Raw genomic sequence first — 55095 nt, forward strand, 5'->3', positions numbered from 1 at the left:
CCGGGTGCTCAAGGGCGGCTCGCACCTCTGCGCCCCCGAGTACTGCCTGCGCTACCGCCCCGCCGCGCGCTCCCCGCAGGCCGACGACACGGCGACCACCCACATCGGCTTCCGCTGCGCCCGCAGTCTCCCCTGACGACACCCCTCGCCGCACTCGCGCCCACTCGCGGCCACTCGCCCCGCGCCGCCGGTCGCAGAACAGGACGGATCCGCGCACACGCCGTGCTGAGGCATCCGCACCCGGCGCGGCGGCGCGATCAGCCTGTCTCCCCCTCGGTGACCGCCCGCGCCTCCAACCCCTCGCCCACCGTCGGGAACACTCGCCCGCCCTCTTCGAGCCCGCGGAACCACGAGGTCTTGCGGGCGAGCGCGGCAGACGCCTCGGGCAGGGCGGCGATCCGCAGCGAGACGCCGAGCTGTCCGAGCTCGCGGTCGAGGTCGGCGAGGGTGTCGAGCACGGTCACCGAGGTCGCCTGGATCACCGACATGTCGAGCACGACCGCGCGCACCGGCTGCGCAGCCCGAGCCGTCTCGACGAGGGCGAGGACGGCGAGCTCGGTGCCGAGCACGTTCGCCGTGTAGAGGGGCGCCTCGAGCTTCACCGTCAGCACCTCGCCACGCCGCTCCCCCGCCGAGACGCGCGGCTTGTTGAGCTCGCGCAGCACCGTCACGAGGGTCGTCACGACGCCCACGGCGACCGCCGGCAGCAGCCCCACGGTGAGCCCGACGATCGTCGTGGCGATGGCGATCCAGAACTCGACGGGGCTGATCCGGGCGAGCCGCGCTAGCCCCCGCACGTCGATGAGGCCCGCGACGGCCACGAACACCATCGCGGCGAGGGTCGCCTGGGGCAGGAGGCTCAGCACCCCTCCGAGGAAGAGCGCGACGAGCACGGCGAGCCCGGCCGTCACGAGGGTCGAGAGCTGGGTGCGCGCACCCGCGCCCTGATTCACGGCGCTCTGCGAGAAGCCGCCCGCAGCGGGCAGAGTCTGGAAGAACGAGCCGGCGAGGTTGGCGGCGGATGTCGCGAGCAGCTCCTGATCGCTGTCGATCTGCTTCTCGCCCGTGCGCCGGATGCCCCGCGCCACCGAGGTGCTCTCGAGGAAGGCCATCACGGCGATCGCGAGCGCCCCCGGAACAAGGGATCCGACATCCGCGAACGACGGCAGGCCGGGCAGCGGGATGCCCTGCGGCACGGGCGCGATGAGCGCGACCCCGGCATCCGTCAGCCCGCTGAAGGCCGCGAGCAGGATGCCGCCGACCACCACGATGAGCGGCCCGGGCACCCGCGGCGCGAACCGCTTGACGAGCAGGAGCACCGCGATCGAGCTGACCGACAGCAGCACGGTCGCGAGGTTCGCCCGGGGAACGACCTCGATTGTCGCCGCGAGCGAGCGCACGAAGCCGTGGCCGCTGAAGTTGCTGTCGACGCCGAGCATCTTCGGCAGCTGCCCGACGGCGACCGTCGCCCCGACCCCCACCTGGATGCCGATGATGGTCGCCTTGTTGATGTTCTCGACGAGGGAGCCGAGCTTGAGCAGGCGCGCGAGCAGCAGCATGAGCCCCACGAGCAGTGTCAACGTCATGAGGTCGCGGGTCGCGTCATCCGAGTTCGCGGCGACCCCCGCCGTCACGAGCGTCGTCGCGGTGAGGGTCGCGATCGTCGACGTCGTCGAGACGCTCATGGCCCGCGAGCCGCCCAGCAGCGCGTACACGAGCATGGGCACCATGCAGGTGTACAGGCCGATCTGCACGGGAAGGTCGGCGATCGTCGCGTACGCCATCGCCTGCGGCACGACGACGGCCCCCGCGCTGACGCCGGCGAGGATGTCGGGCCCGAGCCAGTTCCTGCGATACCCCGACAGCGTCGGCAGGAACCAGCCCGGACGCGCGCTCACCGTCAGTCCCGTGCCATGGCCGCTGCGAGCATCCGTTCCATGTCGATGAAGGCGTCGTCGCCGACGTGCACCTGCGCCTTGACGATCGTGCCGCCGCGGAAGTCGAAGCCGTGGCTGTACTCCTTGCTCACCGGGTCGCCGCCGTCACGCCCCACCCCGAGGCCTTCTCCGCAGAGCGAGAAGTGGCCCGACATCGTCGTGAGCGGGCCCTCAGCCACGACCTCGTCGTCGATGTAGAGCTTCGCGGTGCCCACCGAGACTCCGTACTGGCCCACCGACTCCTTCGAGAACTCGAGCCCCACGATGTGCGAGCCGGGGGTGAGCTCCACCTCGGAGACGATCTGCGTCTCCGGCGGGATGCCGAGGAAGTTGTAGGCGTACCAGAGCTTCCTGTTCTTCACGAAGAGCGAGTGGCCGCCGAAGCGCGAGCCCTGCGCGAAGAGCACGCCCTCGGCGTCCGGCTCGTCGACCGTGAGCTCGACGACGATCGTGTACGAGACGCCGTGCACGTTGGCCGCCATCCGCTCGGGCACGTCGGAGGCCCCGGAGTAGTAGGTGTAGGTGCCGCTCGGCGGGATCACCGCGGGGATCTCCATCTTGAGGATCTCGCTCGCCGAGAGGTCGTTGAGCGGCAGCACGTTGTACTTCTCCGCCTCCTGGAACCACAGGTCGACGAACTCCTTGACCTTCTCGGGATACTGCTCGGCGAGGTCGTTGGCCTCCGAGCGGTCCTCGTCGGTGTTGAAGAGCTGCCAGACGTCTTTGTCGAAGTTGCCGATGTCGGAGGTGGGGCCGTGCACGGCGACGGCCTTCCAGCCCTCGTGCCAGATGGCACGTGTGCCGAGCATCTCGTAGTACTGCGTGGTCTTCGTGGTCGGGGCATCCGGCTCTGCATCGAAGGTGTAGGCCATCGAGACGCCCGGCAGGGGCGTCTGCTCGTAGCCGTTGACCACCTCGGGGAACTCGACCCCGAGCGCCTCGAGCAGCGTCGGCACGATGTCGGTCACGTGGTGGTACTGGTTGCGCACCTCGCCGCGGGCCGTGATGCCCGCCGGCCAGGAGATGACGAGCGGATCGGCGACCCCGCCCTGGTAGGAGTAGCGCTTGAACATGCGGAACGGCGTCGAGAAGGCCATCGCCCACCCGGTCGGGTAGTGGTTGTAGGTGTCGGGGCTGCCGAGCTTGTCGATCATCGAGAGGTTCTGCTCGATGTCGTCGGGGATGCCGTTGAAGAACTTGCCCTCGTTGACCGAGCCGTCGGGGCTGCCCTCACCGGACGCCCCGTTGTCGGCGGCGAACATCACGATCGTGTTGTCGAGCTGGCCGGACTCCTCGAGGTAGTCGATGATGCGGCCGGTCTCGTAGTCGGTGTAAGAGGAGAAGCCCGCGTAGACCTCCGCCATCCGGGAGAAGAGCGCCTTCTCCTCGTCCGAGAGCGACTCCCACGGCCGCACCGAGTCGGCGGGGGCGAAGGTGCCGTCGGGCATCGGGTTGATCTCGGTGATGTCGGTGCCCTCGGGCAGGATGCCGCGCTCGACCATCCGCGGGAGCACCCAGTCGCGGTACGCCTCGTAGCCGTCGTCGAACTGCCCCTTGTACTTGTCGATCCACTCCTGGGGCGCGTGGTGCGGGGCGTGGTTGGCTCCCGGGCAGAAGAACATGTACCAGGGCTTCTCGGGCGCGGTCTGCCGCGAGTCGCGGATGAACTCGATGGCCTTGTCGGCGAGGTCCTTCGAGAGGTGGTAGCCGTCATCCGGCAGGTAGGGCTGGTCGACGGCGTGATTGTCCTCGGTCAGGTCGGGGTACCACTGGTTGGTCTCGCCGCCGAGGAAGCCGTAGAAGCGGTCGAAGCCGCGGGCGAGAGGCCAGTTGCGCTTCGTCGCGCCGGCGTGCCACTCGTCGATCGGCACGTTGTGGTTCTTGCCCACCCAGAAGGTGTTCCAGCCCTTCTCCCGCAGCACCTCGGCGAGGAAGGCGTTCTCGAACGGGATGTGCGAGTTCGAGCCCGGGAAGCCCATGGCGCCCTCGGAGATGCTCGCGAATCCGTTCTGGTGGTGGGTGCGGCCGGTCAGGAAGCTCGACCGGGTCGGCGAGCACAGCGCGGTCGTGTGCCACTGCGTGTAGGTGAGGCCGTTGGCCGCCAGGCGGTCCATGGTCGGCATCGAGATGCGCCCGCCGTACGGCGACCAGGCGGCGAGGCCCGTATCGTCGAACAGGATGATGAGCACATTGGGCGAGCCCTCGGGGGCTTTGTCGGCGATGTAAGGCGTCCAGTCCGGAACGGAGTCCCGGATGTCGAGGTTGATGACGCCGCTGAACTTTTTTGGCACGTTGGTCCCCTCCCACTGCCAGTTCGGCCAACGTCATCGTTGTCGCCAGCCCCCACTGGTCGTGCCTCGACGGTAGCCCACCGAGCTCTCTCAGGGAACCCCTCCCGGCGAGGTGGACGCGAGATCGACCCCTTAGCGCGGGCACACCCGGCAAATCGCGACAAAACGTGTCGCACCGGAGCATTCACGCGCTAGTTTGTTGTCATCCGCGGGACATGTCTTGGTCCCGCCCAACACAGCAAGGACATCCTCATGGGATTCTGGGACTTCATCTGGTTCATCATCGTCAGCTTCTTGTTCATCGCCTACCTGATGGTGCTCTTCTCGATCATCGGTGACCTGTTCCGCGATCACAAGCTCAACGGCTGGTGGAAGGCCCTGTGGATCATCTTCCTGATCTTCGTGCCGCTCCTCACCGCACTGGTCTACCTCATCGCGCGGGGACGCGGGATGGCGGAGCGCCAGCAGGCCGCTGTCAGCGAGGCGAAGCGCGACACCGACGCGTACATCAAGACGGTCGCGGGCTCGAGCCCGGCCGACGAGATCGCGAAGGCGAAGGCGCTGCTCGACTCCGGCGCGATCACGCAGGCCGAGTACGACCACCTCAAGAGCGTCGCGCTCGCGCACTGACCTCGAGCGACAGGAACGGGCCCGCGGAGACGACGTCTCGGCGGGCCCGTTCGTCTTTCCGGCGGACGCTGCACGTCGAGCGCGGGTTTGTTCTCGGGCGACGAGCCCCGAAGGGCAGCGCCCGCGAACAAACCCGCGCTCGACGCCTGAGTGAAGCGGTCGGAGTGACGCTCAGAGCTCGAAGTCGACGGTCGCGCGCTCGCTGACGAGGGTGCGGATGACGCCGGCCGCCGCCTGGTGGTCGGGGTGCACCTGATAGCGTCCCAGGGCCTCGGCATCGTCGTAGTCGGCGATGAGCACGACGTCCCAGTTCCCTTCGGCGTCGACAGAGTTCGCGCCGACGCGGATGTCGCGGATCTCCGACACCGTGGCCGGAAGCGCGACGAGCAGCTCCGCTATGCGCGCGGCGGCCGCGGCCTTCTCCTCGGGCTCGGTGGCGAGCAGCTTCCAGGTGACGACGTGGCGAACGGTCATGACTTCTCCAGAGGTGTGACGGCGAGTGGCGGGATTACGCGGTGAGGAGCGCGGAGCGCAGGCGGTCCGGGTCGATGCGCCAGTAGTTGTGCACCCGGCCGTCGATGAGCAGCACGGGGATCTCCTCCACGTAGCGCTCGTGGAGCTGCTCGTCGTCGAGGATCGAGAGCTCCTCCAGCGCCGTCGCGGGAGCGGAGGGGTCTGAGCGCAGCTCGTCGAGCACGCCGAGCACGATCGTGCGGGCGTCGTCGCAGAGATGACACCCCGGTTTGCCGACGAGGGTGAGCTGAACGGTGGCCATTCCTCAAGCCTAAAGGTGCGGCATCCGCTCGGCGCACCTCTGAAGCCCGGCGCACCTCGGGAACGCTGCGCACAACGGAGGCCCAACGGGCCTCGGGAACGCTGCGCACCTCGGGAACGCAGCGCACAACAAAAAGCGCCAGGACCCTCACGGGCCTAGCGCTCGCCGTCAGCAGCCGGAGGCTACTTCTTGTTGCGACGCTGGTGGCGCGTCTTACGAAGCAGCTTGCGGTGCTTCTTCTTCGCCATACGCTTGCGACGCTTCTTGATGACTGAACCCACACGGACCTCACAAAGATTGGAGCTTGCCGCACAGGGGGCGGCGAAAAGCAGAAAATGACTCGCGTCAGTCTAGCGGATGCGGCTGGGCACCGCCGTTCGCGGTCTCAGACCGTGCTCGACAGCCCTCAGGCGGTGTCGGCGATGTGGTTCTCGACAGCTGCGGCGACCGCCGACTCCGGCACCCGGAACGAGCGCCCGAACCGGATCGCGGGGAGGTCGCCCGAGTGCACCAGGCGGTAGACGGTCATCTTGGAGACGCGCATCATCGCGGCGACCTCGGCCACCGTGAGAAAACGCACATCGGAAAGATCGCCCGCCATCTGAACCCCTCGTCGCCCGCTCGCTGCCACGGGGCGGCATCCTCGTGTTACTGGAGTGATTGAAGGTAACTGTAGGGCCTGGCGCGCCGGCGTGTCCAGAGGTGCGCACGCGAGGCGCCGCAGGGCCTCCCCGACGGCTGCCGCGCCGGGTCGACGCAGGTCGTCGCGGGTCGATACCGCGCCCGATCGGCGTCAGCTCAGCTCTTGCGCCACTTCTTCGGGTTGACGACGTGCTGCACCTGGTGGGTGGTCGCCGCCGCGGCCTTGCCGATCCTCTCGGCGAGGGCGAGGGACTCGGTGCCGAGGGCCACGGCCAGCTCGTCGCGACGGGCCTCCTCATCCAGATCGGCGCTCAGAAAAGGGATGAGCCAGTCCTCGACCTGCTCGAGCGGCGAGTAGTCGAGGCGGTAGTACCGGTGCTGGCCCTCCTCCCGCACGGTCACGAGTCCCGCGTCGCGCAGCACCTTCAGGTGCTTCGACACGGTCGGCTGGCTGAGGCCCAACCGGTTCACGATCTCGGAGACGCTGATCTCGCCCGGCGTGTGCCCTCCGGCCTCGTAGCGCTCGAGCAAGATGCCCAGGATGTCGCGCCTGGTCGAGTCCGCCACCACGTCGAAGATGTCCGCCATGAACCCAGGCTAGCCACTCCCGGTTCGGAGTACCATGACAAGCTGTTGGCTGTCCCACTCGATCAGGGGGTTCGATGAGCACGGGCTACTCGAAGCCGCGCATCGGATCCCCCGCGATGCCCTGGTATTCCGCGATCGGCGAGTTCGTCGACGGCTTCGTGCGCAAGTCGCCGTCCCGGTTCGCGATCCTGGTCTTCGCATCGCTCGTGCTCGTCTTCACGCTGCTCTTCTCGCTGCCGATCTCCACGAGCTCGGGCCAGATCGCACCGCTTCACGACGCCTTCTTCACGGCCATGTCGGTCATCTGCGTCACAGGCCTCGCGACCGTCGACATGGCCACCTACTGGACCCCGTTCGGCCACGTGCTCATCTACGTGGGCGTTCAGATCGGCGGTCTCGGCGTGCTCACGCTCGCCTCGATCCTCGGTCTCGTCATCTCCCGCCGGCTGGGACTGCGCGCGAAGCTCATGGCGGCGAGCGACTCGAACCCCTCGCGTATGCACGTCGGTCCGGTCTCCGAGAGCCAGGCCGTGCGCCTCGGCGAGGTCGGCAACCTGCTCGCCACCGTCGCGATCAGCGCCCTCGTCATCGAGGCCGTCATCGCCCTGCTGCTCTTCCCGCGGATGCTCCTCGACGGCGTCGGCGTCGGCGACGCCGTCTGGCACAGCCTCTACTACTCGGCGATGGCGTTCACCAACACGGGCTTCAGCCCCAACGCCGAAGGCCTGGCGCCGTTCGCCAACGACTACTGGTTCCTCGGCACGCTTATGCTCGGGGTCTTCCTCGGCGCGATCGGCTTCCCCGTCATCTACACGCTCAGCCGCGGCTTGAAGAGCCCGCGCAAATGGTCGGTGCACGTCAAGCTCACGCTGCTGACCACACTGCTGCTGCTCGTCGCCGGGGCCGCCACCTTCATCATCCTCGAATACGCCAATCCGAAGACCTTCGGGCATCTGAACGTCGGCGATACGATCTTCCAGTCGTTCTTCCTCTCCAACATGACGCGCTCGGGCGGTTTCTCGACGATCGACATGAACGACCTGAACGGCTCGAGCCTGCTCGTGAGCGACATGCTCATGTTCATCGGCGGCGGCTCGGCGTCGACAGCCGGTGGCATCAAGGTCACGACCCTCGCTGTGCTCTTCCTCGCCGCGTTCGCCGAGGCACGCGGCCGCCCGGCGATGGAGGCCTTCGGCCGACGGATCCCCGGCGACGTGCTGCGACTCGGCGTGAGCGTCGTGCTGTGGGGGGCGACGACCGTGGCCGTCTCCACGATCCTCGTGCTGCAGATCACCAAAGACCCCCTCGACAAGGTGCTCTTCGACGTCATCTCCGCCTTCGCCACCTGCGGTCTCTCCACGGGCGTGGCCGCCGACGCGCCACCGGCCGCGGCCTACGTGCTCGCCGCGACGATGTTCATGGGCCGCGTTGGTACAGTGACTCTCGCCGCCGCTCTGGCCGCGAGCCAGAGCAGGATGCTCTACAAACGCCCGGAAGAGAGGCCCATCGTTGGTTGACCGCAACAAGCACGACGCCCCGGTTCTCGTCATCGGCCTCGGCCGTTTCGGCGCGGCCACCGCCGGCCAGCTCGCCCGGCTCGACCGCGAAGTGCTCGTCATCGACACGAACGAGGAGCTCGTGCAGAAGTGGGCCGAGCGGGTCACCCACGCGGTGCAGGCCGACGCGAAGAACATCGACGCGCTGCGGCAGATCGGCGCGCAGGACTTCTCGGTCGCCGTGTGCGCGGTCGGGTCATCCGTCGAGGCCAGCGTGCTCATCGCGGCCAACCTCGTCGACCTGAAGATCCCGCAGATCTGGGCGAAGGCCATCTCGCAGTCGCACGGCAAGATCCTCGAGCGCATCGGCGCCAACCACGTGATCTACCCCGAGGCCGAGGCCGGCGAGCGCGTCGCGCACCTCGTCTCGGGGCGCATGCTCGACTACATCCAGTTCGACGACGACTTCGCGCTCGTGAAGATGTACCCGCCGAAGCCGATCCGCGGCCTCAACCTCACCGAGTCGGGGGTGCGTTCGAAGCACAACGTCACGGTCGTGGGCGTGAAGTCGCCGGGCAAGCCCTTCACCTACGCGACGGCCGACACGATCGTCTCGAACCACGACCTCATCATCGTCTCCGGCACCACCAAAGACCTGGAGAAGTTCGCCGCCCTCGGCACCTGAGCCTCCTCCTCCTTCTTGCTTACTCAAAACGACGGAGATTTGCCCTCAGAAAGCACTTTTCGGCGCGAAAGTGCCCGTTTCAGCGGAAAAGTCCGTCGTTTTGAGCACGAACGCGGGTGCAAGGCGTCCCGAGCCTCCTCCGCGCCTCCGCGCCTCCGCGCAGAACCCTCGTCACTCAAAAAGACGGAGGTTTCGCCCGCGGTGGGCCATTTGCGCTAGAAACGGCGCAGCTGGGCGAAAAAGTCCGTCGTTTTGAGCTTTGAGCAAGGAGCAGGAGCAAGGAACAGGGAGCGGGAGCAAGGGCAAGAAGCAAGGAGGGCAGCTAGTTGCCGGCGGCCATCTCGCCCGAGCGGGCGAGAGCGGCGGATGTCGCGGTGTCGAACAGCTGCTTGAGCCCGGCCTTCTCGAGCTCGGCGATGGCGCGCTCGGTCGTTCCGCCAGGACTCGTGACCTTGCGGCGCAGCTCGGCGGGCTCCTCGCCGCTCGACACGAGCAGCTCGGAGGCGCCCAGGAAGGTGCCGTTCACGAGCAGCCGCGCCTGCTCCGGGGTGAAGCCCTTGTCGATGGCGGCGGCCGTGAGCTGCTCGATGAGGTAGAAGACGTAGGCGGGGCCGGAGCCCGAGATCGCGCTGAGCGCGTCGAGCTGCGACTCGGGCACGACCACGACGTCGCCGACCGTGCCGAAGAGCGCCGTCACGACGGCCAGGTCGTCGTCGTCCGATCGCGTGCCCGGGCTGACCCCGGTCACGGCCTTGCCGACGAAGGCGGGGGTGTTCGGCATCGAGCGGATGACCCGCACCGACTCGGGCAGGTGCGACTCGAAGGTCTGCACGGTCACGCCGGCCGCGACGCTCACGACGATCGCCCCGGGCATGAGGGCCCCCGCGATCTCGTCGAGCAGATCGGGCACCATGTACGGCTTGACGGCGACGAGCACCACGCGGGCGCCCGCGACGGCCACGAGGTTGGCCCCGGCATCCTGCTCGGTCGACAGCGCAGTGACCCCGCGCAGGCCGCTCAGCTCTGCAGCTTTCTTCGCACCGCGATTGGTGACGCGGATGCCGCCGCTCACGATCACGCCGGGCCGCACGAGCCCGCTGAGGATGGCGCGGCCCATGGAGCCGGCGCCGAGGATGCTGATGGAGGGAAGCTCGACGGTCACCTGCCCATCGTAGTTCGCGCGGCCCAGCCGCGCGCACGGGCCCGGCGGGCGGTTCTCGCCGACCGCGAAGCGCGCTCGGCTGAGCCGATCCAGTCCAGCGGTGATCGGGAATCCCCCGCGACTCCCCACCCGTTTCTCCGCGAGCCCGGCTAGGATCGGCGCTCGTGAGCGATGCACAGCAGACACCCCGCCACGGCCGACTGCGGCAGTCGCACGCCTCGCTGTTCATCCTGAGGATCGTGGCGATCGGCGCCGCCTGCGTCCTCGTGGCCTCGGCATCCGTCGCGGCCGTCGCGCTGGGCTCGCTCAGCCAGGAGGTCACGGCCAACGCCGTCGACATCTCCAACGGAACCGAGCCCGCCGCGCCGCCGCCGCAGATCGGCAGCATCCCGGGCGGCTTCAACGTGCTCATCGTGGGCTCCGACAACGACAAAGACCAGGGCGACGCCTTCGGCGAGCGCGATGCCGACCTCAACGACGTCAACATCCTGCTGCACGTCTCCGAAGACCAGCGCAACGCGGTCGTCGTGAGCTTTCCGCGCGACCTCGTCATCCCGCATCCGGAGTGCACCGACCCCGAGACCGGCGAGACGTTCGACGCGATGTCGGCCCGGCCCCTCAACGATGCCCTCGAGCGCGGGGGCCTGGGCTGCGTGACGGCGACGATCTCGCAGCTGACCGGCCTCGACATCCCGTATGCCGGTCTCGTTTCATTCAACGGCGTCATCGCCATGAGCGACGCCGTCGGCGGGGTGCCCGTGTGCCTCGAGGAGCCGATCGCCGACCCGTACTCGGGGCTCGACCTGCCGGCGGGAACGAGCGTCATCTCGGGTACCCAGGCGCTCGCCTTCCTGCGCAGCCGGCACGGCGTCGGCGACGGCGGCGACCTCTCCCGCATCTCGTCGCAGCAGTCGTACCTCTCGTCGCTCATGCGCAAGATCCGCAGCGAGGACACCCTCACCGACATCGGCAAGCTCTACGGCCTCGCCCGCGCGGCCACGCAGAACATCAAGCTGTCGACCTCGCTCGCGAGCCTCGACTCGATGGTGTCGATGGCGCTCGCGCTCAAAGACGTCGACCTCGACAAGCTCGTCTTCGTGCAGTACCCCACGCTCACCGATCCCGACGACGCCAACCGGCTCGTGCCCGACTCCGACCTCGCCGCGCAGCTCTTCGGGCAGATCAGCGCCGACCAGCCGTTCACTCTCGGCGCCGACGCGATGGGCCCGGGTGCGACCGCGGCGCCCGGCGATCCCGCCGCGCCGGCGCCCGTTGAGACCACGGCTCCGGATGCGCCGTCGACGGATGCCCCTCCCGCACCGCCGACCGCGATCGACGGCATCAAAGGCCAGACGGCCGCCGAACAGACCTGCGCGATCGCGTTCAGCGAGTGACCGCGCCCCGTTCGCCCGACGCGCGAGCGAGGGCCGCGATCGGCTCATAGGATTGTCGCTGCGGGCGACGACAGCCGCCCCGAACCACCACGTGCACGCGAAGGGACCACTCAATGAGCGCTAGCGGAGGCAACAAGGCGATCATCGCGGCCCTCCTGGCCAACCTGGGGATCGCGATCACGAAGTTCATCGCCTGGTTCTTCTCGGGCTCGAGCTCCATGCTCGCCGAGGGTGTGCACTCCCTCGCCGACTCCGGCAACCAGGTGCTCCTGCTGCTCGGCGGTCGCAAGGCGAAGAAACGGGCCGACCTGGAGCATCCTTTCGGCTACGGGCGCGAGCGTTACGTCTACGCCTTCGTGGTCTCGATCATCCTGTTCTCGGTCGGTGGCGTCTTCTCCGTCTACGAGGGCATCGAGAAGCTGACCCACCCGCACCCGATCGACGTGCCGTGGCTGCCGATCCTCGTGCTGGCGATCGCCATCGTGCTCGAGAGCTTCTCGCTGCGCACGGCCATCCGCGAGTCCCGCCCGCACAAGGGGCCGGGCAGCTGGTTCCAGTTCATCCGTCGCTCCAAGTCGCCCGAGCTGCCGGTCGTGCTGCTCGAAGACACCGCGGCGCTGCTCGGCCTCGCCTTCGCCATGATCGGCGTCGTGCTCTCCGTTCTCACGGGCGACGGCATCTGGGACGGCATCGGCACCCTCTTCATCGGCGTGCTGCTCGTGGCGGTCGCGATCGTGCTGGGCATCGAGACGAAGAGCCTGCTCGTGGGCGAGGGCGCGAGCCAGCAAGACCTCGACGCGATCGAGAGGGCCATCGCCTCCGGCGGCGAGGCCCAGCGCATCATCCACATGAAGACCCTGTATCTGGGGCCGGACGAGCTGCTGGTCGGCGCGAAGCTCTCCTTCGCCTCCGAGTCGCGGTTTCAGGATGTCGCGACCTCCGTCAACACGATCGAGGAGCGGATCCGCGCGGCCGTTCCTCTCGCGCGGGTCATCTATATCGAACCCGACGTCTACATCGACCCCGCGGCCCCCACCCCGCCGACCGACGCGATCGTCATCAAAGGCCTCGAGTAACGCGCCCTCTCCGCCTCCCCGCCTCTCGCCGTTCCTCCCCTCCTCCCCGCCCACTCACACCTTCCTCCTCGCCGCCCACTCAAAACGACGGAGATTTGGCCGAAAACGGGCCCGATCTGCGAGATTCGGCCCGTTTTCGGCCAAATCTCCGTCGTTTTGAGTGACGCGAGGGTGAGGGAGGGGGGGGAGGGGGAGGCGGCGGGAAGGCGTGGGCGGCGGCGGCGCGAGCGGTCAGGCCGGTGCGGCGCGGAAGAACTCCGTGAGCAGGGCGCCGCACTCGGCCTCCTCGACCCCCGCGACGACCTCGACGCGGTGGTTGAGCCGGCGGTCGCGCAGCACGTCGTAGAGCGAGCCCGCCGCGCCCGCCTTCTCGTCCCAGGCGCCGAAGACGACCCGGTCGAGGCGGGCAGCCACGATCGCTCCCGCGCACATCACGCACGGCTCGAGGGTCACGACGAGGGTCGCCCCTGTCAGCCGCCACTCGCCGAGGGATGCCGCGGCCTGCCGGATCGCGAGGATCTCCGCGTGCGCGGTCGGGTCGTGCCGGGCCTCGCGCTCGTTGCGCCCGACGCCGATGCGGCGGCCCGCGGCATCCACGACGATCGCTCCGACGGGCACGTCGTGAGTCGCGAGGGCCCCGCGCGCCTCGTCGAGGGCGTCGCGCATCCACTCGCGATACTGCGCGGGAAAGTGGCTGGATGCCGTCACGGGTCACCTCCGATAGATTGAGCCTATGCGAGTCCACGTTGCCGATCACCCGCTCATCACGCAGAAGCTCACGGTGCTGCGAGAGCGCACGACTCCGTCGCCCATCTTCCGCTCCCTCACCGAGGAGCTCGTGAACCTGCTCGCCTACGAGGCGACCCGCGGCGTGCGCACCCAGCCGATCGACATCGAGACGCCCGTCGCCCCCATGCGCGGCCTCGCGCTGAGCGAGCCCAAGCCGCTCGTCGTGCCGATCCTGCGCGCCGGGCTGGGCATGCTCGAGGGCATGGTCAAGCTCATGCCCACGGCCGAGGTGGGCTTCCTCGGCATGGTGCGCAACGAGGAGACCCTGCAGCCGACGACCTACGCCGAACGCCTGCCCGACGATCTCTCCGACCGCCAGTGCTTCGTGCTCGACCCCATGCTCGCCACGGGCGGCTCGCTGCTCGCGGCCATCAACTATCTCTTCGACCGCGGCGCCGTGGATGTCACGGCCATCTGCCTGCTCGCGGCACCCGAGGGTCTCGCCGCGATCGAGAAGGCCACCCAGGGCCGCGACGTGACGATCGTGCTCGGCGCGCTCGACGACCACCTCAACGAGAACGGCTACATCGTTCCGGGCCTCGGCGACGCCGGCGACCGCCTCTACGGCACCGTCTAGCTCCGCCTCCGTCTCACCCCGCACGACGCAGCCGTCCCGCACGACGCAGCCGTCCCGCATAACGCAGGGCTCATCCCGCACACCCCAGGGCTCATACCGCACATCCCAGGGCACATCCCCGCCCAAGTGCAGGAGACCACACCCCACATGCAGGAGATCTGGGTCATTTCGGCGTGCTGACCCGCGCAGTGGCCGCCGTCTGCGACTGATCTCCTGCATCTGGTGAAGCCGCTCCTGCATTCCGGATCATCATCCGGATGAGACACATTCACGAATAACGCGTTTGTGCCTCATGCATACTTGCTTAAAGCTTCCGCGCCGTTTAGTGTATCGATTTAGTACTCGGCAACCGAAGGAGATCACAGCCGTGGAGTGGTGGAACGACGCCGTGGTGTACCAGGTGTATCTGAGGTCGTTCGCCGACTCGAACGGCGACGGGATCGGCGACCTGGCCGGCCTGCGCACGAGGCTCGGCGATCTCGCGGCGCTCGGCGTCGACGCCCTGTGGCTCAACCCCTGCTTCGCCTCCCCGCAGCGCGACCACGGCTACGACATCTCCGACTACTTCTCGATCGACCCCGACTACGGAACCGTCGACGAGCTCGAGACGCTCGTCGAGAGCGCCCACGAGCTGGGCCTGCGCGTGCTGCTCGACATGGTCGCCAATCACTGCTCCGACCAGCACGAGTGGTTCCGTGAGGCGATCACCGCCGGCGCGGGCAGCGCGGCGCGCGAGCGGTTCCTCTTCCGCGACGGGCGCGGCGCGCACGGCGAGCTGCCGCCCAACAACTGGCAGAGCGTCTTCGGCGGGCCGGCGTGGACACGTGTCGTCGAGCCCGACGGGCGGCTCGGGCAGTGGTACTTCCACGCCTTCGACGCGAGCCAGCCCGACTTCGACTGGCGGCATCCCGAAGTCGCCGACCACTTCGACCGGGTGCTGCGGTTCTGGTTCGACAGGGGCGTCGACGGCTTCCGCATCGACGTCGCCCACGGGCTCGTCAAGTCGGCGGAGCTCGCCGACTGGCCCGGCGCCGACGACGGCACGGGCGGTCACAACTACGACATGTGGGATCAGCCCGAGGTGCACGAGGTCTATCGGCGCTGGCGCCGTATCGGCGACGGCTATGCACCCGATCCCAAGTACTTCGTCGGCGAGATCTGGGTGCCGAGCGTCGAGAGCCTCGCCGACTACCTGGGGCCCGAGCAGCTGCACCAGGCCTTCGGATTCGACCTGCTCGTGCAGCCGTGGAACGCCGACCGCATGCGCGCCGCTGTCGATCGCGGCCTGGGCCAATCGGCCCGCACGGCGACACCGCCGGCCTGGACCCTCGCCAACCACGACGTGCACCGCACCGTCACCCGCTACGGGCAGGCGCAGGATCTGAGCGCTCCCGTTCCGAGCGACATGATCGCGGCAGCCAGACGGCACGGTCCCGCCGACCTCGAGCTGGGCGTGCGGCGGGCGCGCGCGGCCGCGATGCTGCTCCTCGCGCTTCCCGGCACGAGCTACCTGTACCAGGGCGAGGAGCTCGGCCTGCCCGAGGTCGTCGACCTTCCGCGCGACGCGCGCCAGGATCCGATCTGGGTGCGCTCCGGGGGCGCCGAGCTGGGCCGCGACGGCTGCCGGGTGCCGTTGCCCTGGTCGGCGGATGCCGCGAGCTTCGGTTTCTCCCCCGCCGGCGCCGCGCTCCCCTGGCTTCCCCAGCCCGCCTGGTTCGGCGACTTCGCCGCCGACACGCAGCAGCACGACCCCTCCTCCACACTCTCGCTCTATCGCGAACTCCTCCACAGCCGCCGCGCGCTCTTCGCGCCCTCCGAGCCGCTGCTCTGGCTCGCGTCGGATAACCCGGAGCTGCTCGTTTTCGCCCGTGGATCAGCCATTTGCGCGGTCAACTTCGGCGAGCGCGATGCCGCTCTGCCCCTCGCGGACGACGCCCGGGTGCTTGTGAGGAGCACGAGCGGCCGCGACATCCCCGGCACTACTCTTCCGGCCAACAGCGCGGTCTGGCTCACGACCGCCACAGGGCCGGAACACCACGGCCTCCGCCCCACCACGGAGGACGCCCTGGCCCGCTGAGGGCCGCGATCACACAAGGAGCAACGATGCACCGAACAGCACACGACACCACCACGAACACCACGACCGGCACGGCGCGCGGCAGCACACGGCACGCGCACCGCCGCAGGCTTCTCGCCGCCGCAGCCGGTCTCGCCGCGGTCGCCCTGGGGCTCAGCGCCTGCAGCGCGGGCGGGCCGGCCGACGACGGAGACGTCGAGGTGACGATCTGGCACTACTGGGACGGCACCAACGCCGACGTCTTCGACCAGATGGTCGACGACTACAACGCGGAGAACGAGGGCGTCACGATCTCGACGGCCAACGTGCCGAACGCCGACTTCCTCACGAAGCTGCGCGCCTCCGCGACCTCCGACACCCTTCCGACCGTCGCGATCGGCGACCTCGTCTGGGTACCGCAGATCAACGAGCTCGGCTCCCTCGCCGACCTCTCGACCCTGTTGCCCGACACCGTGCTGAACGACATCAACCCGGCGCTCACCTCCTTCGGCACGATCGACGGCGAGCAGGTGTCGGTTCCGGTCTCGGCGAACAACCTGGCCTACATGTACAACACCTCGCTCTTCGAGGAGGCCGGCCTCGACCCCGCGAGCCCGCCTGCCACCTGGGAGGAGGTGCTCTCGACGGGCAAGACCATCCTCGAGAAGACGGGCAAGCCCGCCTACGAGCTCAACGCGCAGGCCGGCGACAACGGCGAGGGCCTCACCTGGAACTTCCAGGTCAACCTCTGGCAGGCGGGCGGCGAGTTCCTGACCGACGACAACTCGGCGGCGGCTTTCAACACGGATGCCGGCCGTGAGGCGCTCGGCTACTGGAAGGAGCTCGTCGCGACCGGGGTGAGCCCGTATGCCGCATGGGGCGAGTTCGAGAAGGGACAGGCGGCCGCGGCATCCGAGGGCTCGTGGATGGTCGGCATCTGGGCGCCCGAGCCTCCCTTCGACTTCGACGTCGCGATGGCGCCGTACCCGAGCGACGGCGAGCCCGCCACCAATCTGGGCGGCGAGCAGGCCATGGTCTTCGACGGCGACGCGGATGCCGCCGCTGCCGCGGCCGACTTCCTCGCGTGGTTCCTCGAGCCCGCGCAGGTGACCTCGTGGAGCGAGGCCACGGGCATGCTGCCGGTCACCGACACGGTCGCCGCGAGCGGGGACTACCTGGGCTGGGTCGACGAGAACCAGCCGCGCCTGCGCCCCTACATCGAGCAGATGCCGTACGCGCGCGCCCGGCCCAACACACCGCTCTACCCGGCGATCTCCCTCGCCTTCGCCCAGCAGATCGAGGGCGCGCTGAGCGGCGAGGTGTCGGTCGACGACGCGCTCGCGAACGCCGAGAAGGCCGTCAACGACATCATCGCCGAGGGCTGACCCACCTGTGACCCGACTCACCACAGACGCCCGCTCCGGTCGCTTCGGCGGCCGGGGCGGCGCGTCCCCCACCCGCCGCCGCACGCGGTTCGGCCGCGCCGGCTATCGGCGCGAGGATGTCGCCACCGCGGCCCTCTTCCTCTTCCCAGCGCTCGCGACGATCGGCCTGTTCGTCGTGTACCCGATCGTCGCCGCCGGCTACATCAGTCTGACCTCGTGGAACGGCTTCGACCCCGTCCTCGAGTTCGTGGGGCTCGACAACTACGTCTCCCTCGCCCAGGATCCGGCCTTCTGGAACTCGCTCCTCGTCACGTGCCTGTACGCGCTCGGCGTCTGCCTGCTGAGCGTCGTCTCGGGGCTCGCCATCGCCCTGCTGCTCGACGCGCCCCTCCGCGGCCGCAGCGTCTACCGCGGCATCTACTTCCTGCCCGCCGTCACCTCCTCCGTCGCGGCGGCGATCGTCTGGCGCTACATGCTCGACCCGGCCGGCCTCGTCAACACCGTGCTCGCCCAGCTGGGCATCGACGGGCCCGACTGGCTCGGCGACCGCTGGCTCGCACTCGGCGCCCTCACGCTGCTCACCGTCTGGAAGAACATCGGCTTCAACGCCGTGCTCTACCTGACCGCGCTCCAGGCCCTGCCGAGCGGGGTGTTCGAAGCGGCCCAAGTCGACGGCGCGAGCCTGTGGCAGCGCATCCGCCATCTCACGATCCCGCTCCTGAAGCCGATGACCTTCTTCGTGGTCGTGCAGGCGCTCATCACGAGCTTCCAGGCGTTCGACCTCGTCTACGTGCTCACGGGCGGCGGCCCGCGCGGCGGCACCGAGGTGCTCGGCATGCTCATGTATCGCGACGCCTTCCGGCTCGGCGAGTTCGGTTACGGAACCGCAGTCGCCTTCGTCACGCTCTTCCTCGTGCTCGGCGTGACCCTCGTGCAGTGGCGCGCCTCCGGTTCGGGACGGTCGTCGCTGCGATGAGCGCCGCCACGAGAGACCGCGCCATGCGGATGACCCGCACCTCGAACCTCTGGCGCCATGTCGCCCTGATCCTCGGCGCGACGACGGTTGTCGTGCCCTTCCTCTGGATGTTCACGACCTCGCTGCAGACCCGCGCCGAGACCTATACGAACACCTCGGTACTCCCGACCTCCTGGCACTGGGAGAACTACGTGACCGCGTGGCAGGCCGCCCCGTTCGGCCAGTACTACCTGAACAGCGCGATCATGGCCGCGGGCATCGTGGCCGGGCACCTGGTTCTCGACGCCCTCGCCGCCTACGCCTTCGCCCGACTGCACTTCCCGTTCCGCAACGCGATCTTCGTCGTGCTGCTCGCGGCCCTGCTCATCCCGACCTTCGTGACCGTCATCCCCGCCTACGCCCTCGTGGCCGACTTCGGCTGGATCGACTCCTACGCAGGTCTCATCGTGCCGCGCCTGGCCGACGTCTTCGGGATCGTGCTGCTGCGCCAGTACTTCTCGTCGATCCCGCTCGAGCTCGAGGAGGCCGCGCGCATCGACGGCTGCAGCCGCATCGGGATCTTCGTGCGCATCGTCGTGCCGCTGGCCCGCCCGGCGTTCGCGACGCTCGCGATCTTCAGCTTCCTGTTCGCCTGGAACGACTTCCTGTGGCCTCTGCTGGTCACCAACAGCGACGAGATGCGCACGATCCAGATCGGCCTGACCGCCTTCCAGGGCCGCTACAACACCTCGTGGAACTACCTCATGGCCGGCACGCTCATGGCGACCATCCCGAGCCTCGTGGTGTTCCTCGTCTTCCAACGCGCCCTCATCCGAGGAATCGCCACCTCCGGACTCAAGGATTGAGATGACCCACACGACCAGCCCCGAACCGACAGCCACGGAGCGGCCACACGCGGGGCGCGAAACCCCCGACTGGCTCGCCGACGCCGTCTTCTACCAGATCTTCCCCGAGCGCTTCGCGAACGGCGACCACAGCATCGACCCCGAGGGCGTCGAGCCGTGGGGCGGCACGCCCACACCGCACAACTTCTTCGGCGGCGACCTCGAGGGCATCGTGCAGCATCTCGACCACGTCGTCGCGGTGGGCGCCAACGCGATCTACCTGACCCCGATCTTCGCGGCCGACACCAACCACCGCTACGACGCGAAGGACTACTTCACGATCGACCCGGCGCTCGGCGACCTGGCGGCCTTCCGTCGGCTCGTCGACGAGGCCCACGACCGCGGCATCCGCATCGTGCTCGACGCCGTGCTCAACCACGCCGGCGACGGCCACTGGGCGTTCCGCGACATCGTCGAGAACGAGGAGCGGTCGCCCTATGTGAACTGGTTCTCGGTCGAGAGCTTCCCGGTGCGCCCGCATCCGGTGCCCAACTACCGCACCTGCTCGGGCTGCTACTACCTGCCCAAGTGGAACGCGTACAACCCGGAGGTGCGCGAGCACCACTACCGGGTGGCCCGCCACTGGATCGAGGAGGGCATCGACGGCTGGCGGCTCGACGTGCCGTACTTCATCAACCACAACTTCTGGCGGGGCTTCCGCGACCAGGTCAAGGGCATCGACGAGGATCTCTACATCGTCGCCGAGGAGTGGCGCGACCCCGAGCAGTGGCTGCAGGGCGACCTCGCCGACGGCACCACAAACTACACCCTGCGCGACCTCGTGCTCGGCTTCACGGCCGACCGCTCTCAGACGGCGATCGACTTCGCGCACGGCATGACGCGGCTGACCGCACGCATCCCCGCCGCCGCGCGACCGGCGATGCTCAACCTGCTCGGAAGCCACGACACCGAGCGCGTGCTCACCCGGCACGGCGGCGACGTGCGGGCGAGCCTGCTCGCGCAGACCCTGCTGTTCAGCGCGGAGGGCGCGCCGATGGTCTACTACGGCGACGAGGTCGGGCTGCTCGGCGACAACGATCCCGGATGCCGCGGCTGCATGCCGTGGCAGAGCGACGAGTGGTCGCACGAGATCCTCGACGGGGTGCGCGCCCTCGCGCAGCTGCGCCACGAGACCCCCGCCCTGCGCCGGGGCACGCAGCGTGTGACGGCCCTGAGCGAGGACTGCGTGGCCGTGCTCCGCGACGCGGGCGAGCTCGGCACGGCGCTCGCGATCGTGAACCGCGGCGAGAGCTCCGTCGTCGTGCCGGCCGAGCTGCTCGACGGCCGGGCGTTCGGGCAGCGGTGGAGCGCGGCATCCTGGCGCATCGGCGCACGCCTCACAGATGATTCAATGGGGTCGGCGCCGAACACGACGCCGGGTGCCGCCATCGAGCAGACCGTCGGGCCGCGGAACGCCGTTGTGCTCGTGCGGGGAGGGGAGCAATCGCAGTGAAGTCGCATCGGGTGACGATGCAGGATGTCGCGAACCGCGCGAACGTCTCGAAGACCGCCGTCTCGCTCGCCTTCAACGACACCTCCCGTCTCTCGGAGAACACGCTGCGCCACATCCTCGACGTCGCGGCGGAGCTCGGCTATTCGCAAGACCCGGCGGCGCGGATGCTGCGCACCCGCCGCACCAACAGCCTCGGCCTGCTGCTGCCTCAGCGGCTCGACGTCGTGCTCGAGAACCCGTACTACACGCAGTTCCTGCAGGGCATCGGCCAGACCTGCCACCGTGAGGGCTACACCCTGCTGCTCGCCCCGCCGCTACGCGGGTCGATGCTCAAGTCGATCCCCTACGCGGCGGTCGACGGCTTCATCGTGAGCGGACTCGAGTACGACCGCGGCGAGGTGAGCGCGCTGCGGCAGCGCGGCATCCCCTTCGTGCTCGTCGACAGCGAGGAGCACGACGACGTGCCCTCCGTGGAGATCGAGGACGACGACGGCATGCGCTCGCTCGTCGAGCACCTGCTCGCCCTCGGGCATCGCCGCATCACCTTCCTGGCGTTCGAAACCGGGGTCGAGGGCGGCCCCGAGCACTGGCGCGGGCCCGTCTTCCGGCGGATGCGGGGAGCGATGGCCGCCCTCGAGCAGCGCGGTCTGTCGCTCGAGAGCCCCGGGATGCGGGTCGTCGAGGTCGAGTGCACCCGGCCGGCCGGGGAGGCGGCGTTCACGGAGCTCTGGCGGTCGAACGAGCGGCCGACGGCGGTGGTGTGCTTCAGCGACATCCTCGCCCTGGGTGTTCTGGATGCCGCGCGGGAGTTACTCGTCTCGGTGCCGGGCGACGTCTCGGTGACCGGCTTCGACGACCTCGCCGAGGCGAGGAACGCGACCCCGAGTCTGACGACCGTGCACCAGCCGATCGAGACGAAGGGGCGCCTCGCCGCCGAGTACCTCGTGGAGGCGATCTCGGCGGGATCGAGCGACCGCCCGCACCGCCAGCGGCTCCACACCGCCCTGCTGCTGCGCGACTCAACCGGCCCCCTTCCGGTTGCGCCTTAGTTTCCGGACACCCGCCCTACTGTGCGAAGTGGGGCGGGTGTCCGGAAACTAAGGCGCAACCGGAAAGAAGGGGATAAGCCATAACCGCTCTGGTGAACAAACAACCGTGCTGCAATCTTAATCGTGCACAGAGCGACGCCGCGATCGGGGACGGCACCGCCTTTTCTCAACATGGAAAGTCAGGTGACCCATGCATTCCGCACAACTCAATCGCTCCGCCCTCTCCTCGTGGCGGATACCCTCCCTCGCGATCGCGGGGGCGCTCGTCCTCCTCGGCTCGGGGCTCGCGAGCCCCGGCCAGACGGCGAGCGCCGACATCCCCTCCCCCGGCCCGCTCGCCGAGGGCGACGTCATCTACCAGGTGCTCGTCGACCGCTTCTCCGACGGCGACCCGACGAACACCGACAGCGGCGAGGGCGAGTACGACCCGGACGACCTCGGTTTCTACCACGGCGGCGACTGGGCGGGGCTCACGCAGAAGCTCCCCTACATCGCCGACCTCGGCGTCACCGCCATCTGGATGTCGCCGGTCTCGCAGCAGGAGCCGGTCTCACGCGACGGCAACGAGGGCAGCTACCACGGCTACTTCACACACGACTTCGCCACCCCGAACGAGCACTTCGGCGACACCGCCCAGCTGCAGGAGCTCATCGACGAGGCTCATGCCCTGGGTCTCAAGATGATCCTGGACGTCGTGCCCAATCACACCGCGGACTACCTCGCCGGCACGGCGACGAGCTACTCGCCGAGTGGCTACCGGCCGTCCTCACCGCTCGACGACCCCTCGTTCTACCACCACACCGGCGACTGCCGCTTCGACGGCTCCGAGAGCCAGGCCCAGATCGAGGACTGCGATCTCGGCGGGCTCGACGACCTCGACCAGGCGAACCCGACGGTCTCGGCCCACCTCATGGACACCTACAAGGACTGGGTCGACATGGGCTTCGACGGCATCCGCGTCGATGCGGCCCGCTCGGTGCCCAAGCCCTGGCTGGCCGACTTCGAAGACGCGATGGGCGTGCCCACCTTCGGCGAGGTCTTCGTGGGCGACATCGACTACGTCTCCGAGTACCAGGACTACGAGTGGGGCGTCCTCGACTTCCCGTACTTCTTCGACGTGCGCGACGCCTTCGCGGCCGACACCGACATGAACGCCCTGGGCGACCTCTTCGACCAGGACTACAACTACGACAACCCCAACCGGTTGACGACCTTCCTCGACAACCACGACCGCGCGCGGTTCCTGACCTGGGCCGACGACAACTACCAGCGGCTGCGCTCGGCGCTCACCTTCCTGCTCACGAGCCGCGGGGTCCCCGTGATCTACTACGGCACCGAGCAGGCGGATGACGGCAACGGCAACGCGAGCGAGGTGCCGATCGCCAACAAGGACAACCGCAAAGACATGCCGAGCTTCTCGCAGACCTCGACCATGTACGAGCACATCCAGCGCCTCACGACGATCAAGGCCGCGAACCCCGCACTGCAGCTCGGCATCCAGCGCGAGATGTGGTCGGATGCCTCGGTCTACGGTTTCTCGCGCCGGGTCGACGCGACGGGCGCGGAGGCGATCACCCTCTCGAGCAACTCGTGGGATCCGCAGACGCGCACCGTTCCGTTGCGGGCCGAGAGCTCGATCCCGGTCGGAGCCGTGCTCACGAACCTCATGAACACCTCGGAGACCGTGACCGTCGCATCCGGCGGCCCGACCGGCAAGCAGATCACCGTGACCCTCGGGGAGCACGAGTCGACGGTCTTCGCCCCCGGCGCGCCGGTCTCGGCCTACACGCCGGATGCGAGGAACGTCACGACCATCCGCGTGCACTACGACGTCGGCTTCGGCAACTCGATCTCGGTGCGCGGTGACAGCTATCCGCTGCGCTGGACGTCGGGTCGCGGAGCCCGCAACGTCGCGCCCGACATCTGGGAGTTCGAGTTCGAGCGCATCCCGGCCGGCCAGCCCTTCCAGTTCAAGCCCCTCATCAACGACGCGACGTTCTCGACGGGAGCCGACTACACCGGCACGGGAGGTTCGACGATCGACGTCTTCCCGACCTTCTGACCCTCGGATCCACCAGGCCCCGCGCGTCCGCCCTGCCCCGATGGGCGGGCGCGCGGTCGCGCGGTCCGCTCGATTCACCCCCGAAAGACGCTGTGAAGACTTGACATGCCCGAGCGGCCTGCGCTTTACTTCTGAACATGACTGAGAACTCGCGCTTCCTGACCTCCCTTGAGGCTTCTGGGAATGCCGGCATGATGATGCCCGGCAGCGCTTCGGTCATGTGTTGTCGAATGTGTCGCTAAGACGACCTTTCGCCGAGTCAGCGTCACCGCGTTGAACTCCACGGATACGCCGCAGCCCGAGTCTTCGGGCGATCGCACGGCATCCGATCAGGGCATCACATCGCCCGCAGCACACCCACGGGAACCCTCCGATCCGGAACTCTCCGGCACCGCACATCGTGCGACGGGTTCGTACGAGCATCATCACCTCCAAGGATTCGACATGTCGATCGCACAGCTTTCCACCCCTCTCACCGATAACTCCCTCTCGTCGACCCCGGCGGATGTCGCGGCCGCCGGCCCTCGCATCCGCGCCGTTCCCAACGGCACCGAGGCCCGCGGCTTCGTGCTCTACGTCGGGCTCGACGAGGCCAAGGCCCTCGCTGCCGGAACCGACCTCGGCCAGCTCGTCGAGGCGCTCAAGCGCCTGACCGCCGAGCTCGCCCCCTCCGCCGAGACCTACGCGGCCGTCGCTCTCGCCCCGCAGGGCGCCGGTGGCCGCGACGTCGACGTCGTGCGCCTGGCCCTCCAAGACCCGGCCGCGCTCGCCAAGCACCGCCAGACGCCCGAGCCCGAAGAGGACACGGTTCCCGGCGGCGTCGTCATCGACATCTCACGCAAGCGCCTCATCCTCGACAACCAGACGGCGGCGCTCACCTACAAGGAGTTCGAGCTGCTGCAGTACCTGGTGCTGCGCGAGGGCCGCACGATCGAACGTGCGGAGCTCATCTCGGCGCTGTGGAATGCGAACGACGACGAGGTTCCCAACGAGCGCACGATCGACGTGCACGTGCGCCGTCTGCGCGCGAAGCTCGACCGCTACGAAGACATCGTGCGCACCGTGCGCGGCGTCGGCTACCGCTTCGACCGTCACGCCGACGTGTCCATCCGGCACGCGTCGACCCCGTCGCCCGACGTCTTCTAGGCGCCGACTTCCGGTCCCGCCTGCCGATCCCGCTCGCCGGGACGGGATCGGCGCGGCACCACCGGATTCACCGGCTGCGGTCAGCCGAGCTCCTCGAGTTTGCGACCGAGCGCCGCGCGTTCGGCGGCGTTGCCGCTCAGCCCGACGGCCTGCAGGAGCGCCGACCGCGCCTCGTCGCGCCGGCCGAGCCGAATGAGCAGCTCGCCACGGATCGCGGGCAGCAGCTGCGAGCCGGCGAGCTCGCCGCGTGACGCGATCGCATCGACGAGCACGAGGCCCTCGGCCGGGCCTTCCGCCATGGCGACCGCGACCGCGCGGTTCAGTTCGATGATGGGCGACGGAGTCAGCCGCCCGAGCGCCTCGTAGAGGATCACGATCCGCTGCCAGTCGGTCTCGGCGACCGAGCGCGCCACGGCGTGGCACTCGGCGATGGATGCCTGGAGGCCGTACGCGCCCAGCCCTCCCCCGGGGCCGGCGGCACGTGCGAGCGCCGCGCGTCCGCGCCGGATCGCCGGCTGATCCCACAGCCGCCGGTCCTGGTCCTCCAGGAGCACGGGCCGGCCTGCCGGGTCGAGGCGGGCGGGGAACCGGGCCGCGGTGAGCTCCAGCAACGCGACGAGGCCGAAGACCTCGGGCTCGGGCTCGATCCGCAGCAGCACGCGCGCCAGCCGTCGTGCCTCGCCGGCCAGATCGGTGCGCATCCACTCCTCTCCGCCCGAGGCGAACGAGCCTTCGGTGAAGATCAGGTAGACGACCTGCAGCACCGAGCCGAGGCGCTCGGCCCGCTCGTGCTGCTGCGGCACGGCGAACGGCACCCTCGCCGCCGCGAGCGTCTTCTTGGCGCGGGTGATGCGCGCCTGGATGGTGGGCACCGGCACGAGGAACGCCTTGGCGATCTCCTCGCTGCCGAGGCCCCCGACGACTCGCAGCGTCAACGCGATCCGGGACTCCTTCGAGAGCAGCGGATGACACGACACGAACATCAGCGCGAGCACGTCGTCGTCGATCGCATCGGGATCGAAGAGGGTGTCGGCCCCGGGCTCCGCCTCGTCGAGATCGCGGGCGAGCAGGGCGTAGCGTTCGTCGCGCGCGGCCCGACGACGGAAGGCGTCGATGGCCCGGCGGCGTCCGGCGGTGAGCAGCCACCCGCTCGGCTGGGCCGGCACGCCGTCGACGGCCCACGAGACGAGGGCCTCGGCGAGCGCCTCCTGCGCGACATCCTCGGCCAGTGAGAAGTCGCCCGTGTACCGGGCGAGGGCGCCGACGATGCGGGCGGACTCCATCCGCCACACCGCCTCGACGGCGCCCCTCGCCTCGGTCGTGCTCACCGGCCGGTTCAGAGCTGCCCGGTCTGCTCGCGCCAGGCGCGCTCCTTCTGGATCCACTCGTTGTCTTGCGGGAACTCGTCGATCGACGGCACCCGGCGGATCTCGGCCTTGCTGCCCTCCATGTACGGCATGCGCTTGGCCCACTCCACGGCCTCCTGCTGCGAGGCGACGTCGAGGATGTAGTAGCCGTTGAACAGCTCCTTCGTCTCCCCGTAGGGCCCGTCGGTGACGACGGGCGTCTCACCGGTGAAGTCGACGACGACGCCCTCGTTCGGGTCTTCGAGGCCCTCGGCGGCCAGGAGCACGCCCGCGCGGATGAGCTCGTCGTTGAACCTGCCCATCGCATCCAGCATCTCGGTGAAGTCGATGTCGGCGAACTTCGCGGCCGACTCGTCCGACGCGCGCATGATCAGCATGTACTTGGCCATCGTGTACTCCTTTGTTCGTAGAAGATCGCCTTTCGACCTTCTCACCTCTAGGTCGAACGGCGCGAGGCCGGATCGACACGAGGCCCGGATTTTTTCGATCGTCGAGGCCGTCGACCGGGCGCCGCCGACCGCCATCCGAGCGAGAATCACCCCCGAACGAGGCACTCAGAAAATTCGCAGGAAAAATAACGGTTTGGTAACTAGCGCCTCGTTACCTAACCGTTATATAGTTCAAGAGCGGAAGTTGTTTGCTGTGGCGGCTTCCGCAGAATGTGATTGCAGGACACTCTTGGTGCAAGGGAGAGGGTCGGTCGCTTGCCTCTGCGACCGGCCCTCAATCACGTTAACGAGCGGTGTCTCGACCGGTCGCGCAGCCCTTCCGCCGGTCACCGCGACCCGCCTCCCGGCCATACGTTCGCATAGGATTGCTTATCCGTGCGAACGAGAGGGGTCGGATTGAGCGAGAAGATGGTCGCCGTCGCCGCGTGGGAGTCGCTCTTCCGAGCCCAGGTCTCCGTGATGCGGACCCTCGCCGCCGAGTTCCCCACGCACGAGATCTCGTTCAACGAGTACGACGTGATCTTCAACCTCAGCCGCCAGCCGAACTGGCGGCTGCGGCTGCGCGAGCTGAACAAGCACGTGCTCCTGACCCAGCCGAGCGTCAGCCGCCTCATCGACCGGCTCGCCGCGCGAGGGATCGTCGCCAAGAGCATCGACCCGAACGACGGCCGGGGCACGATCGTCGAGCTGACCCCGGAGGGCTTCGCGCTCTTCCGCGAGGTCGCCTTCGAGCACATGGGCGCGATCAGCAGCCGCGTCGGCGGCAGCCTGACGCTCGAGGAGATGGCGCGACTCACCGAGCTCTGCGACAAGCTCCGCGGCGACGCCTGAGCTCCTGCACGCGGCATCCCCGATCGACGCCGGAGGCGGCCCTCGACGCCGATCCCATCGGGATTCGGGATCGACCCCGTGGGGGCTGGGACGAGGCCCTAACCCCGCCCCAGCTGACAGACCGCACGCGATCCGTCGATCTCGACGGGCGACCCGAACGCCGCCCCCGAGAGTTCTCACGGCCATGGACCGGCATCTCGAGGGCAACACAAAACAGCGCCTGATGGCGTCATAAGTACCCTCGGGTTGGCGGTAAGGCCGGGTGATAATGACTCAGCTTTGGGAGTATACCTCCGCAAGCATCAAAAGAGCAGGGTTAATCCCGGGGTGAAAAGTCAGCCGGCTGAGCGACCTCAGCCGAGCAGTTCGCCGTCGAGATAGAGCCACCGCCCGGCCTCCCGCACAAAACGACTCCGCTCGTGCAGCTCGCCTCTGTCGCCGCCGATCCGGTAGAACGCACGGAACTCGACGACGCCCTCGGTGTCGAACGGGCCGCCGTGCTCGGTTCCGAGGATGTCGAGTCGCCGCCACTGCCGCCCCGCCTCGAGCTCGAGGGCCTTCGGCCGGGTGCTCGGATGCCAGGTGCCCAGCAGATACTCCGGCCGCCCGAGAGCGAACGCCGAATACCGTGCGCGCATCAGCCGTTCGGCGGTCGGCGCCGTCGCCGCGCCGGTCAGGAGCCCTTCGTGCAGCGGGCCGCAGCACTCGTCGTAGACGAGACCGCTCAGGCACGGGCAACGCAGCTCGGCCACCCCGGCCTCAGCCCTCGCGCCAGGCGAGCACCGTCGGAGAGCCGATCGGCGCCGAGCGCACGAACCCCGGGATGCCGCGCTCGTCGAGCTCGAAGGTCGCGACGTCGCCCGACCGCTGATTGGCGACGTAGAGAACATCGCCGTGCACGAGATGGTGCCGGGGCCAGTCGCCCGCGCAGTCGACGTCGTCGAGGGGCGCGACGACCCGTCCGTCGCCGGAGACGCTCAGCACCGCGACCCGGTTGGCGCCGCGGACCGTCACGTAGAGCAGCCCGCCGGCGAGGCTGATCTCGGCGCCGGACTGGTCGGGGTCGATCGGGCGGGGCAGCACGGGCGACGAGCCAGCGATCGTATACCGTGCGGTCGCGTCATCCGGGGCCAGCACGACGACCTCGATCGAGAACTCGGTCACGACATAGAGGATCCCCTCGGCCGAGATAGCCATGTGGCGAGGGCCGCAGCCGAACGGCAGCACGACCTCGTGATCGAGCTCGAGGCTCTGTGCGCCCAGCCGCCAGAACCGCACGACGTCGTGGCCCAGGTCGGTGGTCGCCACCAGGCCGCTCGGCAGGAAGACGGCCTCGTGGGCGCGGGACTGCCGCGGCTCCCCGGCGAGCGCGGCATGCGGGTCGCTCGATGCGGCGGCCCGGCGGGAGTCGGAGGCGAGGGCGCCCTCGTCGTCGAGCTCGTAGACGTTGACCGTTCCGTCGCCCCAGCAGCACACGATCGCGGCCTCGCCCGCGCCGCTCACGGCGACGTGACAGGCGGCGGCACCGGCCGCACGCGGCTCGCCCAGCGGCACCGGGCCCGCGGGATCGGCGCGGAAGGCCAGCAGCGCGCCATCGCTCTCGGAGACCGCGTAGACCACCGGCAGGCTCGGGTGGAAGGCGAGGAAGGAGGGAGACGCCGCCGGCGTCACACCCGCGACATCCTGCACCGCACCCCGCTCGTCGAGCCGGAGCGTGCCCAAGCCGGAGCCCTCACCGCCCATCTCGGAGGTGTAAGACCCGAACCACAGCACAGGGACTCCTTTCGTCGCGAACCCTGCACCCACGCTATCGCCCCGACCTAGGGTAGAGGCATGCACATCGATCTCAGCGGAAAGACAGCCCTCGTCTCCGGCTCGACCCAGGGCATCGGCCTCGCGATCGCGTCAGGCCTCGCCCAGGCGGGGGCGACGGTCGCGATCAACGGCCGCACGGCCGAAGGGGTGGATGCCGCCATCCGCTCGCTCTCACAGCAGCTCCCCGAGGCGCGACTGCTCGCCGCCCCCGGCGACGTCTCGGGTGACGCCGGCGTCGCGGCCGTGCTCGAGAGCGCGCCCACCGTCGACATCCTCGTCAACAACCTCGGCATCTTCGGCTCGCGGCCGGCGCTCGAGATCGGCCTCGACGAGTGGCAGCGCTACCTCGACGTCAACGTGCTGAGCGCCGTGCGACTCATCCGCGCCTACCTCCCGGGCATGATCGAGCGCGGCTGGGGCCGGGTGCAGAACATCGCGAGCGACTCGGCGATCGCCATCCCGCAGGAGATGATCCACTACGGGGTATCGAAGACCGCCCTGCTCGGCGTCTCACGGGGCTTCGCGAAGGCCGCAGCCGGCACCGGCGTCACGGTCAACTCGGTCATCGCGGGGCCCACCCACACGGGCGGCGTCGAGGACTTCGTCTACGAGCTCGTGGATTCCTCGTTGCCCTGGGAGCAGGCTCAGCGCGAGTTCATGCGCCTGCACCGCCCGCAGTCGCTGCTCGGCCGGCTGATCGAGCCCGAGGAGATCGCCAACCTCGTCGTCTACCTCGCCTCGCCGTTCGCCTCTGCGACGACGGGAGCGGCCGTGCGGGTCGACGGCGGCTACGTCGACAGCATCGTGCCCTGAGGGCTGCCCCGTCTCTCCGCTCCTCCTCTCCCCCTCCCCCTCCCCTCTGCTCCGCTCCGCCTTCCCCACCCGGATCCGCCCTTCCCACGGAACCTCCCCGGTCACCCTCGATTACGACCAACGGTTCCGGGGGCTGACCGCCCCAGGTCCTGCATGTGGGTTGCGCCGGGGTTCGGGGTGGGCTGCGAGCGGCCCGCCGTCAGGCGATCGGGGTGGGGTCGACGGACGAGCGGCGCCGGCCGATCGCACGGCGGAACCAGCCGGCATCCGTCATCCTGGCCAGCAGCGGCCCGCAGATGATCGTGATGAGCACATAGCTCGTGGCGAGCGGGGCGAGCTGCGGCTCGATGCCCGCGCCGACCGCGAGCCCCGCGATCACGATCGAGAACTCGCCGCGCGGGATGAGCGCGAACCCGGCGCGCCACCGGCCGGGAACGCCGATCCCGGCACGCGCCGCCGCCCGGTAGCCGGTGAGGGTCTTCGTCGCCATCGTGACGAGCGCCAGCAGGATGGCCGGCACGAGCACGGGCACGATGCCCGCCGGATCGGTCGACAGGCCGAAGAACACGAAGAAGACCGCGGCGAAGAGGTCGCGCACCGGCGAGAGCAGCTGCTCGGCGTTGTAGGCGACCCGGCCCGAGAGCGCGATGCCCACGAGGAAGGCGCCGACGGCGGCCGAGACGTTCACCTGCTGCGCGATTCCCGCGATCAGCATCGTGAGCCCGAGCACCCCCAGCAGCAGCGACTCGGGATGGTGCGCGTCGAAGAGCTTCGAGATCACCCGGCCGTGACGCAGAGCCCCGTACAGGATGACGAGAACCACGACCACGGCCACGACGAGCGCCGTCGCTCCCGCCAGAACTCCTGCGCCGATCACGAGCGCCGACAGCACGGGCAGGTAGAAGGCCATCGCGAGATCTTCGATGACCAGGATCGAGAGGATGGTCGGTGTCTCACGGTTGCCGAGACGGCGCAGGTCGCTCAGCACCTTCGCGATGACACCCGACGACGAGACCCAGGTGATGCCGCCGAGGGCGACCGCCGCGATCGGGCCCCAGCCGAGCAGCAGCGCGAAGGCGGCACCGGGCAGCGCGTTGAGCACGAGGTCGAGCAGGCCGGAGACGCGGGACTGCCGCAGGCTCGTCACGAGCTCGCTCGGCGAGTACTCGAGCCCCAGCATCACGAGCAGCAGGATCACGCCGATCTCGCTGCCGACGGCGAAGAACTCCTCGCTCGCGTCGAGCGGCAGGAACCCGCCCTGCCCGAGCACGAGGCCGACGATCAGATAGAAGGGGATGGGCGAGATGCCGATGCGGTTCGCCAGCCGCGCCAGGAGCCCCAGGCCCAGCAGCAACGCCCCGACTTCGATGAGGAGGAGCGTCGAATCGCGCACGGTCGGAGGATCAGCCGTTGGTGAGGAGCCGGGCGAGCGCGTCGAGCCCGGGGCGCGTGCCGACGGCGATGATCGTGTCGCCCGCCTCGAGCGGCGTGCTGGGTGTGGGCGAAGGGATGACGTCGGGCCCTCGCACGATCGCGACGATCGAGGTGCTCGTGCGCGTTCTGGCCTTCGTGTCGCCGAGCACACCGCCCGCGTAGGGCGAGCCCGCCGAGATCAGCAGCTGCTCGGTGAAGAGGCCGGCGGCCTGGTCGCGGATGCCGGCCAGCTGCCCCATCACGAGGGATGCCCCGAGCACGTCGGCGAGGGCCGTCGCCTCGTCGTCGGTGAGCTCGATGACATCGCTGCTGGCGTCCGGGTCGTCTTCGTCGAAGAGGGCGAGCTGGCGTTCCCCGGTGCGGTGGGAGACGATCCCGATACGCCGGCCGGTCTTGGTGATGACGTCATGGCGGGTTCCGATGCCCGGCAGGTCGACCTTCTCCACGCGTACACTCACGCTCGCCACCCTAACATCGCAGCTCGGAGCGGGGAATCGCCCGCGGCATCCGCTGTTCGCCCTAGACGGCGGGCTTCGAGGGCGTGAAGATCCAGGCGTCGAAGAGCGCCGTGAGATCCTGGCCCGAGACCTGCTCGGCATAGTCGATGAACTGGGCGGTCGTCACCGATCCGCCCGCGTTGTCGCTCGCCCAGCCCTTCAGGATCGCGAAGAAGGCCTCGTCGCCGACGGCCGTGCGCAGAGCCTGGAGCGCCATGGCCCCGCGGGTGTAGACCGGACCGTCGAAGATGCCCGCGGCGCCCGGGTCGGCGACGACCGTCGACCAGAACGCGTCGTCGGCGTTCGCGTAGTAGTAGTCGAAGGTCTCTTGGGGCGTCAGGCCGCCCTGGCTCTCGGCCCACAGCCACTCGGCGTAGGTCGCAAAGCCCTCGTTCAGCCAGATGTCGGCCCAGCGGCCCAGCGCGACGCTGTCGCCGTACCACTGGTGGGCGAGCTCGTGCACGACCACCGAGGCGTCGGCGTCGGCCGGGAAGGCCCAGGCCGGGTAGATCGGGCGGGTCTGGTTCTCGAGGGCGTACTGCAGGTCTTCATCCGGGCCCGTGAAGCCGATGGCGATCCCGCCGGCCTGCCCGAACGGGTAGGGGCCGAAGTAGCCCGAGAGGAAGTCGATGACCTCGGGCTCGTCGTCGAAGATCGACGTGGCGACGTCGCCGACGAAGGCTCCTCCGCCGTCGGCCTCCCGGGTGAAGAGCGTCGGGTCGATGGCGTTGTAGTACGCGATGCCGCCCTCGTCGTGCTCGGTGATCTGATATTCGCCGACGGTCGCCGTGGCCAGATAGGTCGCCATCGGGGCTTCCATCTCCCAGTCCCAGGTGGTCGTGGCGCCGTTCTCCGTCTGGGCGGCGAGGCGGCCGTTGCCGATGACCTGCAGCCCCGCGGGCACCGTCATCCTCGTGCTGAAGGTGGCCTTGTCGGCCGGGTGGTCGTTGGCCGGGAACCACGTCGCGGCGACCCGGGGCTGCCCCACGATGACTGCGCCGGTGGGGGTGCGGAACACGCCGGCCGGCCCGAAGGCGTCGTCGATCGTGATCGGCACGCCCGAGTAGGCGACGACGGTCGTGATGGTCGAGCCGGTGCGGATGCCCTGCTCGGGAACGACCGTCAGCTCGGTACGCGGGGGCGTGGCATCGCCATCCGTGCTGCCCGGAGCTTGGGGCTGCCCGGTCTCGACGCTGATCTGCGTGCTCTCGAGGCTCCACTCGGCCGCCGCGTCGTCGACGGTGACCTCGCCGATGACGATCGAGTCGGTGCCGTCGACCGCCCGGGTGTCGAAGTCGAGGTTGAACGCCGAGAGGTCCTGGGTGGCGACCGCGGTGATGGTCGCCGTTCCCGCGAGCACGTCGCTCTCGGGGTCGTAGGAGAGGTCGAGGGCGTAGTGCTCGACGTCGTATCCGCCGTTGCCGTCGAGCGGGAAGTAGGGGTCGCCGATACCCGCGGCGCCCGGCCGGAAGTCGGCCGGGGTGGTCGTGGGCGAGGATGTGGGCGAGGGGCTCGCTGAGGGAGTCGCGGTGGGGCAGACGGCGGGCGCTGCGAACGCGGGCGCGGGCGCGGACGTGCCGGAGAGGAGGAGCGCGGCCACGAGGAGCGGCGCGGCGGCGACCATCGCCGAGCGCCGGCGACCGCGGCGCACCAGCAGCAGGGCTGCGCCGGCGCCGATCGCGAACAGGGAGAGGGCCAGGATGAGCGGACCCGAGTCGAACCCGGTCGCCGCCAGCACACACGAATCCACGAGTCCCCGTTTCAGTAGAAGGTTTGGCGAGACTCTATCGAACGAGACACCCGCCGGTCCATCACGGATGTCGCGGCATCCCTCACTCCTCGTGCGCGTTGACGGAGTGGAGCAACGACGCCCGCTTCTCATCGGGCTGGATCCCCGTGGACCGGCCGAGCGCCCCGCCCTATGAGAGCGGGCTCGCGGGCTGAAGGATGCCGAAGGCCTCGTCGCGATCGATCCGCCCGCGCAGGGCGATGACGATGCCGAGCAGGATGACCGCCCAGTTCGCCAGCCCCGCGATCCCGGCGAGCGGACCGGGAAGACTTTCCCACACGCTAGTGGATGCAGGCCGAAGCCAGGCGGATCTTCCGGGGCCGGAGGTGAAGACGACCCGAGGGGTGAAACGAAAACGGCCCGCTTTCGCGAGCCGCTTCACACAGGGGTGCGCCTGGAGGGATTCGAACCCCCAACCGTCTGATCCGTAGTCAGATACTCTATCCGTTGAGCTACAGGCGCAGTGATCCGAGCGTAACCCGCTCGAAGACCAGGGTAAAGCCTAACCCAGCCGCCCCGAATGCGCCAATCCGCGCCGGCGCTGCCGCGGTCAGTCGTAGAACTTCTCGCCGCGGGCGAGCATGGCGACGATCGTGTCGATCTTCTTGGCGCGGGTCTCGGCGCGTTTGACCGAGTGGATGCGGAAGTAGACGGCGAAACGGTTCTGGCCGTTGAGGGTGGCGTAGAACTGCGCGGCGGCGGGGTTCGCCTCGAGCGCGGCGAGGAAGTCCGGGTGGGGCGTGGCATCCTTCTGGCCCTCGTAGGCGCGATCCCAACGGCCGTCGGCGCGGGCTCGCTCGACCTCGGCGAGGCCTCGCGGCGACATCCCGCCCTCCTCGATCATGGCCTCGGCCGCTCGGCGGTTCTTGAGCGACCACGGACTCTGCGGGCGGCGGGGAGTGAAGCGCTGCTTGTAGCTCTCGTCGTCGAGACGCTGGGCCTGCCCGTCGATCCACCCGTGCCGCAGCGCGATGTCGACCGCCTCGGCGTAGGTGACCGTCGGCGCCGCCGCACCCTTCTTCGCGATGATGAGCCAGATGCCCGGCGAGGAGTCGCAGTTCTGCGCCAGCCAGGCCCGGAACTCCTCGGCCGAGTCGAAGCGCAGGCTGTCGAGCTCGATCATCGCGCCAGGATCTCGAGGTAGTGAGGGTTGTACATGATGCCGAGAACATTACCGAAAGGATCGACGACGGATGCCGTGACGAACCCTTCCGAGCGGGGAGTGAGCTTCTCGTGCTCGCTGGCACCGCTCTCGAGCAGCCGTGCGAGGGCCGCCTCGATCGTCGTCGTCGACGACGAAGGGGTGCAGGTGCGGCTCGCGGCGCCCACCCCGACGATGATCAGCCGGCAGATCGCGGGCTGGGGCGAGCACCTCGACGTGGTCGAGCCCCCTGAGCTGCGCGCCCAGCTCGCGCAGATCGGCGCCGAGCTCATCGAGCGCTACCGGGCGTCGGCCGGCGACCAGCCGCGGGCGTCGAGCACCACGAGCTGACGTTTGAGCGCGACCTGCCGGTAGGAGGTGTCGAGCAGCTCGGCGAGCTGCTGCCAGTCGCAGCCCTCCCCGAAGTCGATGGCGAGCCATCCGGAGGGCCCGAAATACGGCGGCACGAAGAAGCGGGGGTCTTCGAGAAAGGCGAGACGCTCCTCGGAGTCGGGCTTGAAGACGATGGAGTGCGGGCGATCCATGCTCGACCCCACGGTGGCGAAGATCCTCTTGCCGGCGCGGAAGGTCGGCCGGCCCCAGGCCCGCACCTCGACGCTCTCGGGAAAGCGCAGGCACAGCTCGCGCACCCGCTGCACGAGCGGGTCGCCCGGCTCGACGAGTGCGGGATGCTCCATGCCCGGCAGCCTAGACCCGGCGATTTCGCGACGCCACCCCTCCGCGACGCCTCGACCCGCACCCGCGCAGCAGCCCGCAGCCCGCAGCCCGCAGCCCGCAGCCGCGATCTAGTTCGAGCCGACGCCCTCGTCGTCGCGGGCCTCGCCGGCCACCATCGCCACCCAGCGTCGCAGGAAGGCGGCGCCGGCGTCATCGTGGATGAGCTCGCCCGCCGTGAGCACGGGGTACGGCTTCGACGGCACGCCATCGGCGGGGCGCACGTCGACGTGGGCGACGTCGTGGCCGTGCTCGTGCAGCCAGTCGGCCATCGCGTAGTCGCTGCGGGAGTCGCCCACCGTGCGCCACGACCTCGGCAGCGGCCCGCCGGGCTCGAGCATCTCGATCGCGCGCTGTGCGCCCAGGTCTTTGCCGAGCCGCACCGACTCGATGTCGGTCGAGATGATGGTCGGGTCGATGCGGATGTCGATGCGCCCGTTCGCGTCGGGCGCCTCCGTCTCGTTCCACCGCGCGCCGAGGCCGAAGCGCTGCAGCTCGGCGAACGCGTCGGCGTCGAAGGAGTCGCGCATCGCGTGATAGACCGGGGCCGCGACGTCCTTCCTCTGCTCGACGGAGACCATCGCGCGCTTCGTGTGGTCGTAGAACACGTACTGCGAGTACCGCTCGCCGACGAGCCCCTCGATCGCACGTCCGTAGTCGGCGGGCACCGCGAGGCCCTCGTCGAGACGGATCTCGCCCGCGCCCTCGGGCGTGATGGCGAACCAGACCGCGCCCTTCTCGCACACGGCGAAGACCCGCGCGCCCGTGGGCAGCCCGGCTGCGACGAGCGGCGCGACGACCTCGCGGATGAGAAACTCGTCGGAGCGGCCCGTGTTGAAGACGACGGGGATGCCGGCAGCGGCCAGCGTCACGAGGTCGCCCGTGATGCTCGGGATGTTGATCGAGCGGGTGACGGGACTCGCGATGGGTCCATCGACGTCGAGCAGCAGCCCGAGCAGAGGAACGGTGTCAGGCGAGGTGCCGGCGGTGGCGGCATCCGCCACGCCCGTCACGCCCCGTCGAATTTGCCGAAGAGGTGGATCGGGATGGCGACGCTCAAGACGAAGGCGAGCAGCCCGCCGCCGAACACGACGATCTCGTAGCCGACGGCGCTGAACGCGTAGCCCATGAGGACCATGCCGGCGATGAAGAGGGCGATACAGAGGATGGCGCCGACCACGTTCATCGTGTGGTTCCGGTTCCGGCTGCCGACATGGGCGGGTCTCCTTCTAGGCGGTGGGCGTGTCTAGCGATCGCGGCCGCGGTCACGATCGCTTCCGAAGCCGTATACGACGATACCCGCCACGGGCACGAGCAGGAACCACAACCAGCTCCAGGCCCACCCTCCCGCATACCCGGTGAGCAGGAAGAGCGCGAGGGCGACGAAGGGGATGATCGACACGACCACCACGCCGCCGCGGCCGCCCCAGGGGGCACGGCCGCCGCGCCGGTCGCCGTATCCGTCGTCGGATGCCGGGGCGCCGTAGGGAGGCACGGCCGCTCCCGCGTACGGAGGCGGGGGTGCGGGCGCCGGGGTCGCCGACGCCGCGGGCGCGAGGGGCGGGACGGGCAGATCGGCGAAGAGCGGCTCGAGATCGCCTCGTGTGACGGCCTGACGCGCCGCGGCCGAACGCTGGGTGTATTCATCCGTCGTGATGCGGCCCGCACCGAGTTGCTCGCTCAACCGCGCGACCGCCTCGTCGCGCTCCGCGTTGCTCAGTCGCAGCTCTGCGCCGCCGGTCGATGCTGAATCGCTCGTCATCGTTACATTGTCGCGCGGATGCCGCCGCGCCCACCAGTGCCACGGCGCACGAGTCCGCTCACGCCGCGGCGGCCAGCGCGAGCCCGGCCCACAGCCCGCCCGCCGCCAGCAGCACCGCCCCGAGGAGCATGCCGAGGCCGTTGACCGTCGCCTCGCGGTAGCGGCGCTGCTGGACGAGCCGCACCGTCTCGAGGCTCGCCGTGCTGAACGTCGTGTAGCCGCCCAGGAAACCGCCGCCGAGCACCAGACGCCACTCCTCGGCCACGAGCCCACCGAGGGCGAGACCCGTGAGGAACCCCAGCAGCAGCGAGCCGCTCAGGTTGATGACCATGGTGCCGAGGGGGAAGCCCCCGGAGAGCCTCGACCGCACGACGCCGTCGACGAGAAGCCGGGCGACCGAGCCGATCCCCCCGGCCACCGCGATGGCCAGGAAGAGCAGAGGGGTCACGAATCGCTCGCGCTCTGCGAGCCGTGCTGCCGCGGCATCCGCTGGATCGCGGAGCCGACGACGATTCCGAGCGCGGTTGCGAGCGCCCCGATCACGATCGTGGCGAGCGAGTAGCCGATCGCGGCGAACGGCTGGCCGTCGTGGAGGAGCACGGCCGTGTCGGTCGCGAGCGCGCTGTAGGTCGTGAAGCCGCCGAGCACGCCCGTTCCGAGCAGCAGGCGGATGCCGCGGCGCCGACCCTCGTCGGGCCCCCGCCGCACGAGCGCCTCGAGCAGCACCCCGAGCAGGAACGCCCCGACGATGTTGATGCCGAAGATCGCGACCGGAACGCCTCCGATCGCGGGGATGCTCAGCGAGAGCGCCTCACGGGCGGCGGTGCCGAACGCGCCGCCGAGCGCGACGAGACCGATCGACGACCACCGGAGGTGGACCGGCCTCACGCGCCCTCGTCCCACGGCCACGGCTGGTCGCTGCCGACCGGTGCGAGCGGGATGACGATGACCGGGCGACGCTGATGATGCGCGAGGCGCACGGCCACCGAGCCGGTGAAGAACTCCTGCATGGTCGCCACGAAACCGGGCTCACGGGTACCCACGACGATGGCCACGGCGTCGAGCTCCTCGGCCAGCTTGCCGAGCTCGGTCGCCGGGTCGCCCGCGACCTCGCGCACATCCCAGCTCGAGGGCGAGCCGAGCATGATCTCGCCGATGCGCCGCCGCATCTCGGAGTCGAAGCGCAGCTCGGCCGGGTCGAAGACCTCGGGGTCGAGCGGCATGCCCACGAGCGAGCCGTCCATGCTGTCGACGAACGAGTACCTCGCGGCGTCGACATTGGCGAACAGGATGCCGGCTCCCCAGAGCTCCGCGAAAGTGCGGGCCTGGCTCACCACGGCCTCGAAATGACCGGGCACGATGCCGACGAGAAGCATGGTCGCCGTCTGCGAATTGTTCATGGGACACCCCTGACTCGATTATGGCACCAGCACCCCTCCCGGCCTAGCTCCACACGAGGCGGATGTCCACCCCCTCGACGCCGTTCGCAGGCGCTCCTACAGTAGGCCTCATGAGCGACGGAAGCGTCGAGGACCCCACCACGAGATACCGCACGGAGGGCTTCCCCCGACAGGAACAGGATCAGCCGGGCCACACTTCGCACATGCATCCGGAGCCCGACCACGGCGAGCACAGCTATCGCGGCTCGGGCAGGCTGCACGACCGCCACGCCCTCATCACGGGCGGCGACTCCGGCATCGGCCGTGCGGTCGCGATCGCCTTCGCGCGCGAGGGGGCGGATGTCGCGATCTCCTACCTGCCCGAGGAGCAGGAGGACGCCGAGGAGACCGCCGAGTGGATCGAGCAGGCCGGCCGCAGCTCCCTGCTGCTGCCCGGCGACGCCCGCGACGAGGACTACTGCGCGCAGCTCGTCTCGCGCACGGTCGAGGCGTTCGGCGGCCTCGACGTCCTCGTGCTCAACGCCGCGTACCAGGAGAACCGCGACGGGGTCGAGAACCTCGCCACGGAGGAGTTCGACCGCGTCTTCCGCACCAACCTGTACTCGACCCTCTGGATCACGCGCGCCGCGCTCCCCCAGCTGGCGCCCGGATCGTCGATCATCACGACCTCCTCGATCCAGGCCACGAACCCGTCACCGGCGCTCATCGACTACGCGATGACGAAGGCCGCGCTGGTGGCCTTCACGAAGGCTCTGGCCGCGGATGTCGGGGAGCGCGGCATCCGCGTCAACGCCGTCGCCCCGGGGCCGATCTGGACTCCGCTCATCCCCGCGACCTCCTGGCCCGACAAGCTGCCGAGCTTCGGACAGGACACCCCGCTCGGCCGGGCCGGCCAGCCCGCCGAGCTCGCGCCCGCCTACGTGTTCCTCGCGTCATCCGAGGCCTCGTACGTATCGGGGGCGGTGCTCCCGGTCACGGGCGGCAGGGGCTTCTAGGGCGTCCGCGGCACGACAGTCACGAAGTCACGACGAAAGGAGAACACCATGCCCGGTGCCAAGAACTCCCGGCTGAAGGATCCGAAGCTCTACGAGGAGCTGCGCGACGACGGCGCGTCGAAGGAGAAGGCGGCGCGCATCTCCAACGCTGCGGCGAAGAAGGGGCGCGGCGCGATCGGCAGGAAGGGCGGCGAGTCGGGCTCCTACGACGACTGGTCGGTCGCCGATCTCAAGAAGCGCGCGAAAGAACTCGGCCTGACCGGCTACTCCTCGAAGAGGAAGAGCGAGCTCGTCTCGGCGCTGCGCGACCACTGAGACAACGCCCACGGACAGCGCGCGCGTCGGTGACACGCCCCGGCGTCGCGTGCATGACCCGCCCGGGCTCCTGAGCGCAGAGGCCCGGGCGCGCGTTCGCGACGGGCCGGCTCAGCGGCCCGTCGCGTCGGGTTCGCGCGGGATCTCGCCCCGCCATGCTCCCGACTCCGAGCCGTTCGACTCGATGAGGTGCTTGAAGTCCTCGAGGTCGCGGTCGATCTGGATGTCGTCGATCTGGAGCACCTCGCCCGCCTTCTCGACGAAGCCCTGCGGCTTCCACTCGATCTCGAGGCGAATGCGCGTGCTCTCGTCGTCGAGGCGATGGAAGGTCACGACGCCGGCGTGCGTCTCGCCGTCGGTGCTCTTCCAGGCGATGCGCTCATCCGGCGTCTGCTCGGTGATCGTCGCGTCGAACTCGCGTTCGACTCCCGCGATCTTCACCGTCCAGTGGGTGTCGTGGTCCCCGTGCTGGACGACCTCATCGACCCCTCCCATAAAACGCGGGAAGCTCTCGAACTGCGTCCACTGGTTGTAGACGGTGCTGATGGGGGCGTTGACATCGATCTCGCTTCTGACGGTACCCATGGTCGGACTGCCTTTCGTTCCTCGGATGGATCGTGCGGACGCCTTCGACGCTATGCCGGCGCGCCTGGATATTCGAGGGGTTGACAGCCGATCCGGAGCGCAGGGGCCACGGCCCCTACGGGGCTCCCCGCTCGTCGAGCACCTCGTTGACGAGCGCCCGCACGAGCCCCTCCCAGTCGGAGCCCTGCGGATGGTCGGAGAGGTCGCCGTCGCGATGGATGCCGTAGACCGGCTCGTGCTCCTCGCCCTCGGGCGAGACGATCGTGAGGTGGCCGATCCGCGTGCCCGTGGCATCCGTGATCGCCCAGGCCCGGGTGGAGGTGCGCACGAGGCTGAACGTCTCGTCGCGATGCTCGATCTCGACGCGTCCGTCGAGAGTGTGCGCGTTCATGATCCTTGCGTCCTTTCGTCCGCGTGTTGTCAGGCGGGCCCTCCCGACGCCGTGTCCTCCTCGGTCTCGGGGTCGTGGTGGGCCTGCTGCGACGGCTCCTGCGTCGAGCCGTCCGCCGTCGCCTCGGATGCCGCGGCGTCGTCGTTCTCGTCGGTTCGGGCGTTCTCGTTCGTCGTGTCGTCCATCCCACCTACGCTAGGTCTCGCTTCGCCGGGGCGTCAGGGGGTTGACAGCGCGCGCGACGTCGCGATCTCCGTGGACGCACGGGTCGAGGCGCTCGGGCGCCGAGCGCGACGCGCGTGCGAGCTGCAGCCTCATGAGGGCTACAGCGTCTTGATGAGTCCGCCGTCGATGAGGAAGTCCGACCCCGTCACGTTGCCGGCGCGGTCGCTCGCGAGCAGGAGCACGAGGTCGGCGACCTCCGAGGCCTCGGTGAAGCGGCCCGTCGAGAAGCCGCCCTGGCTCGCGATGATGTTCTTCTTGGCGGTCTCGAAGTCGACGCCCGTCGCCTTCGCCACCGTCGCCGCGACGCCCGTCTCGCCCAGCCACAGCGGGGTGGCCACGGGGCCGGGGCTGATCGTGTTGAAGCGCAGGTTCTGGGCGCCGTACTCCTTCGACAACGACTTGGAGAGGTTCCAGACGGCGGCTTTGACGGCCGAGTAGTCGAGCACACCCGGGTCGGGCAGGAAGGCGTTGACCGACCCGATCGTGACGACGTTGCCGCCGCCGCGCGCGAGCAGCTCGGGGATGGCGGCGCGGGTCGTGCGCACGGCCGCCATGAGGCTCAGGTTGATCGTGCTCAGCCACTCCTCGTCGCTGATGGAGAGGAAGCCCTCGGTGCGCGGCGTCACGGCTCCCACGTTGTTGACCAGGATGTCGAAGCCGCCGAAATGCGCGGCCCTGCTCACGAGCTCGGCGGGGCCCTCGGGCGTCGAGAGGTCGACGCTCACCGCGAGCACCGCGTCGGTCTTCGCGAGTTCCGCCAGCTCGCCGCCGATGCCGCGCGCGCCGGCGACGACCCGGGCGCCCTCCTCGACGAGCGCCTTCGTGACGGCGAGCCCGATGCCCTTGCTCGCGCCCGTGACGACCGCGACCTTGCCCTCGAGATGCAGATCCATTCCGTTGCCTCGTCCACGACCCTCCGCGTCGCTGTGAGCCGATGCCCCGCGATCGCCGTCCTGCGGCCGACGCTAGCGCCACGAGCCGCGAATGTCGAGCGATCCGTCACAGGAGCGCCGGGTCATCCGCCGCCTGAAAATCCCCCCTGATCGGGCAGCTCCTCACCGAACGGCCGTGCTCCGCCCGTCCGCTCCCCGACTAGGATTCAGGTAGCGGACGGATGTTCTTAATCTGAGGAGGTCGTGTCATGGGAGTTCTCGTCTACAACGGTGAACAGTTTGCTTTCGACGATCGTCTGCTCTCGCACCTCAAGCTCGTGATGGTGCAGAAGATGCGGCGCGACGAGGGCTTCCTGCTGTCGTGGAGCTACTCGCTGGAGCAGGGCTCGGGCCGCAGCTCGATCTGGATCCACGGCGGTGCCAATCTGCATTTCCGCTTCGACGGCAGCCGGCCCGCCACGCTCAACAAGGAGTGGATGGACCGGATGATCATCGCCACCCACACGACCGGAGGGCTCGTGCTCGAGGCGGTTCCCGAGGAGCCGCGAACCGAATAGCCGCCGCCCGCCCGCCGCCCGGGCGCTGGCGCGTTCGGGCGGACAGGCGTAGCGTGAAGATCCGGACGAGCTCAGGGGGCGCATCATGGACGCGAACGTCATCGGCACGGTGATCTGGATCACGGTAGCGGCAGTGGCTGGCGCCGCCCTCGTGGGCTTCATCGTCTTCGCGCTCGTCGACGTGCTGCGCACGACGACCATCAGCTCGGCCGCGCGCCTGATCTGGGCGGCCGTCGTGGTTCTCGCCCCGCTGCTCGGAACCGCGGCCTGGTACCTCGTCGGCCAGCGCACCCCCGAGCTCGAGCGCTCGCTGCGCGCCTTCGCCCGCTGACCTTCGGCCGAGTTTCGCGAGCTGAATCTCAAGCATCGCGAGTAGATCCCCGAAGAACGGTTGCAAACGGCCAGCGCTCCACAGCGTTCCATGACATTCGCGGTGCGGCAGTAGGGCTGCTCGAAAAGAACAGCCGAAGTCGTCGGCACCGTGCACCTGCACGTTGCCTCGGCTGACGCATCCTGGGCGATGAGCCCGCGGATGCGAGGCACGCGGCGGATCGGATTAGGCTGCGGATATGAGCTCCCCTGAGAACAAGCCGGGCAGCCGCGAAGCCATCCGGTCGAATGCGCAGCGGCTGTTCGCGGAACGCGGCTATGCGGGGACCCCCCTGCGCGACATCGCCCGCGACGCCGGCGTCGACCCGGCCATGATCATCCGTCACTTCACGTCGAAGCAGCAGCTCTTCCTCGAGACCATGCAGCTCGACCTCGACCACGACGTGCTGCTCACCGCGCCCATCGACACACTCGGCGAGGCCTTCATCGACTACCAGCTGCGTGCGGGCACGGCCGTTCGCGACGTCTTCCTCGCCCTCATCAGGGCGAGCGACAGCGAGGATGTCGCCTCCCGCCTCCGGGAGGCGCACGAGGAGTTCTTCGTGGGCCCTCTGCGGCAGCGCCTCTCGGGCGACGACGCCGAACTGCGCGCCCGGCTGGCCGCCGCACTCGTGGGCGGCATGCTCTACAGCCTGTGGGTGGTCGGCGACGACCAGCTCGCCGCCGCCGACCACCGGGAGCTCGTGCGGCGCTACGGCCGTCTGCTCCAGGAGCTGATCACGCCCTCGGAGGCGTGACCGGTCTTACTGAACCGACCAGCCGCCATCCGAGGGCAGCACGACGCCGTTGAGATTGGTGCCGTCGTCGCTCAGCAGGAAGGTGATGGATGCCGCGAGCTGAGCAGACTCGGCGACGGGCGGGATCGTCTGCATCATCGGGCCGAGGCGCTCCTGGCCGAGCTCGGAGGCGAAGCTCGCCTGGATATTGGTCATCACCGGTCCCGGCGCCACGGCGTTGACGCGGATGCCGCGCCGCGCGTACATGAACGCCGAGCTCTTGGTGATGCCCACGACGGCGTGCTTCGAGGCCGTGTAGGCGAGACCGGCGGCCGAGCCGCGCAGAGCCGCCTCGGAGGCGACGTTGACGACGGAGCCGCGACCGCGCTCGAGCATGAGCGGCAGCACGGCGCGCGTGAGACGGAACATGCCGTCGACGTTCACGGCGAAGACGCGCTCCCAGACCGCGTCGGACACCTCGTGCAGGGGCGTCATGTCGTCCATGATGCCGGCGACGTTGGCGAGGCCGTCGACCCGGCCGCCCGCAGCGGCGACGATGCGCTCGACGTCGTCGGGCCGGGTGATGTCTCCGGTCACGGCGATCACGGTGCCCTCGGGGAACTCGGCCGTGAGCTCCTCGAGACGCGGGGCCGCGATGTCGACGGCGACGACGGTGCCGCCCTCGCGCGCGATGCGGGATGCCGTGGCCCGGCCGATGCCGGAGCCCGCGCCCGTGACGATGACGGTCTGGCCCGCGAAGCGATCGGGCACGATGCGCTCCACCCAGCCGGCGGCGTCCTCTCCGTCGTCGTCCGGGATCACCCCGCCGTTCGCCGTCGCGACGAGGTCGTCGATCACCTGCTGGGGCATGGCACCCTGGCTCATCGCGACGAGTCGCTCGAGAGCGAGATCGCGCACGGGCTGGAGCGACGAGGCATCCTGCCCGCCTGCCGCGAGCAGTTCACCCAGGAGCGGGCCTCCGACGGGGTGATCGAGCCAGACGCCGATCGAGGTCGTGCCGGTGAGCGGCTTGTCGTTCTGTGCCATGAGGGTCCTTCCCGAAGGGGCATCGGAGCCCCCGACGATTGATTACGCGTCGAGTCTGCGCCCTTCGTGCGATGAAGTCAACTAAGTTGACTTCGAGTTGGCTGAGCCCCTGCGCGCTCGGGTCAGGCGGCGACCCTCCCGGCCATGAGCGTTGCCAGCGGCTCGGCGCGAAAGCCTTTGACGACCAGCCAGAGGCCCAGCGAGATCTCCCACAGAGCGATCGGCAGGGCGGCGACACCGGCCACGGCCGACACCTGACCGGTGACGCCGAAGAGCGAGGCGATGGCCGAGGCGATCAGCAGAGGGGCGCCGACGAGCCCCACGAGAGGGATGACCCTCGGCACCAGCCTCGAGCGGTAGAGGAGGTAGCCCAGGCACAGGGCATTCGCAGCGGGAATCAGGCCCGGGCCGATCAGGAAGGCGCCGTCGTGGATCGCGACGAGCCCGGGCGCTGCCGCGCCGGTGACGCGCGCGAGGGCGAGCATGGCGATCACGCCGCTGAGGACGAGCCCGGACTCCAGCGTTCGCGCGACCACGAAGCCCAGAGCCGCGGTCTCACCCTGCCTGCGGACGACGGGGTAGAGCACAACGGCCGTGCCGACGCAGGCAGCGGCGAGGACCACCTCGAGCAGCGCCGCCCAGGTGAGCGCGGCCGACCCTCCGGCGGCCGATGCGGGGTCGCTCAGAACCGGCGCTTTCAGAGCGAGTGCGGGAATCGAGGTGACCACGGTGAGCAGATAGAGGCCCCCGGCGATGCGGGCGGCGCGCTGTGGGTGCGGCACGGGAATCCTTCCGGTCGAGACGATAGGTATACTGTGTATACCCGCCAAGGAGCAGCCTAGGTGTACGATGTAAACCTGTCAAGCGCGGCACGGGGAGGTGGCGATGGCCGAGAACGCGACGTCGGCACGCCCGGCTCTGACACGCGGGCGTGCGTGCGCGGCGGGCGTCGCCCTGGCCGATGTCGAGGGCATCGACGCGGTGAGCATGCGCAACCTCGCCGCGAGGCTCGAGGTTTCACCGATGGCCCTCTACAAGCACGTGCGTGACAAGGAGGATCTGCTCGGCGGCATGATCGACATCGTGATCGCCTCGTACGACACCCCGCGACCCGGCGTCGACTGGAAGCAGGGGGTGCGCGCCCGCATCCTCTCAGCCAGGCGCGCCCTGCTCCAGCACCCCTGGGCGCGTCGCGTGATCGAGGCGAGCACCACCAGGACCCCGACGGTGCTCGCCTACATGGATTCCCTGGCGGGCATGTTCATGGCGGGCGGGCTCTCGGTCGACCTCACCCACCACGCCATGCACGCCCTCGGCCACCGCATCTGGGGCTTCAGCCCCGAGGCGTTCGACGATCCCGACGCACTCGCCGTGCCGGATGACCCCGCGGAGCAGGAGGCGATGCTCCGTCACGTGAGCGAGACCTACCCGCACATCCTCGCGATCGCCCTCGGCAACACCGACGCCTCCGGTGCCCCCGGATCGGGCTGCGACGAGCAGTCCGAGTTCGAGTTCACACTCGATCTCCTCCTCGACGCCTTCGACAGGCTTCACGCCGCCGGCTGGAGCTCGCGACAGACCGTCCTCCGGTCGTGATCCCGCCCATCAGTCGGCCGAACACGATGTCGGGGTGACGGCGTCGTACACGAACGGCCCATCACCGTGGAGGTGACGGGCCGTTCGTGGTCGGGGCAGCGCGCTAGTTGGCGAGCTGCCCCTCGCGGTGCGGGAGCTTCCAGCCCGGGCGCACGTAGTGGCAGGTGTACCCGGCCGGGTACTTCTCGAGGTAGTCCTGGTGCTCCTCCTCGGCCTCCCAGAAGTCGCCGGCGGGCTCCACCTCGGTGACGACCGTGCCGGGCCAGAGACCCGAGGCGTCGACATCCGCGATGGTGTCGAGCGCGACGCGCTTCTGCTCGTCGTTCGTGTAGAAGATCGCCGAGCGGTAGCTGCGCCCGATGTCGTTGCCCTGGCGGTCCTTCGTCGACGGGTCGTGGATCTGGAAGAAGAACTCCAGCAGATCGCGGTAGGAGATCAGCGAGGGGTCGAAGACGATCTCGACGGCCTCGGCATGGTCGCCGTGGTTGCGGTACGTGGCGTTGGGGGTGTCGCCACCGGAGTAGCCGACGCGTGTGGAGATGACCCCGGGGCGACGGCGCAGCAGCTGCTGCGCCCCCCAGAAACATCCGCCGGCGAGGATCGCGGTCTCAGTCGTGGCCATGGTCAGGCCTCCTTCGTGTCGAACAGGCTGCGGTAGTCACCGTAGCCCTGGCTCTCCAGCTCGTCCAGGGGGATGAACCGAAGGGCCGCGGAATTGATGCAGTAGCGCAGGCCGCCGTCCTCGACGGGGCCGTCGTCGAACAGGTGGCCGAGGTGGCTGTCGCCGTTGGCGGAACGGACCTCGGTGCGCACCATCCCGAAGGTCTTGTCGTCGTGCCGCACGACGTTCGCGGGGTTGATCGGCCGCGTGAAGCTCGGCCACCCGGAGTTGCTGTCGTACTTGTCGGTGGACGCGAACAGCGGCTCGCCCGAGACGATGTCGACGTAGATGCCGTCGTCGTGGTTGTCCCAGAACTCATTGCGGAAGGCCGGCTCTGTCGCGCTCTTCTGCGTCACGGCGTACTGCTGCGGAGTGAGCTGCGAGATCGCGGTCGGATCCTTACGGTACTCGGTAGTCATTGGATCATGCTCCTTGGGTTGTGCCGCTGGCTGCGACACTCAACCAATAGAACAGCGGTGCGGAGCGAAAAGTTCCCCGCAGACCCCGCCCATGCTGAGGGTTCGCTGGGAGTCTCCGCGGTGGTGAGGACTCCCACGGGCCTAGCCGTGAGCCGTGAGCCGTGAGCCGTGAGCCGTGAGCCGTGAGCCGTGAGCCGTGAGCCGTGAGCCGTGAGCCAGCGTCGCGCGGTAGACGCCCTGCCCGACCTCGGACGGGACCTTCAGCAGCAGGGCGGCGCCGCGGCCGTCGTGCCGCCGCCGGCCTCGACGACACTCGGCGTCCAGCCCAGGTACGTGCTGTCGCACGACCCGCAGCCTGTCGTCGAGCAGCGCGAACCCTCGCGGATGACGGGATGCGCTCAGGAGCCGCTGGGGAGAGGTCGTCTCACTGTCGTTTGGTGACGGTGACCTGAACCGTGTCGCCGATCTCCTTGCCGAGGCTCTTGCGCACCTTCGCGCTCAACGACAGCATGTGGCCGCCCGTCCCCGTGACCATGGCGCCGACGTTCTCGAGCGCCACGGCATCCACGACGGCGTCGACTCGAACGCTCCGGCCGGTGCCGAAGAACTCCACGGAGTCCGGGATCTCGACGCAGTTCCACATCTCGCCCTTGATGTCGACTCCGATTCGAGTCTCGAAAGAAATCCGGTTCGCGCCCTCACTCATGGTCAACAAGATAACTGTCCCCTGAGTGGACGCAAAACGGGGGTGCAGAGTCGATTGCACCCCCGTTTTGCGCCCACTCGCGAGCTACTTCACCGCCCCGAGGGTGAGGCCCGTGCGCAGGAGGCGGTAGCTGAACACGTACACGACGAACACGGGGATCGAGGAGACGACCGCGAAGGCCATCATGCTCGGCCAGTCGATGCCGAACGCCCCCGCCTGCTGGGCGATGAGCGCGCTCATCGGGTACTTGTCCGGCGACAGCATAAACGTGATGCCGTACAGGAACTCGCCCCAGGCCACCAGGAAGATGATCGAGCTGACGGTGAGGATGCCGTTGCGCGCCAGCGGGAGCCCGATCGAGAAGAACGCGCGCAGCGTCCGGGCTCCGTCGATGCGGCTCGCCTCGTCGATCGCGACGGGGATCGAGCCGAAGAACGGCCGTAGCAGCAGCACTGCCCACGGCAGCAGCATCGAGGCATCCGCGAGGACGAGGCCGAGGTTCGTGTCGAGCAGACCCCATTGCGCGAGCACCCAGAACAGCGGGATGAGGTTCGCGGTCTGCGGGATCATCTGCAGGATCACCAGGAGCGCGAGCACGGGCACGACGATCCGGCTCGTGAAACGCGCGAGTGCATAGGCGGCGGGGATCGCGAACGCGAGGCACACCACGGTGGTGCAGACGGCGATGATCGCCGACTGACGCATGGAGATGCCCAGCTGGGGGTCGGCGAAAGCGGCGAAATACGCGTCGAAGGTGGGCGTGAACAGCAGCGAGGCCTGCGACGACAGCACCTCCGACTGGCTCTTCAGCGAGGTGAGCACGATCCACAGCAGGGGGAGGCCGTACACGAGATACAGCACGATTCGGAACCCGAATGCCACGGGCTCACGGCGACGACGCACCGACATCCTCACACCGCCTCTTCGTTGCGCCGCACATCGCGGGCGTAGACCAGGGCGAAGACGATCACGACCGCCAGTGCCAGGAGGGCGGTGGCCGCCCCGCTGCCGTAATCGAGCTTCTGGAAGGCCTGTGCATAGGCCAGGTAGGGCAGGGTCGCCGACGACGTGCCCGGCCCGCCCGACGTCATGACGTAGATGAAGTCGAAGCTGCGGAACGCGTAGACGATCGTCAGCACGGTGAGCACCGTCGCCGCCGAGCGCGCGTGCGGGGCCAGGATGTAGCGGATGCGGTGTCGCGGGCGGGCGCCGTCGACCTCCGCCGCTTCCAGCACCGACTCGTCGACGCTCAGGAGCGCCGCCCGGAAGATGAGCGCGTTGAACGGGACGACGGCCCACGCATTGACCAGAGCGACCGACCACAGCGCGAACGCCGGATCGTAGAGGAAGCCGATCCCGTCGGTGGTCAGATGCAGCGACCGCAGCACCTCGTTCACGAGCCCGTGGTCGCCCAGCAGGAACTTCCAGATCGAGCCGTTGATGACCGGCGGCAGCGCCCAGACGAACACCATCATGCCGAGGAGGAAGGACCCGCCCCGGGTTCCGGACCACACCGACACGGCGACGGCGAAACCGCCGATCATCCCGATGATCGTGACGACGGCGACGAAGGCGAGCGTGTTTCCGACGACCTTCAGGAAGTCGGGGTTGGCGAAGAGGGCCGCGTAGTTGTCGAAGCCGACGAACTCCCAGTCGCGGTTGAGCGTCGCGCCGGTGACGCCGCTCACGCTCATACGGCCGAGCTGGAGGAGCGGCCACAGTGCGAGTGCCGCCAGGAGCACTCCGGCGGGGAGCGCGAGTGAGAGCCGGCGGTCCCCCGTGCGGAAGGGCCGCCGGCGCGGGGCCGCCCCCGCCGGGCCGAAGCCCGGCGAGGACGGCGTGCGACGCTGGCGAGGAGTGCTCGCGAGTGGTGCCGTGGAGCCACCTGCCATGGGAGACGTCAGCCCTTCAGCAGCGGGACCAGCTGCGTGATCAGGTCGTCGGCGAGCTGATCGGGCGTGCCCTCACCGGCGATCGCCTTGCTCCAGAAGTCGCCGACGAGTCCTTCGACCGCGTTGACGTTCTTCGACGGGACATCCGGGCTCGGCGACGGCCGGCCCTGGTCCTGCACGATCTGGGCGAAGACGCTCAGGATGGGGTCGCCGCTGATCTCCGGCGAGGATGCCGCGTCGCTGCGGGTCGGCATGGCCCCGAAGCCCTTCAGCAGCGCCAGCTCGCCATCCGTGGAGAAGAAGGTCTGCTCGAGGAACTCCTCGGCGAGATCCTTGTGCTCCGAGAAGGCGCCGACGTTCTGCACCTCGCCGCCGAGGAGCACGCCGCCCTCGGAGCTGATCGGCAGCGGGGCGACCCCGTACTCGAAGCCGGCCTCCTGCGCCGCCGTGATCTGCCAGTTGCCGTTGACCGCGAACAGCGACGACCCCGAGGCGAACTCCTGGAAGGGGATCGTCTGATCCCACGTCGTGGCCTCCTTCGACAGGTAGCCGTTCGTCACCCAGTCCTGGAGCATCGTGTAGGTCTCGGCCATGGGCTCCGCCTGCGCGTCGCCGTAGCTGAAGCCGTTGGAGGTGAACCACGGGAAACCCTGCCACTGGCTCTCCAGGCCCGGCTTCCCGGTCAGGGTGATGCCCTGCTTGCCGGCGGCCGCGGCCTTGGCCATGTCGGCCTCGAGCTCGTCGATCGTCGTCGGCGGCGCGTCGATGCCGAGTTCGGTCATCACGTCCTGGTTGTACCAGAGGCCGAGGAGGTTGACGAAGCCCTGCACGCCGTAGAGCGTGCCGTCGACCTTCTGCATCGCGCCCTCGGGGAACTGGTCGGCGTCCTCGAAGTCGGAGAACCAGTCCATCGGCTCGATCGCGCCCGCCTGGGACAGGTCGTAGGTGCCGGATGCGCCGAACACGAGCACGTCGGGGCCGGTCTTGGCGCCGGCGGAGGTGACCGCCTTCGTGGTCATCTGATCGACGGGCACGTACTGGTAGTCGACCGTCACGTTCGGGTGCGTCTTCGTGAACGAGTCGGCCATCTCCTCGAGCGTGGCGACCTGGCCGTCGGTGTTGTAGTAGTGCCACACCGTGAGAGTCACGGGTTCGTCTGGCGAACCGGTGTCTCCGCCGCTGCCGCTGCTGCCGGAGCAGCCGGTGAGTGCAAGCGCGACGGCGACGCCGGCTGCAGCCACGCCGATCATCGCCCGGGGACGAATGTGCTTCATTGCGATACGCCTCTCTGCTAAGGGTCCGAGCCTGAGTGAATTTCATCGATGAACTTCCACTTATGCAGACTCGCCTATCTGGCATGATGCCCACCGAAAAGCATTTCGTCAAGAAGAAATCCAGAACTATTCGATGAGGATGTCGAACTTGACATCGGAGCATTCTCTCTCGTACGGTTCACATCAACTTCACCGATGAAATGAGGGCATCGACCGTGCATCACTTGCGTCCGACCGCCGATCCCGCCGCGAGCGATCACGTCGGAATCACTCTCGGGCCCGCCGTCGGCACGGCGTCGCCCCGTCTCTTCGGCTCGTTCGTCGAGCACCTCGGCCGCGGCGTGTACGGCGGCATCTACGAGCCGGGGCACCCGTCGGCGACCTCCGAGGGCTTCCGCGGCGACGTGCTGGAGCTGGTGCGCGAGCTCGGCGTGACGGTGGTGCGCTACCCCGGCGGAAACTTCGTCTCCGGCTACGACTGGCGCGACGGCGTCGGACCCCGCGATCGGCGTCCCTCCCGGCTCGACCTCGCCTGGAAGTCGATCGAGACGAACGAGTTCGGCACCGACGAGTTCGCGGCCTGGTGCCGGGCGGCCGGCGTCGAGCCGATGCTCGCCATCAACCTCGGCCTCGGCGACACCGCGTCCGCCGTACGGCTGCTCGAGTACACGAACCACCCGAGCGGCACCGAGCTCTCCGACGAGCGGGTGGCCAACGGCTCCCCCGAGCCCCACGACGTGCGGCTGTGGTGCCTCGGCAACGAGCTCGACGGCCCGTGGCAGCTCGGGCACCGCACAGCGGAGGGCTATGCCGAGATCGCCGCGGTGACGGCATCCGCCATGCGTATGTTCGATCCCGAGCTCGAGCTCGTGGCGGTCGGCAGCTCGAACGCCGAGATGCCGACCTTCGGAGCCTGGGAGCAGACCGTGCTCGAGCGCACCGCCGGGCTCGTCGACTTCCTGTCGTGCCACATCTACTTCTACGAAGACGACGACCTCGGCGCCTTCCTGCGCTCGGCGCGTGTGCTCGACGGGTTCCTCGAGAAGGTGGATGCCGTCATCCGGCACGTCAAAGCCACCCAGCCCGACGCGCGCGACGTGAAGATCAGCCTCGACGAATGGAACGTGTGGGATCACCGCGAGTACGGCGGGATCGCGTCGCGACCGGGGTTCGAGATCGCGCCACGCCTGCTCGAGGTCGACTACACCGTCGCCGACGCGGTCGTCGTCGGGTCGCTGCTGCAGAGCATCCTCACGCACTGCGACATCGTCACGATCGCCGCGATGGCGCAGCTGGTGAACGTGATCGGCCCGATCCGCGCCGAGCCGGGCACGCCCGCCTGGCGGCAGACCATCTTCCACCCGTTCGCCGCCGCCGCACGCAGCGCGGGCCACACCGTGATCTCCACCCGGACGGACGCGGCCGACACAGCCGACGGCGCCGACACGGTCGCCACCGTGACCCAGAGCGCAGACGGCACGGCGGTCGAGGTGATGCTCACCAACCGCTCGCCCGAGCGGTCGGCCGACGTCGACCTCGACCTGCGCTCGCTGGCTCCCGATGCCGTGGAATCGGCGCAGTTGCTCTGGGATCCCGACGCCCACGCCTCGAACACCGCCGACGATCGCGACCGCGTCGTGCTGCGCCCCGTGCCCGCCGTGCTCGGTGAGGGACGCCTGCGACTGTCGTTGCCGCCCGTATCATGGGCCGCAGTCCGCCTCAGCTGCCGACCGAACGGGGGATAGCGCGTGCCGAAGTCGATACCGAGCGTCACGATGGCAGATGTCGGCGCGCGCGCCGGTGTCACCGCGCGCACGGTGTCGAACGTGTTGTCGGGAAGCATCGCGGTGCGGCCCGAGACACGCGATCGTGTGCTGCGCGCCGTCGACGAACTCGGCTACCGGTTGAACACCTCGGCACGGAGCCTCCGCACGGGCCGCACCGGCAGCATCACCCTCGCCATCCCCGACCTCGGCATCGACTACTTCAGCGATCTCGCCAGCCGCATCATGGCGGAGGCCGAACGGCACGGATGGGCGGTGGTGATCGAGCAGACCGGCGCACGCCGGGCCACCGAGCTCGCCATCCTGTCGGGCGCTCAGCGGCAGCACTCCGACGGCCTCATCTTCCAGCCCCACGCCCTCGGGCCGGGCGACGAACGGCACCTCATCGGCAACGACCGCCTCGTGATCCTGGGCGATCGCATCTTCCACGCCCCTGTCGACCACGTGACGATGGCCAACACCGAGGCGGCCGCGATGGCGACCAGCTACCTGCTCGACCGCGGACGACGCCGCATCGCCGCGATCGGCACGAATCCGGATGTGAGCACGGTCAGTGCCGCATCCCTCCGCCTCGACGGCTACCGGCAGGCACTGACCGCGGCGGGCCTCCCCGTGCGCGACGACTACGTCGTCGTGGCCCAGGACTGGCACCTGCGCGACGGCGCGGCGGGAATGGCACGGCTCCTCGCGCTTCCCGAGCCGCCCGACGCCGTGTTCTGCTTCAACGACACGCTCGCCTTCGGCGCACTGCACGCCCTCGCCGCACGCGGGCTCCGGGCACCGGACGACATCGCGCTGATCGGCTTCGACAACGTGCCGATGGCGGAGTTCTCGGTGCCGGCACTGACGACGGTCGAACCGGGCACCGGCGAGATAGCCAAGCACGCCGTGGATCTGCTGGCCGCGCGCGTCGAGGGGCGGGCGGGCGAGCCGACCGAGTTCTTCGCCGACTTCTCACTCGTCGTGCGCCGCTCGGCCTGAATGCCGGCTGCTCCTCGGCACGGCGACGCCGCCGGCTACTGTCGCGCGATCGTCGATCCGCGGATGACGAGCCGCACCGGCAGATGGTACGTTCCCTCGCCGATGTCGACGCCGTCGATCGCGTCGAACACCCTCTGCGCGGCCTGACGGCCCAGCTGCTGCAGATTGGCGTCGATGCTCGTGAGCTCCGGTCGGGAGTTCCGCGCGAGCACCTCCCAGTTGTCGTAGCCGATGACCGCGAGGTCGTCGGGCACCGTGCGGCCGAAGTCGCGGGCGGTGTCGAGCACGCCCCGGGCGATCTGGTCCGACCCGCAGAAGATCGCGTCGACATCCGGATGCCGCTGCAGCACCATCGCGGCGGCGTCCCTGCCCCAGTGCTCGGTCCACATCGAGAACATCGGCTCTCCCACGAGCTCGAGCCCCGCGCGGGCGAGAGCGGCGTGCGCGCCGGCGAGGCGGTCCTGTGCGGCGGCGTACGACGGATCCCCCGAGATGTGCGCGATGCGGGTGCGTCCGCACGAGATCAGGTGCTCCACGGCGAGACGCCCGCCGGCGTAGTTGTCGGGGGTGAGCGAGAGATCG

General features: G+C 69.2%; 64 protein-coding genes and 1 tRNA gene (2 of these 65 cut by a window edge). 26 read left to right on the forward strand and 39 right to left on the reverse strand.

The features are described from left to right. Positions 1–136: the 3' portion of a formylglycine-generating enzyme family protein gene (locus CLV54_RS00280; protein WP_100342974.1), read on the forward strand. The gene continues 893 nt to the left of window position 1, outside the view; 136 of the gene's 1029 nt are visible here — the last part of the coding sequence; its start codon lies beyond the left edge, outside the window; its stop codon occupies positions 134–136. 121 nt (positions 137–257) lie between these two features. On the opposite strand, the gene CLV54_RS00285 is transcribed toward CLV54_RS00280, so the two are convergent. Both CLV54_RS00285 and CLV54_RS00290 read right to left on the reverse strand, forming a co-directional pair. Beyond that, positions 258–1898 (reverse strand): SulP family inorganic anion transporter, encoded by a 1641-nt coding sequence (locus CLV54_RS00285; RefSeq protein WP_245861180.1) that lies wholly within the window; start codon positions 1896–1898, stop codon positions 258–260. A gap of 2 nt (positions 1899–1900) precedes the next feature. Further along, a complete protein-coding gene (locus CLV54_RS00290; protein ID WP_100342976.1) occupies positions 1901–4228 on the reverse strand; it encodes an arylsulfatase in 2328 nt (775 codons plus the stop codon). A gap of 252 nt (positions 4229–4480) precedes the next feature. Between CLV54_RS00290 and CLV54_RS00295 the strand changes: the two genes are divergently transcribed. Beyond that, a complete protein-coding gene (locus CLV54_RS00295) occupies positions 4481–4858 on the forward strand; it encodes an SHOCT domain-containing protein (protein WP_100342977.1) in 378 nt (125 codons plus the stop codon). Between the two features lie 171 nt (positions 4859–5029). On the opposite strand, the gene CLV54_RS00300 is transcribed toward CLV54_RS00295, so the two are convergent. From CLV54_RS00300 to CLV54_RS00320, 5 genes are all read right to left on the reverse strand, one after another. Then, the gene (locus tag CLV54_RS00300) at positions 5030–5332 is read right to left on the reverse strand and encodes a Dabb family protein (protein WP_100342978.1); all 303 of its coding nucleotides are present in this window, start codon (positions 5330–5332) and stop codon (positions 5030–5032) included. Positions 5333–5366: 34 nt separating this feature from the next. Further along, a complete protein-coding gene (locus tag CLV54_RS00305; RefSeq protein WP_100342979.1) occupies positions 5367–5633 on the reverse strand; it encodes a glutaredoxin family protein in 267 nt (88 codons plus the stop codon). A gap of 182 nt (positions 5634–5815) precedes the next feature. Then, positions 5816–5914: a 30S ribosomal protein bS22 gene (locus CLV54_RS00310; RefSeq protein ID WP_003792170.1), complete on the reverse strand. Its 99-nt coding sequence runs from the start codon at positions 5912–5914 to the stop codon at positions 5816–5818. 125 nt (positions 5915–6039) lie between these two features. After that, positions 6040–6234 carry a helix-turn-helix domain-containing protein gene (locus tag CLV54_RS00315; protein WP_100342980.1) on the reverse strand — a complete coding sequence of 65 codons (195 nt, stop codon included), beginning with the start codon at positions 6232–6234 and terminating at the stop codon, positions 6040–6042. Between the two features lie 197 nt (positions 6235–6431). Then, the gene (locus tag CLV54_RS00320; RefSeq protein ID WP_100342981.1) at positions 6432–6863 is read right to left on the reverse strand and encodes an ArsR/SmtB family transcription factor; all 432 of its coding nucleotides are present in this window, start codon (positions 6861–6863) and stop codon (positions 6432–6434) included. A gap of 74 nt (positions 6864–6937) precedes the next feature. On the opposite strand from CLV54_RS00320, the gene CLV54_RS00325 reads away from it, so the two are divergent. Together CLV54_RS00325 and CLV54_RS00330 are read left to right on the forward strand one after the other, a co-directional pair. Next, positions 6938–8380, forward strand: coding sequence for a TrkH family potassium uptake protein (locus CLV54_RS00325; RefSeq protein WP_100342982.1), 1443 nt, complete (start codon positions 6938–6940; stop codon positions 8378–8380). After that, positions 8373–9044, forward strand: coding sequence for a potassium channel family protein (locus tag CLV54_RS00330; protein WP_100342983.1), 672 nt, complete (start codon positions 8373–8375; stop codon positions 9042–9044). The genes CLV54_RS00325 and CLV54_RS00330 overlap by 8 nt, the downstream gene beginning before the upstream one ends. 322 nt (positions 9045–9366) lie before the next feature. On the opposite strand, the gene proC is transcribed toward CLV54_RS00330, so the two are convergent. Continuing rightward, positions 9367–10206 carry a pyrroline-5-carboxylate reductase gene (gene proC, locus CLV54_RS00335; RefSeq protein ID WP_100342984.1) on the reverse strand — a complete coding sequence of 280 codons (840 nt, stop codon included), beginning with the start codon at positions 10204–10206 and terminating at the stop codon, positions 9367–9369. A 164-nt stretch (positions 10207–10370) separates the two neighbouring features. On the opposite strand from proC, the gene CLV54_RS00340 reads away from it, so the two are divergent. After that, the gene (locus CLV54_RS00340) at positions 10371–11600 is read left to right on the forward strand and encodes an LCP family protein (protein WP_100342985.1); all 1230 of its coding nucleotides are present in this window, start codon (positions 10371–10373) and stop codon (positions 11598–11600) included. A gap of 113 nt (positions 11601–11713) precedes the next feature. After that, positions 11714–12676 (forward strand): cation diffusion facilitator family transporter, encoded by a 963-nt coding sequence (locus tag CLV54_RS00345; protein ID WP_100342986.1) that lies wholly within the window; start codon positions 11714–11716, stop codon positions 12674–12676. 231 nt (positions 12677–12907) lie between these two features. Here the strand turns inward: CLV54_RS00345 and tadA are convergent, their stop codons facing one another. After that, positions 12908–13342, reverse strand: coding sequence for a tRNA adenosine(34) deaminase TadA (gene tadA, locus CLV54_RS00350; RefSeq protein WP_100342987.1), 435 nt, complete (start codon positions 13340–13342; stop codon positions 12908–12910). Positions 13343–13409: 67 nt separating this feature from the next. On the opposite strand from tadA, the gene upp reads away from it, so the two are divergent. The 9 genes from upp to CLV54_RS00395 all read left to right on the forward strand — a co-directional run bounded on the left by upp (position 13410) and on the right by CLV54_RS00395 (position 25053). Further along, positions 13410–14042, forward strand: coding sequence for a uracil phosphoribosyltransferase (gene upp / locus CLV54_RS00355; protein ID WP_100342988.1), 633 nt, complete (start codon positions 13410–13412; stop codon positions 14040–14042). 367 nt (positions 14043–14409) lie between these two features. Beyond that, complete coding sequence (locus tag CLV54_RS00360) at positions 14410–16119, forward strand: glycoside hydrolase family 13 protein (RefSeq protein WP_245861182.1); 1710 nt, start codon at positions 14410–14412, stop codon at positions 16117–16119. Between the two features lie 26 nt (positions 16120–16145). Beyond that, positions 16146–17483, forward strand: coding sequence for an ABC transporter substrate-binding protein (locus CLV54_RS00365; protein ID WP_100342990.1), 1338 nt, complete (start codon positions 16146–16148; stop codon positions 17481–17483). Positions 17484–17490: 7 nt separating this feature from the next. Beyond that, complete coding sequence (locus CLV54_RS00370; RefSeq protein ID WP_100342991.1) at positions 17491–18459, forward strand: carbohydrate ABC transporter permease; 969 nt, start codon at positions 17491–17493, stop codon at positions 18457–18459. Then, positions 18456–19304 carry a carbohydrate ABC transporter permease gene (locus tag CLV54_RS00375; RefSeq protein ID WP_245861184.1) on the forward strand — a complete coding sequence of 283 codons (849 nt, stop codon included), beginning with the start codon at positions 18456–18458 and terminating at the stop codon, positions 19302–19304. The genes CLV54_RS00370 and CLV54_RS00375 overlap by 4 nt, the downstream gene beginning before the upstream one ends. A gap of 1 nt (position 19305) precedes the next feature. Next, positions 19306–20796 carry a glycoside hydrolase family 13 protein gene (locus CLV54_RS00380; RefSeq protein WP_100342992.1) on the forward strand — a complete coding sequence of 497 codons (1491 nt, stop codon included), beginning with the start codon at positions 19306–19308 and terminating at the stop codon, positions 20794–20796. Then, positions 20793–21845 carry a LacI family DNA-binding transcriptional regulator gene (locus CLV54_RS00385; protein WP_245861187.1) on the forward strand — a complete coding sequence of 351 codons (1053 nt, stop codon included), beginning with the start codon at positions 20793–20795 and terminating at the stop codon, positions 21843–21845. The genes CLV54_RS00380 and CLV54_RS00385 overlap by 4 nt, the downstream gene beginning before the upstream one ends. 190 nt (positions 21846–22035) lie before the next feature. Beyond that, complete coding sequence (locus CLV54_RS00390) at positions 22036–23907, forward strand: alpha-amylase family glycosyl hydrolase (RefSeq protein WP_100342993.1); 1872 nt, start codon at positions 22036–22038, stop codon at positions 23905–23907. Between the two features lie 444 nt (positions 23908–24351). Next, positions 24352–25053, forward strand: coding sequence for a winged helix-turn-helix domain-containing protein (locus CLV54_RS00395; protein WP_100342994.1), 702 nt, complete (start codon positions 24352–24354; stop codon positions 25051–25053). 80 nt (positions 25054–25133) lie between these two features. Here the strand turns inward: CLV54_RS00395 and CLV54_RS00400 are convergent, their stop codons facing one another. Both CLV54_RS00400 and CLV54_RS00405 read right to left on the reverse strand, forming a co-directional pair. Continuing rightward, positions 25134–26381 carry an RNA polymerase sigma factor gene (locus CLV54_RS00400; RefSeq protein WP_100342995.1) on the reverse strand — a complete coding sequence of 416 codons (1248 nt, stop codon included), beginning with the start codon at positions 26379–26381 and terminating at the stop codon, positions 25134–25136. A gap of 8 nt (positions 26382–26389) precedes the next feature. Continuing rightward, positions 26390–26809, reverse strand: coding sequence for a YciI family protein (locus CLV54_RS00405; RefSeq protein WP_100342996.1), 420 nt, complete (start codon positions 26807–26809; stop codon positions 26390–26392). 468 nt (positions 26810–27277) lie between these two features. On the opposite strand from CLV54_RS00405, the gene CLV54_RS00410 reads away from it, so the two are divergent. Then, the gene (locus CLV54_RS00410; protein WP_100343593.1) at positions 27278–27700 is read left to right on the forward strand and encodes a MarR family winged helix-turn-helix transcriptional regulator; all 423 of its coding nucleotides are present in this window, start codon (positions 27278–27280) and stop codon (positions 27698–27700) included. A 353-nt stretch (positions 27701–28053) separates the two neighbouring features. Here the strand turns inward: CLV54_RS00410 and CLV54_RS00415 are convergent, their stop codons facing one another. Together CLV54_RS00415 and CLV54_RS00420 are read right to left on the reverse strand one after the other, a co-directional pair. Next, entirely contained in the window at positions 28054–28452 is a 399-nt protein-coding gene (locus tag CLV54_RS00415; RefSeq protein WP_100342997.1) for a YchJ family protein, read from the reverse strand. Between the two features lie 7 nt (positions 28453–28459). After that, complete coding sequence (locus tag CLV54_RS00420; protein ID WP_245861189.1) at positions 28460–29473, reverse strand: lactonase family protein; 1014 nt, start codon at positions 29471–29473, stop codon at positions 28460–28462. 60 nt (positions 29474–29533) lie between these two features. On the opposite strand from CLV54_RS00420, the gene CLV54_RS00425 reads away from it, so the two are divergent. Continuing rightward, entirely contained in the window at positions 29534–30328 is a 795-nt protein-coding gene (locus CLV54_RS00425) for an SDR family NAD(P)-dependent oxidoreductase (RefSeq protein ID WP_100342998.1), read from the forward strand. A gap of 199 nt (positions 30329–30527) precedes the next feature. Here CLV54_RS00425 and CLV54_RS00430 read toward each other — a convergent pair whose 3' ends face one another. From CLV54_RS00430 to CLV54_RS00450, 6 genes are all read right to left on the reverse strand, one after another. Continuing rightward, positions 30528–31721: a cation:proton antiporter gene (locus CLV54_RS00430; RefSeq protein ID WP_100342999.1), complete on the reverse strand. Its 1194-nt coding sequence runs from the start codon at positions 31719–31721 to the stop codon at positions 30528–30530. Positions 31722–31731: 10 nt separating this feature from the next. Further along, a complete protein-coding gene (locus CLV54_RS00435) occupies positions 31732–32220 on the reverse strand; it encodes a cation:proton antiporter regulatory subunit (protein ID WP_100343595.1) in 489 nt (162 codons plus the stop codon). A 61-nt stretch (positions 32221–32281) separates the two neighbouring features. Then, positions 32282–33997 carry a M1 family metallopeptidase gene (locus tag CLV54_RS00440; protein WP_211294397.1) on the reverse strand — a complete coding sequence of 572 codons (1716 nt, stop codon included), beginning with the start codon at positions 33995–33997 and terminating at the stop codon, positions 32282–32284. 181 nt (positions 33998–34178) lie between these two features. Continuing rightward, positions 34179–34328 (reverse strand): hypothetical protein, encoded by a 150-nt coding sequence (locus tag CLV54_RS17310; RefSeq protein ID WP_157802740.1) that lies wholly within the window; start codon positions 34326–34328, stop codon positions 34179–34181. A gap of 109 nt (positions 34329–34437) precedes the next feature. Next, a tRNA-Arg gene (locus tag CLV54_RS00445) sits at positions 34438–34510 on the reverse strand. An 88-nt stretch (positions 34511–34598) separates the two neighbouring features. After that, positions 34599–35171 (reverse strand): YdeI/OmpD-associated family protein, encoded by a 573-nt coding sequence (locus tag CLV54_RS00450; RefSeq protein ID WP_100343000.1) that lies wholly within the window; start codon positions 35169–35171, stop codon positions 34599–34601. 36 nt (positions 35172–35207) lie between these two features. Here CLV54_RS00450 and CLV54_RS00455 point away from each other — a divergent pair, with 36 nt between their 5' ends. Continuing rightward, entirely contained in the window at positions 35208–35540 is a 333-nt protein-coding gene (locus tag CLV54_RS00455; protein WP_211294398.1) for a WCX domain-containing protein, read from the forward strand. On the opposite strand, the gene CLV54_RS00460 is transcribed toward CLV54_RS00455, so the two are convergent. The 7 genes from CLV54_RS00460 to CLV54_RS00485 all read right to left on the reverse strand — a co-directional run bounded on the left by CLV54_RS00460 (position 35489) and on the right by CLV54_RS00485 (position 39086). Then, a complete protein-coding gene (locus CLV54_RS00460) occupies positions 35489–35887 on the reverse strand; it encodes an MmcQ/YjbR family DNA-binding protein (protein WP_100343001.1) in 399 nt (132 codons plus the stop codon). The genes CLV54_RS00455 and CLV54_RS00460 overlap by 52 nt on opposite strands. A 108-nt stretch (positions 35888–35995) precedes the next feature. Then, positions 35996–36937: a Cof-type HAD-IIB family hydrolase gene (locus tag CLV54_RS00465; RefSeq protein ID WP_100343002.1), complete on the reverse strand. Its 942-nt coding sequence runs from the start codon at positions 36935–36937 to the stop codon at positions 35996–35998. After that, positions 36934–37110, reverse strand: a complete 177-nt coding sequence (locus tag CLV54_RS17315; RefSeq protein ID WP_157802741.1) for a hypothetical protein — start codon at positions 37108–37110, stop codon at positions 36934–36936. The genes CLV54_RS00465 and CLV54_RS17315 overlap by 4 nt, the downstream gene beginning before the upstream one ends. A 60-nt stretch (positions 37111–37170) precedes the next feature. After that, complete coding sequence (locus CLV54_RS00470) at positions 37171–37686, reverse strand: DUF1707 SHOCT-like domain-containing protein (protein WP_100343003.1); 516 nt, start codon at positions 37684–37686, stop codon at positions 37171–37173. A 58-nt stretch (positions 37687–37744) separates the two neighbouring features. Further along, positions 37745–38134 (reverse strand): fluoride efflux transporter CrcB, encoded by a 390-nt coding sequence (gene crcB, locus CLV54_RS00475; RefSeq protein ID WP_100343004.1) that lies wholly within the window; start codon positions 38132–38134, stop codon positions 37745–37747. Beyond that, entirely contained in the window at positions 38131–38574 is a 444-nt protein-coding gene (locus CLV54_RS00480) for a fluoride efflux transporter FluC (RefSeq protein ID WP_100343005.1), read from the reverse strand. The genes crcB and CLV54_RS00480 overlap by 4 nt, the downstream gene beginning before the upstream one ends. Next, complete coding sequence (locus tag CLV54_RS00485) at positions 38571–39086, reverse strand: universal stress protein (RefSeq protein ID WP_100343006.1); 516 nt, start codon at positions 39084–39086, stop codon at positions 38571–38573. The genes CLV54_RS00480 and CLV54_RS00485 overlap by 4 nt, the downstream gene beginning before the upstream one ends. Before the next feature lie 110 nt (positions 39087–39196). Between CLV54_RS00485 and CLV54_RS00490 the strand changes: the two genes are divergently transcribed. Both CLV54_RS00490 and CLV54_RS00495 read left to right on the forward strand, forming a co-directional pair. Continuing rightward, the gene (locus CLV54_RS00490) at positions 39197–40081 is read left to right on the forward strand and encodes an SDR family oxidoreductase (RefSeq protein WP_100343007.1); all 885 of its coding nucleotides are present in this window, start codon (positions 39197–39199) and stop codon (positions 40079–40081) included. A gap of 48 nt (positions 40082–40129) precedes the next feature. Beyond that, positions 40130–40396, forward strand: coding sequence for a DUF7218 family protein (locus tag CLV54_RS00495; RefSeq protein ID WP_100343008.1), 267 nt, complete (start codon positions 40130–40132; stop codon positions 40394–40396). A 111-nt stretch (positions 40397–40507) separates the two neighbouring features. Here the strand turns inward: CLV54_RS00495 and CLV54_RS00500 are convergent, their stop codons facing one another. The 4 genes from CLV54_RS00500 to CLV54_RS00510 all read right to left on the reverse strand — a co-directional run bounded on the left by CLV54_RS00500 (position 40508) and on the right by CLV54_RS00510 (position 42490). Further along, positions 40508–40981, reverse strand: coding sequence for an SRPBCC family protein (locus tag CLV54_RS00500; protein WP_100343009.1), 474 nt, complete (start codon positions 40979–40981; stop codon positions 40508–40510). A gap of 115 nt (positions 40982–41096) precedes the next feature. After that, the gene (locus tag CLV54_RS00505) at positions 41097–41372 is read right to left on the reverse strand and encodes a hypothetical protein (RefSeq protein ID WP_100343010.1); all 276 of its coding nucleotides are present in this window, start codon (positions 41370–41372) and stop codon (positions 41097–41099) included. A gap of 29 nt (positions 41373–41401) precedes the next feature. Beyond that, complete coding sequence (locus CLV54_RS17320) at positions 41402–41557, reverse strand: hypothetical protein (RefSeq protein WP_157802742.1); 156 nt, start codon at positions 41555–41557, stop codon at positions 41402–41404. A 138-nt stretch (positions 41558–41695) separates the two neighbouring features. Then, a complete protein-coding gene (locus CLV54_RS00510; protein WP_100343011.1) occupies positions 41696–42490 on the reverse strand; it encodes an oxidoreductase in 795 nt (264 codons plus the stop codon). Positions 42491–42738: 248 nt separating this feature from the next. On the opposite strand from CLV54_RS00510, the gene CLV54_RS00515 reads away from it, so the two are divergent. The 3 genes from CLV54_RS00515 to CLV54_RS00525 all read left to right on the forward strand — a co-directional run bounded on the left by CLV54_RS00515 (position 42739) and on the right by CLV54_RS00525 (position 44174). After that, complete coding sequence (locus CLV54_RS00515; protein ID WP_100343012.1) at positions 42739–43047, forward strand: DUF7882 family protein; 309 nt, start codon at positions 42739–42741, stop codon at positions 43045–43047. Between the two features lie 85 nt (positions 43048–43132). Beyond that, on the forward strand, positions 43133–43378 hold the full coding sequence (locus tag CLV54_RS00520) for a PLDc N-terminal domain-containing protein (protein ID WP_100343013.1): 246 nt from the start codon (positions 43133–43135) through the stop codon (positions 43376–43378). A gap of 238 nt (positions 43379–43616) precedes the next feature. Next, positions 43617–44174: a TetR/AcrR family transcriptional regulator gene (locus CLV54_RS00525; RefSeq protein ID WP_170061929.1), complete on the forward strand. Its 558-nt coding sequence runs from the start codon at positions 43617–43619 to the stop codon at positions 44172–44174. A 6-nt stretch (positions 44175–44180) separates the two neighbouring features. Here the strand turns inward: CLV54_RS00525 and CLV54_RS00530 are convergent, their stop codons facing one another. Together CLV54_RS00530 and CLV54_RS00535 are read right to left on the reverse strand one after the other, a co-directional pair. Continuing rightward, complete coding sequence (locus CLV54_RS00530) at positions 44181–45200, reverse strand: SDR family NAD(P)-dependent oxidoreductase (protein ID WP_100343014.1); 1020 nt, start codon at positions 45198–45200, stop codon at positions 44181–44183. Between the two features lie 122 nt (positions 45201–45322). Beyond that, entirely contained in the window at positions 45323–45982 is a 660-nt protein-coding gene (locus CLV54_RS00535) for a DUF4386 domain-containing protein (protein ID WP_100343015.1), read from the reverse strand. A gap of 103 nt (positions 45983–46085) precedes the next feature. Between CLV54_RS00535 and CLV54_RS00540 the strand changes: the two genes are divergently transcribed. Beyond that, complete coding sequence (locus CLV54_RS00540; protein WP_100343016.1) at positions 46086–46796, forward strand: TetR/AcrR family transcriptional regulator; 711 nt, start codon at positions 46086–46088, stop codon at positions 46794–46796. A 103-nt stretch (positions 46797–46899) separates the two neighbouring features. On the opposite strand, the gene msrA is transcribed toward CLV54_RS00540, so the two are convergent. The 6 genes from msrA to CLV54_RS00570 all read right to left on the reverse strand — a co-directional run bounded on the left by msrA (position 46900) and on the right by CLV54_RS00570 (position 51748). Next, positions 46900–47418, reverse strand: a complete 519-nt coding sequence (gene msrA, locus CLV54_RS00545) for a peptide-methionine (S)-S-oxide reductase MsrA (protein ID WP_100343017.1) — start codon at positions 47416–47418, stop codon at positions 46900–46902. Positions 47419–47420: 2 nt separating this feature from the next. Next, the gene (gene msrB, locus CLV54_RS00550) at positions 47421–47876 is read right to left on the reverse strand and encodes a peptide-methionine (R)-S-oxide reductase MsrB (protein ID WP_100343018.1); all 456 of its coding nucleotides are present in this window, start codon (positions 47874–47876) and stop codon (positions 47421–47423) included. Between the two features lie 424 nt (positions 47877–48300). After that, positions 48301–48582: a DUF1905 domain-containing protein gene (locus CLV54_RS00555; protein ID WP_100343019.1), complete on the reverse strand. Its 282-nt coding sequence runs from the start codon at positions 48580–48582 to the stop codon at positions 48301–48303. Between the two features lie 84 nt (positions 48583–48666). Continuing rightward, a complete protein-coding gene (locus CLV54_RS00560; protein WP_100343020.1) occupies positions 48667–49491 on the reverse strand; it encodes a carbohydrate ABC transporter permease in 825 nt (274 codons plus the stop codon). A gap of 2 nt (positions 49492–49493) precedes the next feature. Continuing rightward, entirely contained in the window at positions 49494–50474 is a 981-nt protein-coding gene (locus CLV54_RS00565) for a carbohydrate ABC transporter permease (RefSeq protein WP_100343021.1), read from the reverse strand. Positions 50475–50482: 8 nt separating this feature from the next. Continuing rightward, a complete protein-coding gene (locus CLV54_RS00570; RefSeq protein ID WP_100343022.1) occupies positions 50483–51748 on the reverse strand; it encodes a sugar ABC transporter substrate-binding protein in 1266 nt (421 codons plus the stop codon). 200 nt (positions 51749–51948) lie between these two features. Between CLV54_RS00570 and CLV54_RS00575 the strand changes: the two genes are divergently transcribed. Both CLV54_RS00575 and CLV54_RS00580 read left to right on the forward strand, forming a co-directional pair. Next, entirely contained in the window at positions 51949–53493 is a 1545-nt protein-coding gene (locus CLV54_RS00575; RefSeq protein ID WP_100343023.1) for an alpha-N-arabinofuranosidase, read from the forward strand. A 3-nt stretch (positions 53494–53496) separates the two neighbouring features. Further along, the gene (locus CLV54_RS00580) at positions 53497–54513 is read left to right on the forward strand and encodes a LacI family DNA-binding transcriptional regulator (protein WP_157802743.1); all 1017 of its coding nucleotides are present in this window, start codon (positions 53497–53499) and stop codon (positions 54511–54513) included. A 35-nt stretch (positions 54514–54548) separates the two neighbouring features. Here CLV54_RS00580 and CLV54_RS00585 read toward each other — a convergent pair whose 3' ends face one another. Next, positions 54549–55095 carry the 3' portion of a LacI family DNA-binding transcriptional regulator gene (locus CLV54_RS00585; RefSeq protein WP_100343025.1) on the reverse strand. The gene runs 479 nt beyond the window's last position, so only the last 547 of its 1026 coding nucleotides appear in the window; its start codon lies off the right edge, out of view; it ends in the stop codon at positions 54549–54551.

It is taken from the genome of Compostimonas suwonensis (genome assembly GCF_002797855.1).
In the GTDB taxonomy this organism is placed as follows: domain Bacteria; phylum Actinomycetota; class Actinomycetes; order Actinomycetales; family Microbacteriaceae; genus Compostimonas; species Compostimonas suwonensis.

Coding starts and splice junctions, on each gene's coding strand:
- CLV54_RS00295 (WP_100342977.1), top strand. CDS start 4,481: ATGGGATTCTGGGACTTCATCTGGTTCATCATCGTCAGCTTCTTGTTC.
- CLV54_RS00300 (WP_100342978.1), bottom strand. CDS start 5,332: ATGACCGTTCGCCACGTCGTCACCTGGAAGCTGCTCGCCACCGAGCCC.
- CLV54_RS00305 (WP_100342979.1), bottom strand. CDS start 5,633: ATGGCCACCGTTCAGCTCACCCTCGTCGGCAAACCGGGGTGTCATCTC.
- CLV54_RS00315 (WP_100342980.1), bottom strand. CDS start 6,234: ATGGCGGGCGATCTTTCCGATGTGCGTTTTCTCACGGTGGCCGAGGTC.
- CLV54_RS00320 (WP_100342981.1), bottom strand. CDS start 6,863: ATGGCGGACATCTTCGACGTGGTGGCGGACTCGACCAGGCGCGACATC.
- CLV54_RS00325 (WP_100342982.1), top strand. CDS start 6,938: ATGAGCACGGGCTACTCGAAGCCGCGCATCGGATCCCCCGCGATGCCC.
- CLV54_RS00345 (WP_100342986.1), top strand. CDS start 11,714: ATGAGCGCTAGCGGAGGCAACAAGGCGATCATCGCGGCCCTCCTGGCC.
- tadA (WP_100342987.1), bottom strand. CDS start 13,342: ATGCGCGACGCCCTCGACGAGGCGCGCGGGGCCCTCGCGACTCACGAC.
- upp (WP_100342988.1), top strand. CDS start 13,410: ATGCGAGTCCACGTTGCCGATCACCCGCTCATCACGCAGAAGCTCACG.
- CLV54_RS00365 (WP_100342990.1), top strand. CDS start 16,146: ATGCACCGAACAGCACACGACACCACCACGAACACCACGACCGGCACG.
- CLV54_RS00375 (WP_245861184.1), top strand. CDS start 18,456: ATGAGCGCCGCCACGAGAGACCGCGCCATGCGGATGACCCGCACCTCG.
- CLV54_RS00380 (WP_100342992.1), top strand. CDS start 19,306: ATGACCCACACGACCAGCCCCGAACCGACAGCCACGGAGCGGCCACAC.
- CLV54_RS00390 (WP_100342993.1), top strand. CDS start 22,036: ATGCATTCCGCACAACTCAATCGCTCCGCCCTCTCCTCGTGGCGGATA.
- CLV54_RS00395 (WP_100342994.1), top strand. CDS start 24,352: ATGTCGATCGCACAGCTTTCCACCCCTCTCACCGATAACTCCCTCTCG.
- CLV54_RS00405 (WP_100342996.1), bottom strand. CDS start 26,809: ATGGCCAAGTACATGCTGATCATGCGCGCGTCGGACGAGTCGGCCGCG.
- CLV54_RS00410 (WP_100343593.1), top strand. CDS start 27,278: ATGGTCGCCGTCGCCGCGTGGGAGTCGCTCTTCCGAGCCCAGGTCTCC.
- CLV54_RS00425 (WP_100342998.1), top strand. CDS start 29,534: ATGCACATCGATCTCAGCGGAAAGACAGCCCTCGTCTCCGGCTCGACC.
- CLV54_RS00450 (WP_100343000.1), bottom strand. CDS start 35,171: ATGATCGAGCTCGACAGCCTGCGCTTCGACTCGGCCGAGGAGTTCCGG.
- CLV54_RS00455 (WP_211294398.1), top strand. CDS start 35,208: ATGCCGAGAACATTACCGAAAGGATCGACGACGGATGCCGTGACGAAC.
- CLV54_RS00460 (WP_100343001.1), bottom strand. CDS start 35,887: ATGGAGCATCCCGCACTCGTCGAGCCGGGCGACCCGCTCGTGCAGCGG.
- CLV54_RS17315 (WP_157802741.1), bottom strand. CDS start 37,110: ATGAACGTGGTCGGCGCCATCCTCTGTATCGCCCTCTTCATCGCCGGC.
- CLV54_RS00470 (WP_100343003.1), bottom strand. CDS start 37,686: ATGACGAGCGATTCAGCATCGACCGGCGGCGCAGAGCTGCGACTGAGC.
- CLV54_RS00485 (WP_100343006.1), bottom strand. CDS start 39,086: ATGAACAATTCGCAGACGGCGACCATGCTTCTCGTCGGCATCGTGCCC.
- CLV54_RS00490 (WP_100343007.1), top strand. CDS start 39,197: ATGAGCGACGGAAGCGTCGAGGACCCCACCACGAGATACCGCACGGAG.
- CLV54_RS00495 (WP_100343008.1), top strand. CDS start 40,130: ATGCCCGGTGCCAAGAACTCCCGGCTGAAGGATCCGAAGCTCTACGAG.
- CLV54_RS00500 (WP_100343009.1), bottom strand. CDS start 40,981: ATGGGTACCGTCAGAAGCGAGATCGATGTCAACGCCCCCATCAGCACC.
- CLV54_RS00505 (WP_100343010.1), bottom strand. CDS start 41,372: ATGAACGCGCACACTCTCGACGGACGCGTCGAGATCGAGCATCGCGAC.
- CLV54_RS17320 (WP_157802742.1), bottom strand. CDS start 41,557: ATGGACGACACGACGAACGAGAACGCCCGAACCGACGAGAACGACGAC.
- CLV54_RS00510 (WP_100343011.1), bottom strand. CDS start 42,490: ATGGATCTGCATCTCGAGGGCAAGGTCGCGGTCGTCACGGGCGCGAGC.
- CLV54_RS00515 (WP_100343012.1), top strand. CDS start 42,739: ATGGGAGTTCTCGTCTACAACGGTGAACAGTTTGCTTTCGACGATCGT.
- CLV54_RS00520 (WP_100343013.1), top strand. CDS start 43,133: ATGGACGCGAACGTCATCGGCACGGTGATCTGGATCACGGTAGCGGCA.
- CLV54_RS00525 (WP_170061929.1), top strand. CDS start 43,617: ATGAGCTCCCCTGAGAACAAGCCGGGCAGCCGCGAAGCCATCCGGTCG.
- CLV54_RS00530 (WP_100343014.1), bottom strand. CDS start 45,200: ATGGCACAGAACGACAAGCCGCTCACCGGCACGACCTCGATCGGCGTC.
- CLV54_RS00540 (WP_100343016.1), top strand. CDS start 46,086: ATGGCCGAGAACGCGACGTCGGCACGCCCGGCTCTGACACGCGGGCGT.
- msrA (WP_100343017.1), bottom strand. CDS start 47,418: ATGGCCACGACTGAGACCGCGATCCTCGCCGGCGGATGTTTCTGGGGG.
- msrB (WP_100343018.1), bottom strand. CDS start 47,876: ATGACTACCGAGTACCGTAAGGATCCGACCGCGATCTCGCAGCTCACT.
- CLV54_RS00555 (WP_100343019.1), bottom strand. CDS start 48,582: ATGAGTGAGGGCGCGAACCGGATTTCTTTCGAGACTCGAATCGGAGTC.
- CLV54_RS00560 (WP_100343020.1), bottom strand. CDS start 49,491: ATGTCGGTGCGTCGTCGCCGTGAGCCCGTGGCATTCGGGTTCCGAATC.
- CLV54_RS00565 (WP_100343021.1), bottom strand. CDS start 50,474: ATGGCAGGTGGCTCCACGGCACCACTCGCGAGCACTCCTCGCCAGCGT.
- CLV54_RS00570 (WP_100343022.1), bottom strand. CDS start 51,748: ATGAAGCACATTCGTCCCCGGGCGATGATCGGCGTGGCTGCAGCCGGC.
- CLV54_RS00575 (WP_100343023.1), top strand. CDS start 51,949: ATGAGGGCATCGACCGTGCATCACTTGCGTCCGACCGCCGATCCCGCC.